The 57,671-nt window shown below is 50.8% G+C and carries 48 protein-coding genes and 1 pseudogene (2 of these 49 only partly in view); 21 read left to right on the top strand and 28 right to left on the bottom strand.

Annotated elements, in window-relative coordinates:
• On the top strand, positions 1-78 hold the final stretch of the coding sequence (locus ACKU4E_RS03625) for a GNAT family N-acetyltransferase (protein ID WP_320169728.1). Its footprint begins 1,914 nt before the window's first position; only the last 78 of its 1,992 coding nucleotides appear in the window; its start codon lies beyond the left edge, outside the window; it ends in the stop codon at positions 76-78.
• A 17-nt stretch (positions 79-95) separates the two neighbouring features.
• Positions 96-710 (top strand): SET domain-containing protein, encoded by a 615-nt coding sequence (locus tag ACKU4E_RS03620; RefSeq protein WP_320169727.1) that lies wholly within the window; start codon positions 96-98, stop codon positions 708-710.
• A 348-nt stretch (positions 711-1,058) separates the two neighbouring features.
• Here the strand turns inward: ACKU4E_RS03620 and ACKU4E_RS03615 are convergent, their stop codons facing one another.
• The 5 genes from ACKU4E_RS03615 to ACKU4E_RS03595 all read right to left on the bottom strand — a co-directional run bounded on the left by ACKU4E_RS03615 (position 1,059) and on the right by ACKU4E_RS03595 (position 6,102).
• The gene (locus ACKU4E_RS03615) at positions 1,059-2,162 is read right to left on the bottom strand and encodes a metallophosphoesterase (RefSeq protein ID WP_320169726.1); all 1,104 of its coding nucleotides are present in this window, start codon (positions 2,160-2,162) and stop codon (positions 1,059-1,061) included.
• Between the two features lie 273 nt (positions 2,163-2,435).
• On the bottom strand, positions 2,436-3,647 hold the full coding sequence (locus ACKU4E_RS03610; RefSeq protein WP_320169725.1) for an L-serine ammonia-lyase: 1,212 nt from the start codon (positions 3,645-3,647) through the stop codon (positions 2,436-2,438).
• 271 nt (positions 3,648-3,918) lie between these two features.
• Positions 3,919-4,362: an arsenate reductase ArsC gene (locus ACKU4E_RS03605; RefSeq protein WP_320169724.1), complete on the bottom strand. Its 444-nt coding sequence runs from the start codon at positions 4,360-4,362 to the stop codon at positions 3,919-3,921.
• Positions 4,363-4,610: 248 nt separating this feature from the next.
• Complete coding sequence (locus tag ACKU4E_RS03600) at positions 4,611-5,099, bottom strand: universal stress protein (protein ID WP_320169723.1); 489 nt, start codon at positions 5,097-5,099, stop codon at positions 4,611-4,613.
• Positions 5,100-5,133: 34 nt separating this feature from the next.
• Positions 5,134-6,102: a serine/threonine protein kinase gene (locus tag ACKU4E_RS03595; protein ID WP_320169722.1), complete on the bottom strand. Its 969-nt coding sequence runs from the start codon at positions 6,100-6,102 to the stop codon at positions 5,134-5,136.
• A gap of 221 nt (positions 6,103-6,323) precedes the next feature.
• Between ACKU4E_RS03595 and rsgA the strand changes: the two genes are divergently transcribed.
• Positions 6,324-7,358, top strand: a complete 1,035-nt coding sequence (gene rsgA / locus ACKU4E_RS03590) for a ribosome small subunit-dependent GTPase A (protein WP_320169721.1) — start codon at positions 6,324-6,326, stop codon at positions 7,356-7,358.
• 311 nt (positions 7,359-7,669) lie between these two features.
• Here rsgA and ACKU4E_RS03585 read toward each other — a convergent pair whose 3' ends face one another.
• The 4 genes from ACKU4E_RS03585 to ACKU4E_RS03570 form a co-directional block, all read right to left on the bottom strand.
• Positions 7,670-9,049, bottom strand: a complete 1,380-nt coding sequence (locus ACKU4E_RS03585) for an esterase-like activity of phytase family protein (RefSeq protein ID WP_320169720.1) — start codon at positions 9,047-9,049, stop codon at positions 7,670-7,672.
• A gap of 120 nt (positions 9,050-9,169) precedes the next feature.
• Positions 9,170-10,072 (bottom strand): TIGR01777 family oxidoreductase, encoded by a 903-nt coding sequence (locus tag ACKU4E_RS03580; RefSeq protein ID WP_320169719.1) that lies wholly within the window; start codon positions 10,070-10,072, stop codon positions 9,170-9,172.
• A gap of 63 nt (positions 10,073-10,135) precedes the next feature.
• Positions 10,136-12,163, bottom strand: a complete 2,028-nt coding sequence (locus tag ACKU4E_RS03575; RefSeq protein ID WP_320169718.1) for a transporter substrate-binding domain-containing protein — start codon at positions 12,161-12,163, stop codon at positions 10,136-10,138.
• Positions 12,164-12,382: 219 nt separating this feature from the next.
• Positions 12,383-12,955 carry a TetR/AcrR family transcriptional regulator gene (locus tag ACKU4E_RS03570; protein WP_320169717.1) on the bottom strand — a complete coding sequence of 191 codons (573 nt, stop codon included), beginning with the start codon at positions 12,953-12,955 and terminating at the stop codon, positions 12,383-12,385.
• 843 nt (positions 12,956-13,798) lie between these two features.
• On the opposite strand from ACKU4E_RS03570, the gene ACKU4E_RS03565 reads away from it, so the two are divergent.
• The 7 genes from ACKU4E_RS03565 to ACKU4E_RS03535 all read left to right on the top strand — a co-directional run bounded on the left by ACKU4E_RS03565 (position 13,799) and on the right by ACKU4E_RS03535 (position 22,199).
• A complete protein-coding gene (locus tag ACKU4E_RS03565; protein WP_320169716.1) occupies positions 13,799-14,221 on the top strand; it encodes a universal stress protein in 423 nt (140 codons plus the stop codon).
• 128 nt (positions 14,222-14,349) lie between these two features.
• Entirely contained in the window at positions 14,350-15,264 is a 915-nt protein-coding gene (locus tag ACKU4E_RS03560; RefSeq protein ID WP_320169715.1) for an exopolyphosphatase, read from the top strand.
• A gap of 252 nt (positions 15,265-15,516) precedes the next feature.
• Positions 15,517-15,954 carry a translesion error-prone DNA polymerase V autoproteolytic subunit gene (locus ACKU4E_RS03555; protein WP_320169714.1) on the top strand — a complete coding sequence of 146 codons (438 nt, stop codon included), beginning with the start codon at positions 15,517-15,519 and terminating at the stop codon, positions 15,952-15,954.
• The gene (locus ACKU4E_RS03550) at positions 15,951-17,222 is read left to right on the top strand and encodes a Y-family DNA polymerase (protein WP_320169713.1); all 1,272 of its coding nucleotides are present in this window, start codon (positions 15,951-15,953) and stop codon (positions 17,220-17,222) included. The genes ACKU4E_RS03555 and ACKU4E_RS03550 overlap by 4 nt, the downstream gene beginning before the upstream one ends.
• A 141-nt stretch (positions 17,223-17,363) precedes the next feature.
• Complete coding sequence (locus ACKU4E_RS03545) at positions 17,364-17,975, top strand: tetratricopeptide repeat protein (RefSeq protein WP_320169712.1); 612 nt, start codon at positions 17,364-17,366, stop codon at positions 17,973-17,975.
• Between the two features lie 543 nt (positions 17,976-18,518).
• Positions 18,519-19,937 (top strand): biotin carboxylase N-terminal domain-containing protein, encoded by a 1,419-nt coding sequence (locus ACKU4E_RS03540; RefSeq protein WP_320169711.1) that lies wholly within the window; start codon positions 18,519-18,521, stop codon positions 19,935-19,937.
• 3 nt (positions 19,938-19,940) lie between these two features.
• A complete protein-coding gene (locus ACKU4E_RS03535) occupies positions 19,941-22,199 on the top strand; it encodes a carboxyl transferase domain-containing protein (protein WP_320169710.1) in 2,259 nt (752 codons plus the stop codon).
• A 489-nt stretch (positions 22,200-22,688) separates the two neighbouring features.
• Here the strand turns inward: ACKU4E_RS03535 and nadB are convergent, their stop codons facing one another.
• From nadB to nadC, 3 genes are read right to left on the bottom strand one after another with little or no spacing between them, the layout of a single operon-like run.
• Positions 22,689-24,284, bottom strand: a complete 1,596-nt coding sequence (gene nadB, locus ACKU4E_RS03530; protein WP_320169709.1) for an L-aspartate oxidase — start codon at positions 24,282-24,284, stop codon at positions 22,689-22,691.
• A 58-nt stretch (positions 24,285-24,342) separates the two neighbouring features.
• Positions 24,343-25,365 carry a quinolinate synthase NadA gene (gene nadA / locus ACKU4E_RS03525; RefSeq protein ID WP_320169708.1) on the bottom strand — a complete coding sequence of 341 codons (1,023 nt, stop codon included), beginning with the start codon at positions 25,363-25,365 and terminating at the stop codon, positions 24,343-24,345.
• A gap of 12 nt (positions 25,366-25,377) precedes the next feature.
• Positions 25,378-26,250 (bottom strand): carboxylating nicotinate-nucleotide diphosphorylase, encoded by an 873-nt coding sequence (nadC, locus tag ACKU4E_RS03520; RefSeq protein ID WP_320169707.1) that lies wholly within the window; start codon positions 26,248-26,250, stop codon positions 25,378-25,380.
• A gap of 172 nt (positions 26,251-26,422) precedes the next feature.
• On the opposite strand from nadC, the gene mgtE reads away from it, so the two are divergent.
• Positions 26,423-27,775 (top strand): magnesium transporter, encoded by a 1,353-nt coding sequence (mgtE, locus tag ACKU4E_RS03515; RefSeq protein WP_320169706.1) that lies wholly within the window; start codon positions 26,423-26,425, stop codon positions 27,773-27,775.
• Between the two features lie 44 nt (positions 27,776-27,819).
• Here the strand turns inward: mgtE and ACKU4E_RS03510 are convergent, their stop codons facing one another.
• Together ACKU4E_RS03510 and ACKU4E_RS03505 are read right to left on the bottom strand one after the other, a co-directional pair.
• Positions 27,820-28,509 (bottom strand): metal-dependent hydrolase, encoded by a 690-nt coding sequence (locus ACKU4E_RS03510; protein WP_320169705.1) that lies wholly within the window; start codon positions 28,507-28,509, stop codon positions 27,820-27,822.
• 3 nt (positions 28,510-28,512) lie between these two features.
• Positions 28,513-29,091 (bottom strand): UbiX family flavin prenyltransferase, encoded by a 579-nt coding sequence (locus ACKU4E_RS03505; protein WP_320169704.1) that lies wholly within the window; start codon positions 29,089-29,091, stop codon positions 28,513-28,515.
• A gap of 221 nt (positions 29,092-29,312) precedes the next feature.
• Here ACKU4E_RS03505 and purT point away from each other — a divergent pair, with 221 nt between their 5' ends.
• Positions 29,313-30,494: a formate-dependent phosphoribosylglycinamide formyltransferase gene (purT, locus tag ACKU4E_RS03500; protein WP_320169703.1), complete on the top strand. Its 1,182-nt coding sequence runs from the start codon at positions 29,313-29,315 to the stop codon at positions 30,492-30,494.
• A gap of 428 nt (positions 30,495-30,922) precedes the next feature.
• On the opposite strand, the gene ACKU4E_RS03495 is transcribed toward purT, so the two are convergent.
• The 11 genes and pseudogenes from ACKU4E_RS03495 to ACKU4E_RS03445 all read right to left on the bottom strand — a co-directional run bounded on the left by ACKU4E_RS03495 (position 30,923) and on the right by ACKU4E_RS03445 (position 45,571).
• Positions 30,923-32,377: a TrkH family potassium uptake protein gene (locus ACKU4E_RS03495; protein ID WP_320169702.1), complete on the bottom strand. Its 1,455-nt coding sequence runs from the start codon at positions 32,375-32,377 to the stop codon at positions 30,923-30,925.
• On the bottom strand, positions 32,377-33,741 hold the full coding sequence (gene trkA / locus ACKU4E_RS03490) for a Trk system potassium transporter TrkA (protein ID WP_320169701.1): 1,365 nt from the start codon (positions 33,739-33,741) through the stop codon (positions 32,377-32,379). The genes ACKU4E_RS03495 and trkA overlap by 1 nt, the downstream gene beginning before the upstream one ends.
• A 249-nt stretch (positions 33,742-33,990) precedes the next feature.
• A complete protein-coding gene (gene rpsT / locus ACKU4E_RS03485; protein WP_320169700.1) occupies positions 33,991-34,254 on the bottom strand; it encodes a 30S ribosomal protein S20 in 264 nt (87 codons plus the stop codon).
• A gap of 175 nt (positions 34,255-34,429) precedes the next feature.
• Positions 34,430-36,523, bottom strand: a complete 2,094-nt coding sequence (gene glyS, locus ACKU4E_RS03480) for a glycine--tRNA ligase subunit beta (RefSeq protein WP_320169699.1) — start codon at positions 36,521-36,523, stop codon at positions 34,430-34,432.
• Positions 36,524-36,539: 16 nt separating this feature from the next.
• A complete protein-coding gene (gene glyQ, locus ACKU4E_RS03475; protein WP_320169698.1) occupies positions 36,540-37,412 on the bottom strand; it encodes a glycine--tRNA ligase subunit alpha in 873 nt (290 codons plus the stop codon).
• A 204-nt stretch (positions 37,413-37,616) separates the two neighbouring features.
• Entirely contained in the window at positions 37,617-38,357 is a 741-nt protein-coding gene (gene recO, locus ACKU4E_RS03470) for a DNA repair protein RecO (protein WP_320169697.1), read from the bottom strand.
• 18 nt (positions 38,358-38,375) lie between these two features.
• Positions 38,376-39,254: a RodZ domain-containing protein gene (locus ACKU4E_RS03465; protein WP_320169696.1), complete on the bottom strand. Its 879-nt coding sequence runs from the start codon at positions 39,252-39,254 to the stop codon at positions 38,376-38,378.
• A gap of 113 nt (positions 39,255-39,367) precedes the next feature.
• Positions 39,368-40,309 (bottom strand): SurA N-terminal domain-containing protein, encoded by a 942-nt coding sequence (locus tag ACKU4E_RS03460; RefSeq protein WP_320169695.1) that lies wholly within the window; start codon positions 40,307-40,309, stop codon positions 39,368-39,370.
• A 155-nt stretch (positions 40,310-40,464) separates the two neighbouring features.
• Positions 40,465-41,430: pseudogene (locus ACKU4E_RS03455) on the bottom strand (SurA N-terminal domain-containing protein); the annotation flags it as partial.
• A 27-nt stretch (positions 41,431-41,457) separates the two neighbouring features.
• The gene (gene mfd, locus ACKU4E_RS03450; protein ID WP_320169693.1) at positions 41,458-44,907 is read right to left on the bottom strand and encodes a transcription-repair coupling factor; all 3,450 of its coding nucleotides are present in this window, start codon (positions 44,905-44,907) and stop codon (positions 41,458-41,460) included.
• A gap of 184 nt (positions 44,908-45,091) precedes the next feature.
• On the bottom strand, positions 45,092-45,571 hold the full coding sequence (locus tag ACKU4E_RS03445) for a chemotaxis protein CheW (protein ID WP_320169692.1): 480 nt from the start codon (positions 45,569-45,571) through the stop codon (positions 45,092-45,094).
• 258 nt (positions 45,572-45,829) lie between these two features.
• Between ACKU4E_RS03445 and ACKU4E_RS03440 the strand changes: the two genes are divergently transcribed.
• Positions 45,830-46,045 carry a hypothetical protein gene (locus ACKU4E_RS03440; RefSeq protein ID WP_320169691.1) on the top strand — a complete coding sequence of 72 codons (216 nt, stop codon included), beginning with the start codon at positions 45,830-45,832 and terminating at the stop codon, positions 46,043-46,045.
• A 42-nt stretch (positions 46,046-46,087) separates the two neighbouring features.
• Here ACKU4E_RS03440 and ACKU4E_RS03435 read toward each other — a convergent pair whose 3' ends face one another.
• The gene (locus tag ACKU4E_RS03435) at positions 46,088-47,434 is read right to left on the bottom strand and encodes a UDP-glucose/GDP-mannose dehydrogenase family protein (protein ID WP_320169690.1); all 1,347 of its coding nucleotides are present in this window, start codon (positions 47,432-47,434) and stop codon (positions 46,088-46,090) included.
• A 261-nt stretch (positions 47,435-47,695) separates the two neighbouring features.
• Between ACKU4E_RS03435 and ACKU4E_RS03430 the strand changes: the two genes are divergently transcribed.
• From ACKU4E_RS03430 to ACKU4E_RS03395, 8 genes are all read left to right on the top strand, one after another.
• Positions 47,696-48,421, top strand: a complete 726-nt coding sequence (locus tag ACKU4E_RS03430) for a pyridoxine 5'-phosphate synthase (protein WP_320169689.1) — start codon at positions 47,696-47,698, stop codon at positions 48,419-48,421.
• A gap of 1 nt (position 48,422) precedes the next feature.
• Complete coding sequence (locus tag ACKU4E_RS03425) at positions 48,423-48,797, top strand: holo-[acyl-carrier-protein] synthase (protein WP_320169688.1); 375 nt, start codon at positions 48,423-48,425, stop codon at positions 48,795-48,797.
• Between the two features lie 112 nt (positions 48,798-48,909).
• Positions 48,910-50,454 carry an NAD(P)H-hydrate dehydratase gene (locus ACKU4E_RS03420; protein ID WP_320169687.1) on the top strand — a complete coding sequence of 515 codons (1,545 nt, stop codon included), beginning with the start codon at positions 48,910-48,912 and terminating at the stop codon, positions 50,452-50,454.
• Positions 50,448-50,903 carry a CBS domain-containing protein gene (locus ACKU4E_RS03415; RefSeq protein WP_320169686.1) on the top strand — a complete coding sequence of 152 codons (456 nt, stop codon included), beginning with the start codon at positions 50,448-50,450 and terminating at the stop codon, positions 50,901-50,903. The genes ACKU4E_RS03420 and ACKU4E_RS03415 overlap by 7 nt, the downstream gene beginning before the upstream one ends.
• A complete protein-coding gene (gene tsaE / locus ACKU4E_RS03410) occupies positions 50,900-51,418 on the top strand; it encodes a tRNA (adenosine(37)-N6)-threonylcarbamoyltransferase complex ATPase subunit type 1 TsaE (RefSeq protein ID WP_320169685.1) in 519 nt (172 codons plus the stop codon). The genes ACKU4E_RS03415 and tsaE overlap by 4 nt, the downstream gene beginning before the upstream one ends.
• 15 nt (positions 51,419-51,433) lie before the next feature.
• Positions 51,434-52,672, top strand: coding sequence for an aspartate kinase (locus tag ACKU4E_RS03405; protein WP_320169684.1), 1,239 nt, complete (start codon positions 51,434-51,436; stop codon positions 52,670-52,672).
• A 3-nt stretch (positions 52,673-52,675) separates the two neighbouring features.
• On the top strand, positions 52,676-54,277 hold the full coding sequence (gene cimA / locus ACKU4E_RS03400) for a citramalate synthase (RefSeq protein WP_320169683.1): 1,602 nt from the start codon (positions 52,676-52,678) through the stop codon (positions 54,275-54,277).
• Entirely contained in the window at positions 54,262-55,101 is an 840-nt protein-coding gene (locus tag ACKU4E_RS03395; protein WP_320169682.1) for an MBL fold metallo-hydrolase, read from the top strand. The genes cimA and ACKU4E_RS03395 overlap by 16 nt, the downstream gene beginning before the upstream one ends.
• A gap of 99 nt (positions 55,102-55,200) precedes the next feature.
• Here ACKU4E_RS03395 and ACKU4E_RS03390 read toward each other — a convergent pair whose 3' ends face one another.
• Together ACKU4E_RS03390 and ACKU4E_RS03385 are read right to left on the bottom strand one after the other, a co-directional pair.
• Complete coding sequence (locus ACKU4E_RS03390; RefSeq protein ID WP_320169681.1) at positions 55,201-57,432, bottom strand: DUF3536 domain-containing protein; 2,232 nt, start codon at positions 57,430-57,432, stop codon at positions 55,201-55,203.
• Positions 57,433-57,628: 196 nt separating this feature from the next.
• A protein-coding gene (locus ACKU4E_RS03385; RefSeq protein WP_320169680.1) for a hypothetical protein crosses the window boundary here: on the bottom strand, positions 57,629-57,671 show its end. It continues 482 nt past the right edge of the window; only the last 43 of its 525 coding nucleotides appear in the window; its start codon lies beyond the right edge, outside the window; the stop codon is at positions 57,629-57,631.

Below are 57,671 nucleotides of genomic sequence, written 5' to 3'. Positions count from 1 at the left end.
GATCTGTATAACAGGATAATAGGCTCAATCCACAACAGAATCGAGTCCGAACGCTTTCAGACAAGATACCTTTTCTGACATTCCGAGGAACGAAAATGATACACCCTGATACAGAAGTAAGAACTGTTTCCGCGCAGATCGGCAACGGAGTTTTTGCTACCGCACCAATCAAAAAGGGAACCATAGTGGTAGTCCGGGACAAATATGACACCTGCCTTTCACAGGATGAATACCAGCACCTTCCCCAGCCGATGAAAGCAGCCATGGAAACATACATGTACCACGACAGGCACGGAAACCTGATCCTCAGCTGGGACCATGCACGGTACATGAACCACAACTGCTCAAGCAATACCATGCTGACTGCCTACAACATCGAAATAGCAATCAGGGACATAAATCCCGGCGATGAAATTACCACGGAATACGGACTCCTGAACATTCAGGAACCGTACGATCTCTGCTGCAACTGCCCCAATTGCCGGGAAAGACTGCGAGATGACGATATTGACAGGTACGGCCCCATCTGGGACGAGCAGATTCGCGAAAGCCTGCTCATGATCTACGGCACCGAGCAGCCGCTGATAGGCCTTCTGGACCGCAACACCAGAAACAGGCTGCAACAGTTCTGTGATGGTGAGGCTGCATATTCTTCAGTAATGAATCTGAAATGGCGGTTGAATCAGACAGGCTCTTCTGTCAAATCTTAAAGTAATGCATTAACAAAAGAAAAAGTTGTTGCGCTTCGCGCTTATGATATTTAATTAGCCTCCGGCAGCCAAAGGGGATAATCCCCTTTGGAATCCCTAGTAATTTAAAAGTGTTATTTAGCTAAGCACATATTTTAGAGGGCGAAGGTAATATTAAATTAAAATTTTTAACAAGATGAGATTCCAAAGGGGCGCGGACATCCCGGCTCTTCATACCCCTAAAACTCGAAGAAAAGCTTCTCGCCTAAGGGGTATTGGGCCTTTGGACGCAGGCGAAATCAAATCACCATAAGCGCGAAGCTCAACAAATTCAATCTGTTAATGAAAAATCGTAAATGATCATTCTGCTCAGATTTTTATCTTCATAAGTAGAACTTCCGGCCGGCTGCTTGTCCGCAGCGGAGGCCCCCAGAATCCAACTCCGCAGGTAATGTAATAATCCGTCGCCCCCCGTTTGTAGAAACCGTACTCCTTTTCGTACAGCTTCTTGACGATCAGATTGAACGGAAAAAGCTGTCCGTTATGGGTATGACCTGAAATCTGCAGTCTTACACCGGCTTTTTCCGCCTCTTCCAGATTTCGCGGAGTATGGTCGAGCAGAATGATCGGCAGCGTGTTGTTTTTTGGAAGAACAGCCCCTAGCTCCTTGCGCCTGCCGTTACGCATCGGCGCGGCAAAATCGTTACGCCCAGCAAGCAAAAACCGCCCGTCAACAACGGCCGTCTCGTCATTCAGTACCCGGACGCCCTGTTTTTCCAGCATATTTCTCGCCCATGCGCTGCCAAGATAATACTCATGGTTTCCAAGTACCGCATATTTACCCAGCGGCGCCTTGAGTCGGGCCAATTCATCAGCCGCTCCGGTGAATTCGGCGTCATGATCATCAATAATATCACCGGCCATAAGGACGATATCGGGGTTCAGGGTGTTGACCAGATTGACCACAGACCCGACCCTGTCACGGGTCATCAGCTTTCCCGCATGCAGATCGGCAAATACCGCCACCCGGTATTCCCTGGCCTTGGAATTTCCATCAGACAGATCAAAAGACATTTCCCGCACAACCGGAGAGGCGGCATTGATATATCCGCCGATAACCACCACAGCCGAAACAAGACAGAGGACGGCGAAAATCTTCATCCTCGGCACGCGAAGACCGTTTCCAAGAATCCTGATTCCCCAGCGTATAGGCTCGAAACAAAGTCCAACCGGCACCATGCAGGCAATAATTGCGGCCCAGCTGTATCCCGCGCCCTGAAGCACTATTTTTACGATGTAGGGAAGATCGGACTGAAAAAAAATGGTGACGGGAAGTGCGATGGTCAGAACATCCGTAGCGGCCAGCACACCCCGCCTGATACCTGCATTGTCAGCCAGCAGCCTGCATATCCATAGCCTGACATACAGATAGCAGAGAAAATAAATAATCGTGGCCCGAACGTAAAATGACATAATAACAAGTTATCCTTCTAGTTATGCGCTTCAAAACTTAGCTGTTCTTAAACCTCAGATACGAAACCAGTGCCCGGATAACCCTGCGGCTGAAGCTACACCATAGGAATAATCATTTATGCTGCCTCACCGCAAGACAGGAGGTAAGGATTAAACAATAAACACGGAAAAACATCGTTGAAAAGTTGTATTCCACATAAAAAGGCTGCATCCATAAGAAGCAGCCTTCATATATTCATGAATATGAAAGAAAAGAACCCGGCAGCCCGGCCATCACTTCCGGCAACGGGAATTATAGGCCTTGGCAAGACCTCCACCTGATGTTTCGCGGTAGAGACTGGGCAAATCATGTCCTGTTTCACGCATTACAGATACAACTTCATCAAATGGAATTCTGTGGGTCCCATCGGAAAGAATGGACATCTGTGCCCTGGCCAGGGCTCTGGTTGCCGCGCAGGCATTACGTTCTATGCAGGGAATCTGCACAAGCCCGTCAACAGGATCACAGGTCAGGCCCAAATGATGCTCAAGCCCCATTTCAGCCGCGTACTCTATCTGCCGCAGGGTTCCGCCCATCAACTGGGTTGCGGCAGCAGAAGCCATGGCACAGGCCGAGCCGACCTCGCCCTGACATCCGACCTCGGCACCGGAAATAGACGCGTTTGTCTTGATTACATTGCCGAAAAGTCCGGCAGTGGCGAGGGCGCGGATGAGATCATTCTCCTTGAGTCCGTGAGTTGTCTGCAGATATTTGAGCGTGGCAGGGACAATTCCACAGGAGCCGCAGGTCGGCGCGGTGACAATCACCCCTCCTGCCGCGTTTTCTTCTGCAACAGCCAGCGCGTAGGCCGTTGCCATGCCTGTAAGCTGCATATCGGCAGCAGCAAGACGGGTGCGCCGGTAATATGATTTGGCCTGCCTGCGCAATCCGATTGAACCGGGAAGCACCCCTTCGGCATCGATCCCGCGCTCAAGGGATTCATCCATCACCAGCCAGATTTCACGCAGAAAATCCCATATTCCCTTTCCTTCGCACTGCTCCACATATTCCCAGTAAGTTATTCCCTTGTCTTCACACCATGCCATTATGTCTGAAATGGTATTCAGACCGTATACATTTGCCGCACCTGCAGCCGGAGCACCTTCCTCACGTATGGCACCGCCTCCTACGCTGTAGACCTTCCATGAATCCAGAACATTTCCTTTTGCATCCAGTGCTTCGAAAAACATGCCGTTGGGGTGTTCGGGCATCTTCTCTTCCGCTTTCCACAGAAGTTCAGTCCTGTCCGAACCAAGAACACTGAGCACCGCCCAGTCCGTCAGATGGCCCTTACCTGTCGCGGCCAGACTTTCGAAAAGAGTCACCCTGAAACTCGCGGCAGCAGCATTTTTCTCACAAAATTTTGATGCAGCGAGCTTCGGTCCCATCGTATGGCTGGATGAGGGGCCGACGCCGATCCTGTACAGTTCCTTGAGCGATTCCATGAAAACCTGCATTTTTGTAGTTTAACTATTCATAATCAAAAACAAAACGATAAATATTACGTTCTACGCCAAAAATACAGCATTTTTTATAGATACCGCAAGCTGAATAAAGCCGAACAACTCTGTTAAAAGAGAATACTCGGGAAAGAAACGTGCTTCACACAGACTTTAAGCCGCTGTTGCCACTGCCCGAAAGAAAAAGCCCGAAACCGCATATGCGATTCCGGGCCGATCTTACTTATTGTTGTAAAAAAATTACCTTACAGAAAATCTAAACAAGGCCTTCGGGCAATCCTTCCACAAAATCCCTGATCTGGTCACGCACTTTGCGGTAACAGTCCAGTTGCTCTTCCTCAGAAGCGCCCTTGGCAGCAAGTTCCTCGGCAAGGCGCGGAGGATCATCAAATCCCACATGAACAACCCTGCTTCCACCGGGGAATAAGGGACAGGTTTCATAGGCGTGATCACAGACAGTGATCACTACATCTATTTCTTTATCTCTGTATTCATCAATATGCGAGGAAACATTACTGGAAATATCTATGCCCACTTCCGCCATAACCTTCACTGCATAAGGATTAAGCCCGTGGGTCTCAATTCCTGCAGAACAGGCATTTACCTTGTCACCCTTAAGAAACCTTGCCCAGCCTTCTGCCATCTGGCTGCGGCAGGAATTACCGGTGCACAGAAACAGCAAATTCAATTTTTCGTCCATCTATCACCAACTGCTATTCCAATTACTTGTTACAGCCTATAGTTATATATTTTCCCAAACGGCAAAATAAATAATAGATCATAGTGATAGAGTCAAGGCCGCCGGTTAATCGTTGCAGGATTGAAACCTGCATGGAGACTGGCAGCAGAATGCATACAAAGTATCCGGAAAAACAAGTCCGGAAACGTAAGCACATCTGCCCGGATCAACGAACATAATTCGCAGCACTCATGCGGGAGGACATGCGATCAGCTGACTACCCAGACGGTGCAATCAACCGCAGACTGTACAACCTTGGTTGAAACGGACCCGAACAGGAACTCTTCGGCCTTGCTGACCCCTCTGCGCCCGATGACAATAGTTCCGTATCCGCCCTCTTCCCTTATCCTCAGAATGTCCATCCCTATGCTGCGCCCGGCGGAGCAGGAGCACTTTTCATGAACCGGAGAATTGCAGCTGGCAAAATATTCCACGGCTACATCTTCCTTTGGAACACCCTGCTCAACCAGCATGTCCCGGGCCTTGGCGAGCTTGTCTTTCATACCCTGCTCATTCGTCAGGCACTGCTTCTCCCAGGACTCGTCATCGGGAAAGGTATCCTTGTCCGGGAGTCGTTCCACATACAAAATGGTTATCTCGCCGCTTGAGCAGTTACGCACGATCCTGCCGACATACTCAACCGCCTTGAAAGAATTATCCGAACCGTCAAAAGCAATCAGCACCTTCAAGGACTTCATGACTCCGACCTCCTGATAAAAGACATACGAATTCCTACAGCCCCCGGATTTCCTTGAGGCTTCTGTCCATGTCCACCATAAGCTCATCAACCGACTCGTAAAAAACCGAGCTGGATGCCGAAAAATGCATTAAAATATTGTTAAGGGAACTGGGTATGTAGTCATAAATCTTAAGCAGATTAATGACTCTGTTCCCGATGACCACAGAATAATCTCCCGGACCTATCCCGGACATGGCTTCCGGGCCGAAACCGAGTTCAGCCAGAGTCTGCTGGGTAAGGTTGGCCTTGCCTGCAAGATAGATAAGAATACTGCCCAGCCCGAAAATATCGAGCCCGAACGGATTCTCGTAAAGTTCAAAGGCGTAATCGAAATCAATCCAGCGGTATTCCCCGGTGCCGCTTTCCACCCAGAGGTGATCACGGCGAATATCTCCGTGCTTCTCGTCATGATCATGCAGAAACTTGATCGCGGCACATGATTCAATGAATTTTTCAAATATATCCGGAAAATATTCATGAAAATAAGTGCGGTGATCCACAGGAATATCATGAACAACAACATCAAGACGCTTCCCGCGAATCACATCCAGAATCCGGACATTGTTTCCGGCGGAATCGTTCAACGAATACCCCTGCATGAACCGCATATCGCCCCTTACAAGATCAAGTATCCTCGCTTCCTTGCGGGGGCTCCGGTAGCACTGAATCTTGAACGGGCCGATATTCATGGGAAACTTTTCATAAAAGACCAGCTTGAGTATTTTGGGTTCGTTGGTCTCAAGCATCCGGCAGCGCTTGACCCAATACTTGGGATCGGCCAGCCCGAATCGTCTTTCCTGCTCATTCTTGAGCACCAGAAAATGCTCATCATCTCCAAGGCTGATGACATCGCTGTAGTCAACGTTCATAAACTCCGTGGTGTCGGTATACAGCCTGCCGAACCTTGAAATGCTGTATTCAGGCAGAAACTTCCGGATCAGTTCACGCACTTCACTGCTCATGCCGCCCTCCGGGATTCTTTCCATGCTGTTCCGTATTCAATGCACCAACACGTTTAACTGTAATATAACACAGTCGGAATCTCTTTGAAAGATGAACAATTAATTTATCCGGTTCCGTACCGGAAATACCGTTGGAATAACTACAAGCGGAAGCCTTGCCTGTTTCCGGCTTGTCACGTATATTTAGAAACTAAACAATACTGCACAAAACAGAGAAACAATTGCCTGCACAAAATAACCAGCTATCCCGACTGGGATGGAAAAACGTTTTCAAGAATCAACTCTCCGAGAAAGATAGAAACCGCCTTTTGCCTGCAAGGGTAACTGAAACCCATCGAGGTCACGTGGTGGCCTGCACAGGAGAATCGGAACACCTTCTGCCCATTGCCGAAAAAGGTGTCGGCAGCCTCAACGAGCAACCCACAGTCGGTGACTGGATACTTCTGGATCGCGAGACACTTGTCCCGGAAAAGGTTCTGGACCGGACCAGCCTGCTGCAGCGCATGGCTCCCGGACAGGAGATAAAGCTTCAACCTATTGCGGCAAACATCGACACTCTTTTCATCGTCTCCTCCTGCAACAGCGAATTCAATCTCAACAGGATAGAAAGATACATCTGCCTTGCACTTGAAGCAGGAGTGAATTTCGTCTTGATCCTGACCAAGGAAGACCTTGCCGAAGAAGCGCAGAACTACAGACGAAAAGCACAGGCCCTTTTTCCGGACATGGAAATAGTAACGGTCAATGCAAAAAGCCGGGAAAGTGTCGAGCAATTGCAGAAATGGTTCGGTCCCGGTGAAACGGTTGTTCTGCTCGGTTCCTCCGGGGTAGGTAAAACCACGCTTCTGAATACCGTTAACGGAACTGAGAAGAAAACCGGTTCAATTCGGTCCGGTGACGATAAGGGGCGCCATACAACAACAGCGCGTACGCTGCATGTCATGCCCTCAGGCGCTCTGCTGATAGACGTACCCGGAATACGGGAACTGCAGCTCCATGATTGCAGCATGGGAATAGACAGGGCCTTTGCCGAAGTAGTGCAGCTTGAAGAACAGTGCAGATTTTCGGATTGCAGCCATCACAAGGAACCGGGATGCGCGGTAAGGGAAGCCCTGGAAAATGGCGAACTTGATTCCCGCAGACTCGGCAACTACCTTAAGCTGAAGAGTGAAGCTGTAAAGAACATGGAAATGATTACGGAAAAATCCCGCCGCAAAGCTTCCGGAAAGAAAAGGTATTCCCGAAAGTGGAAATAAAAATGTTCAAATAAAAGCCGGAAATCGAAGCATATCAATGCTTCGATTTCCGGCCTTTGTCATAATCTTACCCGGTCAATCGGACATTCCATCAACTAATTTGATTACAATGACGTTTTGCCATCTGAGCCGGCGAAGCCTTATCAAAAATAGGATTCTAAAACCCTTTTCAAAGGGTTTTAGGCCCCCGGCAGGGGCGCCGAGAGCAATCCCTGACGAAATACTCAGATTAAGCCAACCTGTGCGGGATCCCGCTCAGCATTCCCTGCCCGGAATGGGCAAAACCGGCTAAGTTCCGCAATCATGCGGGATTAATAATCAGTGACTTTTCTGGGCAATTTTATCAGCCAGAATCCAGCCTTCTCTCCGGTAGGTTTGAGCTCAAAAGAGGTGGAAACATCCTGTCCGTTATAGGTCAGCTTTCCGTTATCGAGAAGGTACTTGGTTGCCTTTTTCACCGGCTTGCCGTCCTTGCCTGCGGCAGGATCTACAGTTGAAGCACCGAATCCGAAATCATTGTCGGAACATACTGCAAGGGTACGCATATCGGGGAGCATTGCCAGACCTTCGGCCTTGCTCGGTTTCCAGCCGTGTTCACGCAGGCTGATGATTTTTTTCTTGGACGCCATTTTGATTCCCAGCGAGGAAAGTTCCTCTGCCCCGGAAACAGCTTCAAGTTCCTTGCCTTCTGCGGTTTTTCTGCCGCTCAGGTCTGTGGCTCCACTTATATCAACAAGATAAATCACGTTGCGCAGACCTTCCTTGCCCTTACCCTGCTCAACAATCAGGAACTCGGTATCGCTTACAGCCTGCAGATCGCCGATTTTTACATCCTGGCATTTCTTATAGGCATCCACATCGACCGGATAGGCGAACATGGAGGTCTTGCCTGTTTCAGGATCAAGCACGACAAGACGGGTAAAGGGTGCCTTGCTCTCAGCCACATTGCCGTCAATATCGCAGATGGACTGCACCGCCCCTATCACTTTGTTCGAGGGAGTCACGGCGATACCTTCCATCCCCCTGTTAGGCTGGCGCATGCCGACAATCTCCGGCAATCCGTCACCGGGGCCGTATTTCTTGATCAGACGACCGGTGTTGACTTCCATCTTGGCAATAAAAGGTCCGTACTCATCACATATCCAGAGATTACCGTCCTTGCGGTCAATGGCGATACCTTCGGTATCCAGTCCTTCCCGGTCATATCCGAGAACAGCGTAGGTATCGGAAATGGGAACTTCACCGGTTGAACCGGTCACCCCCGGAGGGATGGGACGTCCGGAAATATTACGACCTTTTGTATCCTTGATATCAATCGTACTCAAAAGAGTGACCTTGCCGTCCTTCAGGCCGAGTGCACCGTATTTGGGGGTAAAAAAAGGAGAAGGAAAAAATTTGGAAGGAACCTTCTTGCCGTTGATCAGGACTTTGGGACTGTCGGCATTAGGGCCACGGTCGCCGATGGCGTAGAAAAACCGTGTGCCGTCACTCCCCCTCCCTACGTAGGTCAAACCGGAACCTATACCGATAGGGAATCCTTCGGAGAAAGCAGCGGAATACTTGCCGCTGTAAGGTACATTGAAACGTACCGGAGTATCTATCTCGTATTTTTCAATTTCAAATTCAGACGCAAATGCCATACCGGCACTCAAGGCAAGTATGGCAAAAACAAGTATCATTTTTTTCAGCATTTGATGCAGCCTCCATTTTTTCTGTCGACTACATCAAACAACGTTATTTTGAATTACAACACGGTGACGAAAGAAACAGCAACGCCACATTCTCAAGTAGTTCCTGAAAATGAAAATTGATCAATCCAGAATGTCCGCAAGAGCATCTGCAAGCTCCGGGTTCTCAAAGGAGAACCCCTCGGAAATCAATCTTTGAGGAAGGACGAACTGGCCGCCGAGAAGCACTTCCTCGGCCATCTGGCCAAGGGCCAGCTTAAGCGCAAACGCAGGCATCCGGAAAAAGATCTTTCTGTTCAGGACCTCTCCCAAAATGGTGTTGAACTTGTTTGAGGTAATCGGATTGAATGAGGACAGGTTGTACACACCATGACAACCCTGATTCTCAATGAGAAAAACGATCGCCCGGACCTCGTCATTGAGATGAATCCAGGAAACGCCCTGATGTCCGCTGCCTAAGAAAGCTCCAAGTCCGGCATTGAAGGGAGGAAGCATTTTTGCAAGAGCTCCGCCGTGGCCCAAAACCATTCCGGTACGGATCACCACCCGCCTTACGCCCAGGTCTTCCACTTTCGCTGTCGACTTCTCCCATCTACCGGCTACGCCGGCCAGAAAGGAATCACCCTGCGGAGAATTCTCATCCACCGGCTGAGGTCCGCAGGAACCGTAAAAGCCTACGGCAGAGCCCTGAACAACCACTTCCGGACGGACTTTCACACGGGAAACGGCCTCACAGACAGCCTTACCGGCATCCAGCCTGCTCTTCTCAATACTTTCCTTCCGCCTGGCCGTCCAGCGACCGGCGGCAATATTTTCACCGGCAAGGTTCACAATTGCTTTTGCGCCTTCAGCGAACTCGGCCCACCCCCCGGATGTACATCCGTCCCAGACAACATTGCGGACTCCCGCAATATCCGACGGCCTTACCGACCGGGTGAGAGCAATAACTTCGTATCCTTTGGAAACAAGAACGCGGCTCAAGGCCTTGCCTATAAAACCGGTTCCTCCGGTAATAATAATCTTCATTTCGGTCCCTCCGGCTGAATCTTCAACCCGTAATTATCATATCAGCATATACTGAAATAACAATCACAAATCATATTCGCCTTTCACCGGAAGGCGTAAGGTGAATCTCGTCCAGTGTCCGGGCATGGAATCAACCTTCATGGTCCCTTTATGATGATCGGTAATAATAAAATATGATACGGAAAGCCCCAAACCGGTACCCTTGCCCACATCTTTTGTGGTGTAAAACGGTTCAAAAATTCTGCTGCGGATATCTTCGGACATTCCCGGGCCGTTATCCTCTATCTCGATGCGCACCATCTCACCGTCCTTATTGATGCGCATGGTAAACTGCGGTGAATCGGTTCCGTATTTTTTTTCCGCCATGGCCTCAGCCCCGTTGCGGATGAGGTTCAAAAAAACCTGCTGGATCTCATTTCCCTCACAGCGGACAGCGGGAACTCCGGCTCCATACTCCCTGACTATATTAATTCTTTTGAAATCATATTCCTTTTTCAGATCGTAATCACTGGAAGCAAGCTCCAGCGTGCGGTCAAGGACTTCGGCCAGATCGTATTTGGACAGCACATTGTCACTTTTGCGGCTGAAACTAAGCATATTGAGTACTATCTTTGCTGCCCTGTTACCGGATTCGATAATACTGTCCAGCATTCTGTAGATACCGCGGGAGGAAAAATACTTATCAAGCGACTCAATAGAAACACCGCACTCTTCGGCAGCATCGGAATTTTTCCTTATTTCCGGGGAAACTCTTCGTCTGATGTTCTGCGCATGACCTACAATTACAGCCAGAGGATTGTTTATTTCATGGGCCATTCCGGCAGCCAGACCTCCTATGGACATCATTTTTTCACTCTGCATTATCATCTGCTCAAGATTAATGCGCTCGGTGATGTCGTCTATCCTGATCACGGCTCCGTCAATATTCTCTTCCATCAAAGGATATACGGTGATCTCTTCATACGTTGTCCTTCCTCCGGAAACCCTTCTCATCCTAGGTGCGATCCGTTTTTCTCTGGTCTTCAGAGCCTCCATTACCCGATCCACTTCATTGGCAAGATGCGGAGCGGCTATATCGAGCGGAAGACCACGGACCTGGTCCTGATCTGCTTCAAAAACTCGTGCGGCCTCCCTGTTCCAATGGGTTACTTTGCAATTCCGGTCGACCCCTATGAGCACGGAGGGCATGGAATCAATGACGCTGCTCATATAACTCTGAACCGTCCTTATTTCCTGCTCGATACGCTTTCTTTCATGCAGTTCAGCAAGCAGTTCACAGGTTTTTCTGCGCACCCTGTTGCGAAGAAGCCATATCCAGAACATGAAAAAAACCAGAAAACCCAGCAGCGGAGTGAGCACCATCACCGCATATTTCACGAACTGTCTGTAGGCACTTTTGTGTTCATAGTGCCCAAACCATTTTTTATATATACGATCATATTCGCCGGTTTGATGAATTATGCTCAGCCCTTCGTTCAATTGCCGCAGTAACCTGCTTTCCCCTTTCTGAACAACAAAACAGTAATCTCCGAAAGCAAATCCCGGCCCCATGCTTTTGACATTCACAAGATTCCTGTGATCAATTTTGAACAGTCCGGGCAGCTTGCCCAGCAAAGCCACATCATGACTTCCCGAAGAAAGAAGGCGCAGAGCTTCTTCCTGTGAAGCAACCGGGAAAATTTTCGCATCCGGATAATATTTGAGTGCGTAATCATGCATGATGTCACCTCGCTCAACTATCAATTCCTTATGGGCAAGGTCTTCAAGATCAAACTCAGGGGAATCCTTACGGACAAACATGGAGTGTGAAAGGATATTGTGCGGAACGGAAAAATCAAACCGGTCGGCCCGCTCCGGGGTATAGAACATCCCGGAAACGACATCGCATTGATCGGTTTTCAGATCCTTGACAACATCATTCCACTGGCGAAGCCTGATTCTGATATCAAAATTTTCCACAGAAGCGATCGCCCGGATTATGTCGATATTGAATCCGGAAGGAATACCGTTATCAAGAAACTCGTATGGCGGGTAGTTGAAGTCACCTTCAACACGGACAGGAGCGGCGCATGCAACATACGCGGCATGCAAAACCCAGAAAACCGTTAGAAAATTAAAAATTAGAAATTTTTTCTTGTATTCACACACCATAATTTCAAGCCTTGCGGTTTAAAATTGCCGCCCCCTCGGTTCTCCGGAAGAAACAACGGTACAATCCGGAAAGATATCCGTCCAGAAGCAATACATCATATATCAAAAAAAAGGAGCGGCATAACCGCTCCATGGAAAATCATATCTGCATTTACAGAATCAACAGACCTTCAACGCCCGTCGGATAAAATTCAAAGCTTCTTCGTATAATTGAGGTGGGCTGTAAGGAGTAAGAAGCTTGGTTCTGACAGCTCCCACAAGATTGCACAGCACAACGGAAGATGTCTCCGGAACAGGCACATCCGGAAGAGAACCGTCCCTGACTCCGCGGGCTACGCAGTTTTCAAGCATCATGGGGATCTGAGCAAATTTGTGGACCATGGCATCCCTGTCGTCACCGGTCTTCAAATCACTGAAAGGGGAACAGCGTATGAGGACCAGAAAATCCTCATCCGGGTCTACGGAAAATTCAAGATAACGCCGGGCGAACCGGATAACGGCATCATATCCGTTTTCAGCCTGTACGATTTCGTCCTGCAAAGACAGACTGAGCTTTTCTGCAACATCAAACCCGGCAGCTCTGAATAATTTTTCCTTATTGCCATAGTGATGGGACAGGAGACCTACAGCCACCCCGGCACGGTCTGCAATTTTTTTAAATGTTGTTCCACTGTACCCCAACTCCCCGAACAATTCCTTGGCAGCCTTAAGCACCGTATCCTTTTTGGTCATAGCAACTTCTCTTCACCCACACTCTGTTATTGATAAACACAAAGCATTATTGTTACGGAAAACCCAATTAAAGGTCAATATGCAAAGTGATTACATCCCAATAACAAAATTATTTTAAATTCAGATTATTACACCTTGCAACCGAACGTTCAATCATACCCCAGAAAGAACAAAAGCCCCTCCTGAAAGGAGGGGCCTAAGCTTTAAGGAATGGAAACGGAAGGTGGTTTTACTCAATCATGATCCGTGAAAACATGCTGCCTGAAATACAGTGCAGTTCGTGCAACAGAAATCTTCAATAGAGACCATGGTTTCTGCCCACCGCACACGGAAAAAATGCGGAATATTCCGGTACGGCGCCAAGGTGATTCTCCCAGAAAACAATCGCGGTGAAGTTTCACTTTCTCCGTTGAGGCGGTTCAGACCTGCCCACTAGACCCCTACAGTCTTCCGGACAGGGAACCGTGCGACCACGGAAGTCAACGACTGCTCCTGAGGACATCTACCCTGAACCCTTTTTCAGAGCGACATCAACTGGAAACAATATCTACGTTCAATAAAGGGTCGTGTCAACATTTTTTGAATTTTTATTTTCAACAAACACAATATTTATATAACACATTGTATTAAAAGACTTTACTAACAAAAACGAACTGTATCAAACGGCCTTACCAGGTAAAAAACGAGCATTCGGCATTATCTTTTTTTGACTGAATGAACGACCAAACAACACCAGATTCAGCAGCAGAAACCCCCTCCTCATCCACCCTCGCAAACAGGCTCAGGTTGCAGCAAAACATTCCTTGGAGTATTGTGCTCCCCACACTCACAAGGAGAATAGACATGATTTTTGCCAAAATACTTATACCTGTAGACGAATCAAGACACTCTGAAGCCGCCGTCAAATACGGAGCATCCCTTGCGCAGATTTCCGGGGCAAAGGTTATCCTGCTGAACTGCCACCGCCCCGTACCCACCGGGCTCGGAGAACCCAACTTCCAGAAGGCCATTGACACAGCTACGCGTGAATCTTACGCGATCCTTGAAAAAAACAGTGCCCAACTGAAAGAGAAAAAAATCGAATTCAAAGAAAAAATCATAGGCGGATCAACAGCAAAGGTAATAAAATCAGTCGCAGAAACAGAAAAGTGCGACCTTATTGTGATGGGGTCAAAAGGAAAATCCGACCTTGAAGGCCTTGTTGTAGGCAGCGTGACTCATAAAGTGCTGCACATTGCCCCCTGCCCGGTTCTGGTAGTCAGATAATCCGGACTCCTTTTCTGCATACTGCCTGAAAGCCTGAAACGGATTGTCATTAAATCCGTTTTCATTTACACAAATGAGACAATTGTTCGGGACAAATAAAGTTTATTCCCAAAGAAACGGAGAAGTTCATGCGTCTTTTGACACGATCTGACTTTGACGGACTAGCCTGTGCGGTCCTTCTCAAGGAAATAGGAATCATGGACAACTGGATGTTCGTGCATCCCAAAGATGTTCAGGACGGGAAATATCCCGGCGACCCCAACGACATTGTCGCCAACGTTCCTTATATAGAAGGATGCGGATACTGGTTCGACCACCACTCCAGTGAAGAGGAAAGACTGGATATGGCCATGGACTTCAAGGGCATGTCCAAAAGCGCCAGAAGCGCTGCAAGGGTCATCTGGGAATATTTCGGCGGCCATGAGAAGTTCGGCGATAAATTCGACGAAATGCTCCACTATGTGGATAAAGTCGACAGCGGCGATCTTACCGTTGAAGAAATTGAAAATCCCGAAGGCTGGATTCTGCTGGGCTTTATAATGGACCCCAGAACAGGACTCGGCCGGTATCGTTATTTCAATGTCAGCAACTACCAGCTGATGGAACACCTGATAGACTACTGCCGCACGCTTCCTATTGATGAAATTCTGGATCTTCCGGACGTCAGGGAAAGAGTGGAACTCTACTTCTCCCGTGACAAGGAATTCCGCGACATGCTCAAGGAACGAGTCGAGATGTTCGGCAATGTAGCAATTCTTGATCTCCGAGACCAGGAAGAGATTCACCCCGGCAACCGTTTCACCATCTACTCCATGTACCCTCAATGCAACATAAGCATTCAGATTATATGGGGAAAGATGAAACAGAACACTGTATTTTCCGTGGGTCACAGCATAACCAACCGTACCAGCAAGGTGGATGTGGGAAGCGTTATGCTGAAATTCGGCGGCGGCGGGCACAAGCAGGTTGGAACATGTCAGGTTCCCCACGCCGAGGCCGATGCGGTTCTCGGCCAGATGGTCGCATTGTTCATGGACAAATAAGCCGTCAAAACCGGAAAAGACCTACAACGCGGAACCAACCGCACAGCTTTATCATACGCTGCAATATACTTTTTCTGCAATCAATCCCCCTGCCCGGAACCGGACAGGGGGATTTTCTGTCCCACCCTGCCCCTGAATTATTCCTTGAACCGAAATACATACACATGTTGTTTACCACTCTTATCGTTTATCTAAGATTGACATAGTTTAAAATATGTAAATAATAAATATACAAAATTTCAAGGAGCAGACATGTCCCACAATACGACTCAGATACTTATCCCGGACAGCAAAGGCAGGACGGAGTTTCCTCTGATGCTGTCGCAGGTTGCGGCAGGGTTCCCTTCCCCGGCTGAAGACTACATTGAAAGGAAAATGGACCTGAATGAGTATCTGGTAAAAAATACTGCGGCAACATTCTTTGTCCGATGCTGCGGCGATTCCATGCGCGATGCCAACATCCTGTCCGGAGATATTCTGATTGTGGACAGATCGCTTGACGCCGCCAACAACTCCATAATCATAGCCGCCGTGAACGGAGAGCTTACGGTAAAACGAATCCGGGCAGCCAAGGACGGGATCTACCTAGTTCCGGAAAATCCGGAATATCAGCCGTTGGAAATAACAACCGATACTTCCTTTGAAATATGGGGAGTCGTGACCTATATAATTCACAAGGCCGCCAAATGAGGATCTTCGCCCTTGTAGACTGCAACAATTTTTATGTTTCATGCGAACGTCTCTTCCGTCCGGAACTGCGGAACCGGGCTGTTGTGGTTCTTTCCAACAATGACGGCTGCGTAATCTCACGGTCGCAGGAAGCCAAGAATCTGGGCATCCCCATGGGTGCTCCGGCCTTCAAATACAAAACTTTCTTTCAGGCCAACAACGTGGAAATCTTTTCCTCAAACTATGCCTTATACGGAGATATATCCTACCGCGTAACCGAGACGCTCCGCAGCATAACCCCGGAACTTGAAGTCTACTCCATTGACGAATCCTTTTTGGAATTCCCACTCCAGCAGTTAAGAAATCTGCCCGAAATAGGCCCGCACCTGCGAAGCCATGTTTTCAAATGGACCGGAATTCCGGTTTCCGTTGGTTTCGGCCCGACCAAGACCCTTGCCAAGGCCGCAAACAGGCTTGCAAAGAAATACACGGCAACAGGCGGAGTATTCAGCCTGTGCGCCCGAAAGGACATGGACCGACTGCTGGAAAAAATCCCCGTTACCGACGTATGGGGAATAGGACGCAGGCACGGCAAGAGACTTCTGGGCCGAGGAGTGACCACAGCCCGCGCTTTCAAGGACCTGCCGGATTTGTGGATAAAAAAGAACATGGCCGTCACGGGCCTGCACACCGCCCTGGAGTTGCGCGGCACGCCCTGTTTTTCTCTGGAAAATTCACCTCCGCCCAAAAAGACCATAACTTCTTCCCGATCCTTCGGTCGCCCGGTATCCAAACTTTCGGAACTGGAAGAATCCGTGGCCGCCTATGCGGCCCGTACAGCCGAGAAACTGCGTGAACAAAGAGGACTCGCCGGAGGAATATCCGTTTACCTCACCACCAACAGGTTCAACAGCCTGCCCCAGTACTCCAACTCCGCCGTCCGCGTGTTTCCATCAGCCACAGATTATACCCCGGACCTGATTGCGGCCGCACTGCACTGCATCAGGTCCATTTATAAGGAAGGATTCAGATATAAAAAGACCGCTGTGACCATAATCGATATCTGCGCAAGAAATCACCGGCAGTGCAGTTTCTTTGAAATACAGGACCAGACTGTCCTCAACAGACGCAAATCGTTAATGAACCTGCTGGACAAAACCAATTCCAGATTCGGCAGAAAAACCCTGATCTACGGCTCCGAGGGAACCATGCAGGCATGGAGGATGAACAGAAATTACAAATCGCCATCCTACACAACCTGCTGGGATGAACTCCCGGAAATAAAATGATATTTTCACCCCTCAAAAAAACGTTTCACAAAGTGACACCTGCTTTTCCTTGCTCAATCGCAAACTTTAAGGCATGAAACGGGTTGGAAGGAAACTTAAACCTCCCTTCTGAAGGGAGCGCAGGAACAACTCTTTAGTACTATGAAGAACCGTTCATTTGTACGGAGCAGGAGAAGGCTTATCCTGCTGGGAATTGCCCTGGCAGCGGTGATCATGCTCTCCGGCTGCGGAGTCAAAAGGGAAGCCCCCGGCCTTCACCAGACCGGAACAGTTGCTTTTATGCTCAACTGTGACAAAACGGCATCCGTGTATTTTGAAAAAGCCATTGAGACCGATCCGGAATACGGTCCGAGCTACATCATGCTTGGAGACTGCTATCTGCGGGAAGGCAAATATCAGAAGGCCGTGGACGTAATCAATAAAGGGATGACCCTTGACCTTGATGATGGGCACATACGCCTCGCCCACCGAAAACTGGCAAGAGCCTACAAGCAGCTTGGTAAACCAGAAAAAGCTCTGGAACACATAACAGCATACACCCGCATGTCCGTGTATCAGGACAAGTTTACTCCGGATAAAATCTCGGAAACCGAAACATTCGTATCCGAGCTTAATCTTGCCGGAGGAAACGAAACTGTATCCATAGGCCGGATAATCGAAGAAACAGTCAAGGATAAGGAAAAATCCAGCATCCCGGACCAAAAGGAACAAGAAACCGACATAGTTGAAATGCTCACCTTCGGACTTATCTGACCGAGGTAAAATGTCAGCAAAAACCGCACTCCGTAACGGAATGCGGTTTTTTTTTGCCATACATCCCAGCCGGTAATACCTGCTTCAATGATGCAGAATCTCCGCTGCCGTAGAAACATCCGCCACAGACAACAGGCTCCCCCCTTCTGAAGGAAGGCCTGACTGAAAGGGCTATCAAACACGGACATAACTACTTTGAATAACAAGAATAACCTATAAAAGTCCAATTTCTGAAAAAAAGCCGTCCGGCCAGGACCAATTTGACGAAATCGTCTACTTGTTTTATCAGGGCAGGCTGTACTGGACTCCAATGGAGTCCATGACCGTTTCATGGAAACCTATCAACATAACGGCCGAAGCCTGTTCCTTTCCAGTATAATCCCCTCTTCCGAATGCGGATATTATGCGATTATACCTACGGAGATGTTGGTTACATTTAACTTGACAGACTTGTTATTTGGCTTAAAACGATTGCGTATTTTTGAAAATCCGGTTCTACAATATATATACTGAACAAAACCTGAAAGACTCAGGAGAGTCGCTTTGAATCCAAAGACAGATAAAGTACTTATTGCCAACAGAGGAGAGATCGCCGTACGCATCATGCAGGCATGCAAAGATCTCGGCCTTGATTTTGTTTGCGTATACACGGATGAAGACAAGGATTCCGGACATGTCACCATGGCCAGAAAGCTCGGCGGCAAGGAATCAATCTATAAAATAAGATCCTACAACGATGCCGGAGACATTCTCTCCGTTGCAGATGAAACCATGTGTACTGCGGTACATCCGGGCTACGGCTTCTTTTCCGAGAACTTCCGCTTCGCCCGCAGGGTAACGGAACGGGATCGCCCCATGACTTTTATCGGCCCTTCCTGGTGGGTAATCCGGGACCTCGGAGACAAGATAAACACCAAACGTCTGGCCAGAAAGCTTGACGTCCCCACCATCCCCGGATCGGACCGCGCCATATACGATGAGCTCGAAGCAGAAGAGATTGCCGACAACCTCTTTGAATTCCAGAGCAAACAGGGTGTAAAAAACCCGGTTGTACTGGTAAAGGCTTCGGCCGGAGGCGGCGGAATGGGGATCGACGAAGTTTATTCCATTGAGGAATTCCGTCAGGTATACCGCCGCATCAGAAACTACTCCATGCGTACCTTCAACGACGAAGGCGTACTCATCGAACAGCGCATCTTCAACTTCAACCACCTTGAAGTACAGATCGTCTCCGAACGCTCCGGCAAGAAGCATGTGCACTTCGGAACCCGTAACTGTTCCGTACAGAGTCCCGGCAGGCAGAAACGAATCGAAGTTGCTCCCGGATTTTTCCCAGAAAGCATCGCCTACTCTTTCGATGCCAGAAAAGTTCTGGACGATATCGTCAACCACTCCCTGAATATGGCCCGTGAAATCAACTATGACAACGTTGGTACATGGGAATGGATCGTGACTCCCAAAGGAGCACCGTTCCTCATGGAAGTAAACACACGTATTCAGGTAGAAAACGGTGTTTCTGCCGCAATTTCCCGCATCAAGGGAGAATCCGGCGTCAACCTGATCAAGGAACAGATCAGACTCGCCCTCGGGGATGACCTTGGATACACTCAGAACGATATCACTTTCGAAGGTGTCGGCATCGAGTACAGGATCATCGCTGAAGATACCGATGAAAAATTCGCTCCCTGGGCAGGTAAAATCGAAAAACTCTCCTGGAAGGAACATCAGTGGCTCAAGATGCACACCCACATTCCGAAAGATCTGCCTTATCAGATCCCCACGGAATTCGACCCCAACCTGGCTCTGGCCATAATATGGGGCGGCAATCTTGATGAAAGCAAGAGACGCGGACTCGAATTCCTCAAGGAATTCGTTCTGGAAGGCAAGGACAGAAAAGGTATATCCTTGAAGTCCAACCTCAAATTCCTGGCCAAGAAAACAACAAATCTACTGGAATTCTAGTATATGGATATAGAAAAGAAACTGGACGGAATGATAAAGCGGGTCCAGTATGCGCGCGACATCCTCGGCGATACCGAAGACAAGCGCCTTACTGCATTTGCCGACAGGCTGGATGTCTTTCTGGACCGGAACATAAATCTGACTCAGGAAGCCCTCTGGGATAAACTGAACACATATGATGAAAGCCTTGCGGTTCTGGAAAAGGATATAGACAGAGGACTGTCCGCCATGGACAAAGTCCGTATTGTCCGCCATTCCGAACGCATATGCCTGAAGGATATCCTTGAAAACGTCTATGACAACTATACAGTTGTAGGCGGCAAGGACGATATGAGTATCGACCCCGGAATGGTCATAGCAAGGGCGTACATTTCCAGACGTGTAGGCAAAAAGGTACACAACCAGCCGGTTATGGTCGTGGGACAGGAAAAGGGCCACGGGCAGGAATTCCGCAACGGCGGCTGCATCAAGCCCTGGGGTAACGCCAACGCTCTGCGCTACATGAAGGTAGCCGCACGCGAAAATATCCCCATCCATACCTATGTATTCACACCCGGATCATATCCTGTTGAGGACTATCCCGGTGCGGCCCAGCAGATAGCTGAAAACATTTATGAAATGTGCGGTCTTGACGTACCCGTCATTTCCGTGATTTCCGAAGGAGGTTCCGGTGGAGCCGAAGCGATCGCCATGGCCGATAAACGCCTCATGCTGTCGCACGGATATTATTCAGTAATCTCACCGGAAGGGGCCGCTGCGATCGAAGGTCGCATACGCGGCGGTGAACGCGCTCCCTCCAAGCTCATAGAAAGCTGCGCGAAATCACAATGCATTACCGCAGACGACAACCTGCGCTTCGGCTACATTGACGGCATTCTTTACGAACCGCCTCTGGGAGCACGCCCCGAACACTTTGATTTCTACAAACTGGTCCGGGCGGAAGTAATCCGCGCCACAGATGAAGTAGTGCTCAATGCCAAAGGGCTGCGCCTGTTCCGCGGGGCAGCCATCAAAAGCCGCAAGAAAAAAGAACTCACCAACGAGTCCGTTTTCGTACGCTGGTCCATAAGCCCCAATGCCAAGGAAAGGCTGCTCTGGAAGCGCTACAAGAAGTATCGCCGCATGGCTCAGCATGCCTTTGAAGACAAACGTTCTTTCCTTGAAAAGCTCAATTCCGCAAAAGTCGATGCCATGGCCGCAGCATATTCCACTGTGCGCTATGACATGATCAAAAAATATCAGACCAAAATCCAGTCTCTTGCCGATGAGGCGAAAGATGAAATGCATGTCGTAACCAACAAGTTCGACAAGCTGAAACATATGCTCGTGAACAAACTCGGCCTCGGCACCAAGACAGTTTCCGACGTTGAGCTGGCCCTGACCAAGCTTTCCGAAGATTCCGAACCGGATATCCCGCCGTCCGACTACAGGCACTATGTAAGCCCACGAGCCAACGAAGACCGCGAAATAACCTGCCCCAATGCAGAGAAAAACGGCTGTCTTGAAATATGGTCCAGAGACCTTTTCGATGAATTCGCCGGGGTCTGCCCTACCTGCGGACACCATTTTCCCATGGAATACCGCTGGTATATGGCCAACATATTCGACTGGGGCACCGTGCGTGAATTCAACAAGTCTATCTGTTCCGCCAACCCGACAAACTTTCCCAACTTTCAGGAAAGACTGGATGCTGCCAAAGCCAAGACCGGGCTTCAGTCCGGCTGCATCACCTATGAAGGGTCCATAAAACACACCAAGGTAATCTGCGCCACTCTGGTCGCCCCCTTCAGAGGCGGATCAGTCGGAGCAGCGGAAGGCGAAAAGTTCATCCGGGCACTGGAACTGGCCGGCAAGAAACGCTATCCCTTCCTTGCCTACGTTCACGGAACAGCGGGTATCCGCATTCAGGAAGGAACCAACGGACTTATCCAGATGCCCCGCGTTACCATGGCGGTTCGCAGCTATATTGAATCCGGCGGACTGTACGTGGTGCTCTACGATACCAACTCCTACGCAGGCCCCGTAGCCAGCTTCCTCGGATGTTCCCCCTACCAGTACGCCGTGCGCTCCTCGCGTATCGGCTTTGCAGGGCCCGGAGTCATCAAGGAAACAACCGGTATGGATATTCCACCGAACTACCATTCCGCATACAATGCCCTCTCCAGAGGACATATACAGGATATCTGGGACAGACGTGACATACGACGCAACCTGCATCAGGCTTTCCTGACCGTAGGCGGACGCAATCTGTATTACAGGTAGGTTGGATAGAATTTGAGGCGCTTCGCGCTTTTGTGATATGACTTCGCCTCCGGCGGCCTCGCGGGGCGCCCCTGCCGGGGGCCTTAAACCCTTTGAAAAGGGTTTGTTACACTGTCGCTATCTCTAAGACTCGCGGAAAGACCGCTCATCTAAGAGCTAGTGCAAGAATCCCAAACTTTTTTGATAAGGCTTCGCCGCTTCATCTGCCAAACTGCCATTTAGCTTAACAAGGTCTTGTAGTTATCAAATAAAGACCAAACTTGAGGCGAATAAGACATTCGCCAGAATAAAAAGTTACTAATACAAAAATCCCCTGCCGATAACTCCGGCAGGGGATTTCTTTTTCATGTCAGCGTGCCTTACAAAGATGCGAAGCACCGTTAAAAAGTTTTTGAAGAGTCCAGAGAAACTTTTTCCCAAAAAGTTTCTTTGGCCCCCGGAGGGTCTCCGGCCCCACACAATGCAGGTCGTTCAGTCACGGCAACCGCGCTAATCAACCCGATAATGGCAGCCTATACTTTTGGTATTACGCAGGGCGGCCACGGTTACGGTCAAAGCAGCCTGACAGCCATGGAACAGGTCGATAATGGGCCTGCTGATCGGAGTACGTTTGTAAAAGGAACGCAGGTTCCGGTTCAGGTTCTGCAGGTCGTCTATGGCCCGGTTAAGGCGCGCCGTTGACCTTGTTATGCCGACATAGTTCCACATTACGCTGCGGATAAGGGCCCAGTCCTGAGCGATGAGGGCCGGGTCTTCGTTGGAATTGTTTCCGGGACTTTCCCAGTCCGGAACAGCGTCAAGAAGCTTCTTGCTGTGCGCTCCGCCTTTGGAGGCCCTGGAACCGATTTCTTCACCGGCAGTGTTCCCCCAGACCAGAGCTTCCAACAGTGAGGTGCTGGCGAGACGGTTGCCGCCGTGCAGCCCGGTGCAGGAACACTCACCGACAGCATACAGCCGCTCGATGGTTGTTTTGCCTTTCTCATCAACAAGCACCCCGCCGCAGAAATAATGCGCAGCCGGAACAACCGGTATGGGATGCTTGGTAATATCAATTCCGTTTTCCAGACAGCGACCGTAAATGGTCGGAAACCGTTTGGTCAGATCATGCTTTACGTGGTTGGCTGCATCCAGATAGACGCATTCTTCCTCGGTCTGGAGCATTTCCTCACGGATGGAGCGGGTGACGATATCACGCGGAGCAAGGTCCGCACGCGGATCGTAACGATGCATAAAAGCTTCGCCTGAGGAGTTGATCAACTTGGCGCCTTCTCCGCGCACAGCCTCGGAAATAAGAAACCTGCGACTGGCTCTGGATCTGGCTCCCTGATAGAATGCTGTGGGGTGAAACTGCACCATTTCGGCGTTTATGACCCTTGCTTTCGCACGGTTGGCCATGGAAACCCCGGAACCGATGGAGCCGGTGGTGTTGGTCGTATGCATGTAAATCTGACCGAGACCGCCGGTGGCCAGCACGGTGTAGTTTGCCAGCATGGTTTCGACCACGTCCTTGGATTCATTGTACACGTAAGCGCCGAGGCACTTGTTTGTCAGGTTGTACATGAATTCCGGACTTCTGGCCTGGTGATGACTGGTTATGAGGTCGATGGCGGTCCTGTTGGTGCATATCCTGATGTACGGATGTTCCGCCACACACCGGCTGAGCACTTCTATAATCGACTGCCCGGTATGGTCGGCACAATAGAGTATGCGCGGCACGCCATGTCCGCCTTCACGGGTGAGGCTGTAATCGCCTTCGTCGTCCTTCTGGAACGGAACCGGATATTTATCCAGAAGAAGTTTCTTCAGAATTTCAGGACCGTGTTTGGCCAGAAACCGCACGGCCTTGACACTGTTGTAGTTCCAGCCTGCGGTAAAAATGTCCTTTTCAAGTTTTTTCGGAGAATCACCCGGACCGGTATAAACTATACCGCCCTGAGCGAGTCTGGTGTTCCCGGTGAGGAGGTCGTCCCCCTGGGTCAATAATGTTACTTCAATACCTTTTTCTGCTATCGTCAGAGCTGATATACATCCGGCGATTCCTGATCCGATTATTAAAACCTCGGTTTTGATTCGGTTTTCCTGCATGCCTTATATCTCATGAAACGGCAGCCTTTTCAGGTTCCGGCTAAAGGTTTGTTATTATTTATGCACAGACTTCGAGCATCCTCTCCAGCGCAATTTTTGCGGGTTTTCTGATTTCATCGGAAACATCCTCAAAAGCGGCTGTTTCCAGATTCAGGAGAAGGTTTGCAAGGTTCTCTTCCGTAATCTTGGCCATGTTGCTGCAAAAGCTTATACCCAGAGGTATAATGGACTTGTCCGGAAACATGTCCCCCAGTCTGTTGACCAGATTTGTTTCAGTGCCGACAACAATCGTTGTCCCGGCCGGAGCGGCCTCCACGTACTTTATCAGATACGAGGTGGAACCGTTGCCGTCTGCCGCCTTTACCAGTTCCGGCGGACACTCGGGATGCACAACGATTTTGCAACCCGGATATTCGGAACGGAACTGCTCCATACGGGAGAGCTTGAATCTCTGATGAATGGCGCACAATCCCGGCCAGATAAGCAGCTTCTTATCCAATGTGGCCGGCACATCAAGCGCGGCACCTTTGCCGCGGACATCAAGAAGGAGCCGTTCTTCATCAGCAATACCCAGCCTGTCAGCGGTATTGAGCGCAAGATTCCTGTCAGGAAGGAAGAGTACCCCGTCCCCTTGGGAAAGGGCCCAACTGAGCATTTTTTCGGCATTGGCCGAAGTGCATACGGAACCGCCGTGCCTGCCGCAAACTGCTTTTACGGCGGCAGGAGTATTCACATATGCCAGCGGAATTATTTTGCGTCCGCTTTCTTCAAGTATTCGTGTCAGTATTATGTCCACCAGCCACGCCGGCGCCATGTTGGCCATGACGCAACCGGCACTTGCATCGGGAATATAGACCTTCTGGTCTTCCCGGCGCACGATGGCTGCGGACTCGGCCATAAAGTGAACACCGCAGAACACGATGTGCTCTGCTTCCAGTTTCTCGATCTGCCGGGCGAGTTCCAGAGAATCCCCCTTCAGATCGGTATGACGAATAATGTCATCCGACTGGTAATGGTGTCCCAATATGGCCAGTTTCCTGCCATACTTCTTCTTTTGTTCAGCAATGATATCTGAATACATTTTATGCAGTACCTACATTTGTATGATCGTCATACTCAGGTCCGAGCTTTTAGCGGAATGAGTGATCCTGCCGACCGATATGTAATCCGGACCTGCTTCCGCAAGCGCGGCGATGGTCTCAAGGGTCACGTTTCCACTGATCTCGGTTTCGATTTCATCGGGAATGGTTTCGATTGCGGCCTTGGCCTGATCAAAGGTCATGTTATCAAGCATGATACGCTCGACCCTGCAGGCAACGGCTTCATCAACCTCTTCCTGTGTGCGGCATTCAACTTCTATGGGCGGACAGTTTTCATACTTCGCACGGAGCTTGTCCACGGCCATGGTAATAGAACCGGCACGGTCAATGTGGTTGTCCTTGAGCATCAGCATTTCCACAAGATTCAGACGGTGGTTCTGAGCTCCCCCCACACGCACAGCGTACTTCTCCGGATAACGAAGCCCCGGCAGGGTCTTGCGGGTATCCAGAAGTATGGTTTCGCAGTGATCAAGGGCATCCACGTATTTACGGGTTTCAGTTGCAATTCCGGACAGATGCGAGATGAAGTTGAGGATCACCCTTTCCGCTTTGAGGAGCAGGGCCGCGGGGCCCTGGATGGCGGCTATGAGCGTTCCGGTGGAGACTTTATCACCTTCATCCACATTCAGATGCACCTGACACTTGTTTTCCTGATCTGCAAATTCAAGAATCAAGTTAATCAGGGGCAGTCCGGCTACTACTGTATCTTCCTTGGCGATTATCTGAGCCGTGGCAATATCCTCGGGCTCAAAAAGGCCCAGAGAGGTCAGATCCGGGCCGTCTTCGCTAAGAGATATTTTAATGGTGGCCAGAAGAAACATTTTGGCTTCGGCCTGAAAGAAGTCATTAAAGAGCTTTTGGTTCATATTATTCCTGTTAATTTTATGTAACATTAAGTTTGAGGTCATGTAACAAATTCTGGTATCCGTTTTTATCAAGTAATACAAGGGCTGCGAAGGATTTCACAAACTGAATTATATTGCATGGAATAGTCATAATTTTTGACCTTTCACTGTATTTGGGATAGTTGGTAGCGCCATGACGAAGGCTAAAGGAATACCGGAACCTCTGCGGCAATGGCAGGAGAGTGGCAAAGGACGCGCTGGCGAAGTCGACCAGCGTGTCATTGATGCCCTGCACCCAGCTGATGCCGCTGATCATATTGAAGAACTCGGCCTCGAAGAACAGGTCAAGTTCATCAAGCAGCTTCCTATCAAGGATGCTGCCGAGTCCATTGCCGAAATGGCGAAATATGATCAGCGCGACCTTGTTGAACGCCTCAACGTAGGATTTGCCGCCCGAATACTTGAATACATGTCCCCGGATGACGCCACGGACATCCTTGAAGATCTTGACGATGATCTCAGGGAAACCCTGCTGCGCCAGATAAAAGCCGAGGAACGTGAAGAAATTTCGACCCTGCTGACCTTTGATCCGGAAACAGCCGGCGGGGTTATGACCACCGAGGTCGCGGTTGTACGCGATACCATGACAGTGGATCAGGCCATCGCCACCATCCGCAGGGAAGTAGAGGACAAAAGCATACCCTACTACGCCTACGTTGTTAACCGCCGCCGCCATCTGGTCGGAGCGGTATCAATGCGGGACCTGCTTATTTCCCGTCCCGGCAAACTCTTGACCGAACTGACCCAGAACCAGCATCTTATTTCCGTAACCTACAACGTGGACAAGGAAGAAGTCGCCAGACTCATAGCGCACTACAACTTCCTGGCCATGCCGGTAACAGATTTCGATCACCGTTTCATCGGCGTTGTAACCGTTGATGACGTCATTGACATCATCAACGAAGAAGCCAGCGAGGACATGCAGTCCATGGTTGGTGCCGCAACTGACGAAACAGTTGATTCTCCATGGAAATATTCGGTGAAAAAACGTCTTCCCTGGCTGGTTATCAACGTTGCCAACTCCGCTGTCTCCGCCTGGGTTGTCCACCTTTTTGAAAACAATATCGCCCAGATGGCCATTCTCGCCGTACTAATGCCTATTGTCGCCAACCAGGCTGGAAATACCGGTCAGCAGGCACTGGCGGTCATGATCAGGCAGTTCGCCACTGAAAAATTTGACCGCAAGAAATCCTGGTCCGCAGTTTTCCGTGAATTGAAAATCGGCCTTGCCAACGGGCTCTGCGTTGCCCTGCTGGTGCTGGCGGTAGTGGGTCTTGTCACCCATAACAGCACCCTTGCCATGGTCATGTCCGGTGCTCTTTTCATAGACATGGTCCTCGGAGCGGTAGTCGGCGGCGCCATACCCATCCTGCTCAAGGAATTCGGACGCGACCCGGCACAGGCCTCATCAATTTTCCTGACCACCATAACCGACAGTTTCGGATTCTTTTCCCTGCTCGGACTCGCCGGGATATTCCTGCTCTGATCGCAATATAATGACAGCAAACTATTAGGGATTCCAAAGGCCCATCATCTCTCCGCTTCGAACATCACCCCGACCTCAAGTTCCCAGACCTCACACTCCGGTGCAAGCTCCGCACAGTGGTCTATGAACGATTGCGCACCCTGCTCCAGAATAGGGAACGTTCCGTAATGCATGGGAATGGCCGCCCTACACCTAAGAAGCTTGCAGGCATAAGCGGCATCTCCGGAATCCATGGTAAACCATCCTCCCGTGGGCAGCATGGCCACATCGATATCGTGCAGTTTGCCGAACAGCTCCATACTGGAGAACAGCCCGGTATCACCTGCAAAATAAACGCAATACCCGTCTTCGGAAGTCATGATGTACCCGGCAGGAGCCCCGGTGGGAGCGGAATGCATGGCCTGAACCATCTTGATCTGTATCCCGCACACCTCGACCGTCCCGCCGATATTCATGCCGATAATCCGCTCGGCGCTTACCCCGGCGGCGATCATTTTTTCCACCAGATCAAATATGCATACAAGGGTCGCCCCGGTAGCCTTGGATATTTCCACGGCCTGCCCCAGATGGTCACCGTGATCGTGCGTAACCAGAACGATATCTGCCTTGGACACGGATTCCCATGAATTGCAGCTCTTGGGGTTTCCTTCATAAAAAGGATCAACAACAATAATTTTATCGCCGCAGCCAATGGTAAAATTGGAATGTCCGTTCCAGGTAAAAGTATGTTGCATGATTTACCTCTGCGATTCTTCGCACCAGCGTTTATAAAGGTTATGGGGAATATCCAGTTGCTCAAGCACCCGGCCTGCCATATGCGCGGCAAGATCTTCCACGCTTTCAGGGCTATGATAAAATCCCGGCGAGGCGGGCATGACCGTTGCCCCGGCAAGGGTCGCTGTTTCCATGTTCCTGATGTGGATCAGGTTGAGCGGAGTTTCTCTGGTGACCAGCACCAGTTTTCTGCGTTCCTTTAAACAGACATCAGCCGCACGGTGAATCAGATTGGTTCCGAGTCCCTGAGCAACGGCCGCAAGGGATGCCATGGAACAGGGACAGACTATCATCCCCGAATGCGGCCACGATCCGCTGGCCGGAGGTGCCCCGACATCTTTGCAGTCGTAGACGAAATCAGCCAGACAGGCCAGATCAGTCCGGTCGTAACCGGTTTCCATATCCATAACTTTAAGGGCTGAATCGGAAATAATGAGATGCAGTTCAACATCGTCCATTCCATTCAGGTGCCGGGCCAGTTGAACTGCGTAAACTGTTCCGCTGGCCCCTGTCACGGCCAGCACTATTCTTTTTTTGCTCATATGGGCTGATCTTTGTTGTTACAGTATTGTCGTTTGAATCTGAACCGTTACAACAGCCGTCAAACATTGACAACCACTACGGGCAGGCAAACGAGTGCAGGGAATCAGAAGTCTCGCCAGTCTCAAAAACCTTGAATTTTGGTGTTTCCTGTGCCAGTAGATGCACATCGTATTTCATTACTATATCATTCCTCACAAAAAAACACCCAGGGAGAAATATTATGGTCACTCTCGGCACAGCCGGAACTTCATCCGCCCGTAAAATGATGCTGCTTGGCGGCGGCGAACTCGGCAAGGAAGTTGTCATAGAAGCCCAGCGCCTGGGCGTGGAAGTAATTGTTGTGGACCGTTACGCCAATACTCCGGCCATGCAGGTGGCCCACCGCAGCCACGTAATTTCCATGCTTGATGCCGCTGAACTGCGCCGTGTGGTGGAAACTGAAAAACCTGATTTCATTGTGCCTGAAATCGAAGCCATAGCCACCGAAACACTGCTTGAGCTTGAAAAGGAAGGCTTCAACGTCATCCCAACGGCAAGAGCAACAAGATTGACCATGGACCGCGAAGGCATCCGCAGGCTTGCGGCGGAAGAAGTCGGTCTCAAGACATCCCCCTACAAATTCGCAGACACCAGAGAAGAATATCTGGAAGCAGTAAAGGAAATCGGCATCCCCTGTGTAATCAAGCCGGTCATGAGTTCTTCCGGAAAAGGACAGAGCACCGTAAAAACCGAAGCTGATATAGAACGGGCCTGGGACTACTCCCAATCAGGCGGACGCACCGGAGAAGGAAGAATCATTGTCGAAAAATTCGTGGAATTCGACTATGAAATCACCCTGCTCACAGTCCGGCATGCCGGCGGAACATCATACTGCGCCCCCATCGGCCACCGCCAGGAAAACGGAGACTACCGCGAATCATGGCAGCCTCAGCCCATGACCGACAATGTTCTAGCCAAAGCTCAGAATTATGCCCTGCGCATTACCGACGCCCTCGGAGGACGCGGTATTTTCGGAGTCGAGCTTTTCATCAAGGGTGATGAAATATATTTCAGCGAAGTATCTCCCCGTCCGCACGATACCGGACTTGTAACGGTCATTTCACAGGATCTCAGCGAATTCGCCCTGCACGTCCGCGCAATTCTCGGACTTCCCGTACCGGCAATCCGCCAGTTCGGCCCCGCAGCCTCATCCGTTATCCTCTCCAACGGGAAATCAAACTCCCCGGCCTTTGCCAATGTGGACAAGGCCCTTGCGGAAGCTGATACCAAAGTGCTGATCTTCGGCAAAGGAGAATGCAACGGAACACGCAGACTGGGTGTGGCCCTCGCCCTCGGCTCCGACATCGACGACGCCAAGGCCCGCGCTATCAGAGCTTCCTCTGCAGTGGAAATTGAATACTGATCGCGGTAAGAAATTAAATTTGTTGCGCTTCGCGCTTTTGATGAATTGGTTCTGCCTCCGGCGTCCAAAGGGCCTGCGGCCCTTTGGAATCCCATATAGTTTATGAGTTTATAAAAAACAAAGGGGAAACTTTTATTTTAAAGTTTCCCCTTTGTTTTTGTTATTTTCAATACGGAATTGCTGCTGTGATCAGTTCAACGCGGTAAAAGTACCCGTTTAATTTAACTGATGGTTTGTCATACGAAATGGCGAAGCCTTAATAAATGATTTTGGGATTCTTAAACCCTTTTGCAAAAGGGTTTAAGGCCCCCGGCAGGGCCGCCGGAGGCAAACTCAAATCATCAAAAAGCGCGAAGCGCATCAAATCCAGCCTCGCAGAGCCCTCGGAGAGTGCCTCTCATCTCTAATCGACATCTAACCACGTCTGTCTACTTACGCCAGAACTCAGGTACGCACAGGACAACGACGGTGTATATCTCCAATCTGCCGAGCAGCATGCAGAAGATAAGCGCCCATTTACCCAGGGCGGGAATATGGGCATAGTTGTCCGTGGGGCCGACACTGCCTATGCCCGGACCGATGTTCCCGATGCAGGCGAGTGATGCGGCAAAGGATGAGACTACATCAACCCCGGAAGCGGCAACAATCAATCCGCAAATGACAAACAGGCCCAGCCAGAGGACGCAAAATCCGAGTATGTCGGTCATTGTTTCCGGCTGAACAACAGTCTTTCCAAGCTTCACCCGGTTGACCGAGCGTGGATGGATGATGCGAAAAACTTCCCGGTAGGCCTGCTTGAACAGCAGCATTATGCGCAGATGCTTCATGCCGCCACTGGTAGACCCGGCGCAACCGCCGAGAAACATGCACAGCAGGAGAAGACCCTGGGCTACAGCCGGCCAGATTTCATAGTCCGCTGTGGCATAGCCGGTGGTACTCATGATGGATGCCACCTGAAAAGATGTGTAACGAAAGGATTCGGCAATGGAATCATAGTCGGTGGCAGCATAGACCGAAATGGTTATGATGGCCGTAATTATAAGTGTTATGACCCCAAAAAAGCGAAATTCGGGGTCCCTCCACATAAGAAGGGGGCGTCCTTTGATCAGTTGATAATGCAGGCTGAAATTTATGGCCGCAATGATCATGAACGCAGTTATCACGTAGTCGATGTAAGCACTCTGGAAATAGGCAACAGATGAATTCTTGGTGGAGAATCCGCCGGTAGCGAGTGTCCCAAAGGTATGGCAGAGGGAATCGAAAAGGTCCATTCCGCCGAACATGAGCAGAACTGCCTCAATGGCGGAAAAGAGCAGATAGACCTTCCAGAGTACCAGAGCCGTATCCTTGATCCGTGGCTTGAGCTTGTCCGGAACCGGGCCGGGCACCTCGGCTTTGTACAGCTGCATGCCGCCTACGCCGAGGAACGGCAGAATGGCAAGGGACAGGACAATGATGCCCATGCCGCCGAGCCAATGAGTCAGACTGCGCCAGAAGAGTATTCCCTTGGCGTTGTGCTCAATTTCGGTCATTACCGAAGCACCGGTGGTGGTGAAACCGGAAAGGGATTCGAAAAAGCAGTCCACGTAGCAGGGAAAAACATCGCCCAGATAAAATGGAAGACTCCCGAAAAATCCGGCTCCGACCCAGCCTAGAGCCACGATGGCCATTCCTTCGCGATGGCTGAGTCCCTTGTTTTCCTCCCGGTCCCGAAAGAGCAGAAACATTCCCAGCCCCACAGCAGACGTAATTATCATGGACTGTGTAAGCGGAATTATCCCGCTGTCTTGATAGTAAAGGGAAAAAAACAGCGGAAAAATCATGGTCAGCCCCACACACAGGGTCAAGGCCCCGATAATGTGCAACACTATTCGCCAACGCATCAGTACAACTCCAGCTTGGTGGTCAGGGCTTTTTCAATCTTCGGAATGTTTTTATGGGTGGAAATTATGAGCAATCTGTCGTTCGGTTCAATCACGGTGGTTCCGGTGGGGATTATGACGTCCTCCCCGCGCTGAAAGCACAGGATAAGAGCACCTTTGGGCAGATCCAGATCCATGATGGGCTTTCCGACAATAGCGGAATTTTCCTGGGCAATGGCCTCCAGAGCTTCGGCTTCCTCTCCTTTGATGGATACGGCTGAAATAACCTTGCCCTGACGGACAAAATGCAAAATGGAGTTGATCGCTGAAAGACGCGGGCAGACCAGATGATCGATGCCGATGGGCTGTATAAGCGGCAGATAGGCGAAATTGTTGATCCTTGTAATAGTCTTGCGCGCTCCGAGATTCTTGGAAAGCAGACACGAAAGGATATTCATTTCTTCATCGCCGGTAACGGCTATAACCATATCCAGCTCTCCGATATTTTCTTCCTTGAGCAGTTCCTGATCGGTACCGTTGCCGGAAAGGACTATAACCCTGTCCAGTTTTTCGGAGAGTTCCGCACACCTTTCAGGATTATATTCCAGCAGTCTGGTATGGTACTTTTTGTTGTCGAGGGCCTGAGCGAGCTGAAAGCCCACATTCCCGCCACCGACAATAAGTACTTTACGGATGGGGTCGGACAGAATTCCGGAACGCCTGAGCAGTTCATCCTGCTGATCCCGGATGCAGGTAAAATAGACTATATCGCCCTTGTGTATTGTATCAAGACCACCGGGAATAATCAGCCGGTCATTGCGTACCAGCGCGGCAATAACAACATCGACGTCGCCGAGATGCTCCCGGATATCCATGAGGGTAACTCCGACAAGCGGGCTGTCTTCGGGCAGCCGGACTCCGATGAGCCGGATTCTCCCACCCACAAAATCGTTTATTTCCACTGCTCCAGGAACACTCATAACCCGCAGAATGGACTCCACGACCTCTTCATCCGGGTTGATGATGGTGTCGATACGCAGATCGCCGCCGGAAAACATATGCGAATATTTTGTGTAGTCCTCGTTCCTGATTCTGGCCAGCTTGATAATATCCGGAGCAAGCCGGTTGGCCAAAAAGGAGGAAATCAGGTTGATTTCGTCCTTGTCCGTCACTGCCAACAGGATATCGGCTTCCCTTATTCCGGCTTCTTCCAGAATTTCGGGACTGGCCCCGGACCCGACAATGGTCTGCACATCCAGAGAATCGGAAACCTTGTTCAATGCCTGTCCGTTGTTGTCGATGACCACAACTTCCTTGCTCTCCCCGGAAAGACGTCTGGCAACATTGAATCCGACTTCTCCGGCTCCAACTATTATAACCCTCAAAAGCTACTCCTTGTATGATGCTCACAGGAGAAAAAACCTGCGGCAAATCAGCAGTAGGTCTATCCTATTAGGCTGATTCCGGCAACTATGCCGGAGAGTTCTGAACACGGGTATCCCCGATAATAACATAATAAAGAAAACAATCGACAGAAAGACTAAACTCAACTCCTGATGCCCCGACAAACGTGAAAAAGCCCGTCGCAAGATGCGACGGGCTGTGCAAACATATTCGAAAGAATATTTCGGAAACTAAGCCATCTTGTTGACGGCAGCGTGAAGGCGGGAAATTCTGCGTGCAGCGGCACGGGAATGGATGACCTTCTTGGAAGCAGCACTGTCGAGCACGGAAGTTGCCTTACGCAGAGCAGTTGCGGCAAGTTCGGTATCGTTGGCTTCGATTGCAGCGCGAACATCTTTAACAACGTTCTTTACACGGGTACGTACCATGTTGTTGCGCTTGTTACGGACCTGGCTCTGACGGTATCTTTTGAGTGCGGACTTATGATTCGCCAAGGTATTTCTCCTTAAAATTTAATTTCTATTTTTTACCCGGTTACCCGGAATTGCGTTCAAACGAAGAGTGTCTTTAACCGAGGACACCCTATCCTGTCAATGTCCAATAGCATTTTTCATGATAAAAAAACACGAAAAAGTCCATTTTATTTAACCAGACCGGCATTCGGTCGGATTAAATCTGCAGAGCGCCGAAATCGGCAAGCCTGGAAAGCCTGTCTACCAGTGCCTGCAACAGGTTGAGTCGGTTCATCTTGAGACCCTGATCTTCGCAGTTGACCATTACGTTGTCGAAAAATTCGTCAACAAACGGCCTGAGTTCGCCGAGGATTGCGAACAGTTTAGCGAATTCATCATTTTCCCAGAGTTCTTCGAAACGGCCGGCGCTTTCATCAAGCTTTTCAGCAAGCTTGATTTCCTGCGGTTCAACAAGGCGATCAGCCTCGAATCCGCCGGAGAGTTCAAGCCCCTCCTCGCCAACCTGTTTCCTGATTATGTTGGCCGCACGTTTGAAAGTCAGCACTGACTGTTCAAAACCTTCGGCCGCAGCGAATTCTGCAAGTGCCTCAATCCGTGCCTTGAGAGCGGTAAGGTCACGGAATCCGGCTCCGATGGCAGCGTCCACAACTCTGGTCTCAAAACCCTGACCGGAGAAGTAGGCCCGCAGCCTGCTTGAAAAGAACTCGCTGAGTTTATCAAGGATTTCGGTCTTGGAGAGTTTCCATTTGATGTCCTTGGAATAACCGTCGAAGGCTGTTTCCATGACTTTGAGGACATCAACCCTCATACCGTAATCCATAATTATGCGCACAATGCCCAGAGCGGCACGCCGCAGAGCGTAGGCATCGTTAGCGCCAGTGGGGATCTTGTTGAGTCCGAAACAACCGACCAGAGTGTCGGCCTTGTCGGACATTGAAACAATTGCTCCGCCAAGCGAGGACGGCACGGGGCTGTCCGGACCGGCAGGCAGATATTGTTCGGCTATGGCCTTGCAGATGACATCTTCTTCACCGCGTTTGGCGGCGTAAATTCCACCCATGATGCCCTGCAGGCTGTCAAATTCGTAAACCATCTCGGAAACAAGGTCAGCCTTTGCCAGACGTCCTGCACGGGCAAGCTCGGTCTGCAGGGAAGAATCGACCTTCGCGGCGATCATGGCCGCAAGACGTTCCATGCGTCTGGATTTGTCGCCCATGGACCCCAGAGGTCCGAGGAAAACAACATTGTCCAGCTTGTCCAGCCAGGTTTCCACGTCAGCCTTGAGGTCGTTCTTCCAGAAGAAACGGGCATCTTCAAGTCTGGCCTTGAGAACCTTTTCCCAGCCCTTGCGCACCAGTTCCACATCCTTGGGTACAAGGTTGAGGGTGCACAGAAAATGAGGCAGGAGCTTTCCGTCATCCTTCTGGATACCGAAACATTTCTGGTGGCTTTCCATGCTGGTCAGGAGCACTTCCCTGGGGAGTTCAAGAAAAGATTCATCGAATCCGCCGATGATGGGCATGGGCAGTTCAACAAGGTTGCTGACTTCCTGCAGCAGGGAATCCTTCCATACAACGGAACCGCCCAGTTCGGAAGCCAGCCTGTCCCCTTCCTTGCGGACATATTCGCCGCGTTCGTCCGGGGAGATAATAACCGAGCACTTATCCTTGATAATGGAAAAATAGTCGGAAGCATCGGCCACATCCCAGGGACCGGCACCCATGACACGGTGTCCGAAAGTCTTGCGTCCCGAAGGAAGCCCGGCCATCTCGAATTCAACGACATCCGAACCGAACAGGCAGAGCAGCCAGCGCAACGGACGCCCGAAAGCGAAATCAAGATTTCCCCATTTCATTTTCTTGGGAAAGGAAAGCCCCTTGATTGCGGTCACGCAGAGATCGGGCAGGATATCGATGGTATTGCCGCCGCCGACAACCTTTTTGGCTGCGAGATATTCGCCCTTGTCGGTTTCAACGGTATAGATGTCCTCAAGGGCAATCCCCTGAGAACGGACAAACCCTTCCAACGCCTTGGTCGGCTTACCTTCGGCATCATAAGCGATTCTGGCGGGAGGTCCGGAAACTTCCTCTTCCATCTTGCGCTGTACCTGCGCCATATCCTTTACGTAAACAGTCAGTCTGCGCGGAGTAGCGAAAGCCTCTACGCTTTCGCAATCGATCATGTTCTCATCGAGCAGGCTGCCGAATATATCCTTGATGTCGATGCCGAGCCGGGGAACAAAACGGGCGGGCATTTCCTCAATTCCAATTTCGAGTATAAAATCGGCCATTTCAGTTTCCGTTTCTTTAATCGTTGTTAAGCATGGGATAGTTCATATCCTCGCGTTCCTGCGCATAGAGCCTTGCAGCGGCGGAAGCAAGATTGCGGACTCTGCCGATATAGGAAGCGCGCTCGGTTATGGAGATGGCTCCACGGGCATCAAGCAGGTTGAAAGTATGCGAGCACTTGAGGCAGTAATCGTATGCGGGACGGGGCAGCCCTTCCTCGCAAAGCTTTTTGCTCTCCGCTTCATACTTGTTGAAAAGGTCGAGCAGCATTGCCGCATCGCTGAGTTCAAAGTTGTATTTTGACTGCTCAACTTCGTTCTGATGAAAAATCTGACCGTAGGTGACCTTGTCATTCCATTTAAGATCGTAAACGGATTCCACACCCTGCAGGTACATGCTGATGCGTTCCAGACCGTAGGTCAACTCAACGGACACAGGCTTTAGATCAATCCCGCCGACCTGCTGAAAATAGGTGAACTGGGTAACTTCCATACCGTTGAGCCATACTTCCCAGCCGAGTCCCCAGGCGCCGAGAGTGGGAGATTCCCAGTCGTCCTCGACAAAGCGGATGTCATGCTCTTCGGCATTGATGCCGAGCACTTCAAGGCTTTTGAGGTAAAGACCCTGCACATCGTCCGGGGAAGGTTTCAGAATGACCTGAAACTGGAAATAGTGCTGCAGACGGTTGGGGTTTTCACCGTAACGTCCGTCCGTAGGCCGGCGCGAGGGCTCGACATATGCGGTGTTCCAGGGCTCGGGACCGATTACCCGAAAAAAAGTTGACGGGTTGAATGTACCGGCACCGGTCTCGATATCCAGCGGCTGAACAATGCAACATCCGTAATCAGACCAGAAGTCCTGCAGTTTTAGAATAACATCTTGAAAATTCATTGAGTTTCCTCTCGTCTAGAAAAAAACAAAACTTTCTATCGACTCATTTTCCGCTTATTTTGCGCTCAATTGAAAACGAAAAATGTCCGCTTCATAAACAGATTTGTGCAGAAAAAGTCCAGACTTTTACCGGAGAATCTTCTCCGGAATGCAGGCAGCCATATTTTCCGCACCATTCTCCGCCGACCTGCGGCGGAGGAAAATTCATATCTTCCTGTAGTTGCTCCCCTCCCAGACCAGTCCGAGATGGTAAGCCATGAACCTGTCCATGACCGCAAAACATTCCTGCCGGATCACGGCCGGGAGTTCCAATGCGGTCCAGTTCGCAGGTCCGGTGTCCTGAATCCAGGCCAGCGTTCGCAATGTGCCGACACTGATCACATCGCCAGCAGCATTGCCGGCACAGTCAAAACACTCGATTCCGCCCTTTTTGACATCAAAGACAACCGGACGGGAACTGAACAGTGGTTTGCCGCATCGGGAGCAAATTGTAAAGTCCGGGGTGTAACCTTGTTCAAAAGCAACCTTGGCCCGAAAAAAAAGCGGGAAAAAATCATCCGGGTCGAACTCGTCGATTACATCCAGTGTTTCGGTAAGCAGAGCAAACACCCTGCGGCTGTCTTCCCTCTCGGCCACCGCAGCCTCCACGAACTTCAGACAGTTCGCGGCCAGCCCCATTTTCCTGATGTCGGCTCTTATCCCCGAATAAGCCTTGATAAGGCTTCCTTCCTGCAGAGCCTGATAAGTCCCGGTCTTGTTGGCCCCGGTTTTGAAAAGGACCTGGGAAAACGGTTCAAAACACCCCCCGAACCTTCTGCGGCTTCTGCTGCCGCCGAAAGCAAAGGCTGTCTGTACTCCCCTGGTGGCTGACAGGTACTTTACCCAGAGATCGTTCTCCTTGAACTTCCCCGTCTTGAGTATTACGACCTTTTCCGTGACTTCCATCTTATCCGACGGCCCTCCTTAAGGAGCTGCCGGAAAATCCAGCGTCTTTACCGCCCCTTTGGAAGCTTCTATCCCGAAGGGTTTTCCATCGGAAGTAATATCAACTCCTCCGGCATTCCCCAATTTTATCTTCAGACTTTCGGAGTAAGGAAAGGAAACAGACTCTCCTTCCTGCAGGACCATTTCACTGCGCTTTCCATCCGCTACAGCTTCAACCCAGCAGACTTCCCCCGCTCTGGCCCTGATTTCCACAACATTACCTAGGGCAGCAGGTACCGCAGCAGGAGCCGGTGCAGCCTGTTCTTCTACTGCTGTCTGTTCGGCTGCAGCAGGTTCGGCGGTGTTTGCTACAGGCTCACCTTCTTCAGCCTTCACTTCACCGGGAACGGCCTGCTCTGCGGGTGCTTCTTCAACAACTGGCTGCTCCGGGACGGGAGCCGGAGCCTGTTCGGCAGGCTTCTCCTGCACAGCTTTTTCACTGTGCTCAGATCCGCCGAAATCAAACATGGAACTGTCGTGCAGGTAATAGACAAGTCCGCCCACAACAGCAACAAGCAACACAATGAGCAGGATAGGTCCGGCCAGACTTTTCCTGCCGGACTCACCGATCACCGGTTGCGGAACAGCTTCAACCGAAAAAACATCATCTTCGAATGATGTACCCAGGAGCCTGGAAAATTCTTCGCCTATCTCTTCCGGATCAAGCCCGAGGGCCCGAGCGTAGTTCTTGATAAAACCCTTGGCATAAACAGCATGGGGAAACTCTTTCTGATCACCGTTTTCCAACGCATCAATATTGATCCGGCTGATTTTGGTAATCTCCATAATCTGCTCAACGGACAATCTCTGCCGCTGTCTTTCCTCTCTCAGTCGGGAACCCAGCTCTTTCAAATCCATAAGATCCTCTTGATAAAATCTGGCTGAACGTCCGGGCCGCATGCCCGAACCGAATAATAGACAAGCGCGTTTCGTCGTTACAACGCGCCGGGTCCGCTACAGTTCTCCCCGAATTACTTAAAATCGATAACAGCTTTTTCCCTGAGTTTTTTTATGTACTCGGCAAAGACGTCATCCTGCTTCTGCCGATATAAGCGCTCATAAATTTCATCTTTTTCATCTTCAAAAGAACCTTCCTGCACAGCCGCGGCATAAGAATCGAGCTTGAGCAGGGCCTTGAATGACTGAACATCAAAAGGCTGACTTATTTCACCGGGCTTCAGTCCCTCAAGAGCATCATGCCATGTCTGGGCAAGGTCGTCCCAGTTAAGCACACCGAGGTCTCCTCCGCTGCCTGCACCGGGACCGGTTGTGTATTTATCGGCGGCCTGCTCAAAAGTTATACCGCCGGAAAGAATTTCTTCCCTTATCTTAGCTGCAGAAACGTTTTCCGGAAAAAGGATCAGTTTCAGATGAACATTTTTGGTCTGCGGAACGTCACTTGTGCGCGTACTGTTCCATGCTGCTCTGATTTCATCATCAGTAACCACAACCTTGCTTTTGACTTTGTAAGCCAGAAGACGGTGCTGGCGAATATCCTTTCTCAGTTTTTCCTTGAATTCCGCCAAAGTGGTCTTCTGCAGGGCGAGACGCTGTTCAAACTCTTCGTCCGTAAGGTTGCTGTTTTCCTTTATGCTTTTGATTTCATTATCAACATCCTGCGGCGAAACTTCAATCTTCAGCCTGCTGGCTTCCTGATCGATAATAATTTCATTAATCATGCGATCCAGTATCTGAGACCGGATCTTCTTAAGCTGCTCTTCCTCTACTGCCGTAAGCTCCCTGCCTTTGAACTGCTTCATTATGGGAGCCATCTTGAAATTGAGATCAAACATTGTAATTACGTCACCGTTAACATCGGCAACTATTCCATCCACAGTAATTTCGTCTGCAACTGCGGACTGGACATAAAGACATATAAAAGCAATAAACACAGCTACGACAACGTGCTTCAATTGAAATCTCCCGTAAAAACGTCCTTTCGGACCACAGAATCTGACCGGATTTAAAGATTGCGGGCGTCACCAAAGACCTGAAGCCGCAATAATTACTCTGCCTAACTAAACTCTTTCAACCAACTATGCAAGAACGCGGTCCGCACTACAGTAAATTACTGTTTTGCGTCTGAAGCATCGGATGACTCACCATGCTTTTTATCGGCCTCCGGCAGCAAATCCTTGCTTATCTCTATCCGGGCCGCAGCAAGCTCGCTATCGAGCCACTTTTCAAACCTGCTCTTGAGTTTTTTCTCCAGCAGGACCTTTTCAACCTTCGGGTAGGCCTGCAGAGGGGTCAACAGGGTTGCAGGCTTCTTTTCCTTGAGTATCAGGCACAGGACTTCATTTCCCTGACTGATTATCTGACTGGCTTCGCCGGGCTCAAGTTTATCCACAAAATTTTTCCATGCCGAAGGAATCTGCCCGTCCCGAATCCAGACCTCACGCACAGAAACCTGACGAAGTTTTTCGCTTATTTCAGCTGGACTCACACCTTGACGGTATAATTCGGACCCCTTTAACACCAGATCGCCGGACAAGCCCTTGACCATTACAAACCGACACCCGGCAGGCTGGTAGAATTCGGAAATGTGCGTGCGGTAGTAATCCTCCGCTTCCTTGTAATCTATCTTGATTTCAGGTCGAAGAATCTCCCTATAAAACTTTTCCATGGCGAGCTGGTACTTCAACTGAGAACGCCAGGCATTTATATCTATATACTCCTCAATGAGTATCTGTTCGAATGAATCATCGGGATAGTCGGAGCGGACCTCATCTTCGGCCGCTTTCAATTCCGCCTGAGAAACAGGCATTCCGCGTTTTTCCAGCTCCTGTGAAACCAGTTCCTGAACAATAAGATCACCGAGCATCTGCCCGTATTCGCTCCTGACCTGGCTCACGGACGGTACGTATCCCTCGCTTCCGTCATGTTTCAGGTCATACTTGTAATCCAGTTGCGAAAGATAAACCGGCCTGCCGTTTACCCTGGCGACAACACCGGGGTCTTCATTCTTGTTCTGGCATCCGGCCAGCATGGCAGCCGTAACCAGCAAAACGAGTAAGAACAGTTTTTTCATACACGAACCTGCATTTGCTTTCCGCTGAACTTAAAGTAACGGTTCAAGTTTTTTGCATACATTATCAAGTCCCTTTGAAATCCCGGACTCTCCGTCAAAACGAATTTCAAGACCGGCAGGAGGCTTGAGGCGGGCCTTCCCGTCCTGCTCCCCGACCCACCCGATCAATCTCGCAGGATCAACAGGGTTATTCTTTTCATCCCAGAGCAAAACCGCCCTGGATGGAAACAGATCGGCACGGATAACGCCAAGTCTGGCCAGCGTGCGCTTCAGATAAAGCACGGAAATGAAATTCTCCACCGCTTCAGGAAAATGACCGAAACGGTCCTTGATCTCGGCGGCGAGCTCCTCAATCCTTGCTTCGGTTGCAGCAGAGGAAAGAGCCCGGTAGTAACGCAGCCTTTCCCTGCCGTCAGGCACGAATTCTTCCGGCAGATGCGCTCGAAAGACGAAATTGAGCTCCGGTTCTGCGGAAGGAGCAGACTCATCTCCTTTGAGACGGCGTACTTCCTCATCCAGCATTTCCAGAAACAGATCAAGCCCGACCTTGGCCATCTGCCCGGACTGGACCTCTCCCAGTATATTTCCTGCGCCACGCAGCCGCAGGTCTTCCATGGCAACCTTGAATCCGGCACCCAGATAATCCAGCTGCAGAATGATCTGCATACGGCGCTTGGCCTTTTCGGACAATGAATCAAGGGACGATACCACGAAATAGGCATACGCCTGTCTGGTGCTGCGCCCCACCCTTCCGCGCAGCTGATAGAGCTGGCCTAAGCCGAACATCTGGGCCTGATCAACAATCAGGGTGTTCGCGTTGGGGAAATCCAGACCGGATTCGATTATGGCGGTAGCAACAAGGATATCAAGCTCCTTGTGCCAGAACTTGTGTATGGTTTCTTCCAGATTCTTTTCGGTCATCTGCCCGTGGGCCATGCCGATGCTGGCTTCAGGGGCAAGTTTCTTGACGAATTCGACAACACGCTCAAGCCCCTGCACCCGGTTGTGAACCCAGAAAATCTGCCCGCCGCGCTCAAGCTCCCGTTTGACAACCGAGGCAAGCATGGCTTCGTCCCGCTCGATAAGCGCAGTTTCAACCGGCTTGCGGTCAACCGGCGGAGTTTCGATTGTGCTCAGGCTGCGCACCCCGGAAAGAGAGAGTTGCAGAGTACGTGGAATGGGTGTCGCGGTCAGAGTCAGGGCATCAATGTTTTTGCGCATTTCCTTGATGCGCTCCTTGTGCCGGACGCCGAAACGCTGCTCTTCGTCAAGGATCAGCAGGCCGAGGTTCGGAGCCTCCACATCCTTGGACAGAATCCTGTGGGTTCCGATAAGGATATCCAGTTTGCCGGAAGCCAGATCTTCAAGCACCCTTTTCTGTCTGGGCCGGGGCACAAAGCGGCTGAGCATGCCTACGGTAACGGCGAACCCTTCCATGCGCTGCACGAAAGTCTGGTAATGCTGCTCGGCAAGAACAGTTGTGGGACAAAGCAGGACAACCTGTTTTCCGTCCAGCACAGCACGGAATGCCGCGCGAAGGGCCACTTCCGTCTTGCCGAAGCCCACATCACCACAGACCAGCCGGTCCATGGGTTCCGGACTTTCCATATCCCGAAAAACATCCTGAATGGCACGCTCCTGATCCGGGGTTTCCTCAAATCCGAAAGTGGATTCAAACTCCCAGTACATATCGGTCAGAGGGCCGTAGGCGTAGCCTTTGGCGATCTTGCGGTAGGCATACATCTCCACGAGTTCACCGGCAATTTTTTCAATCGCCTTGCGCGCCTTCTCGCGGGTCTTTGACCAACGCGAACCACCGAGTTTGTCGAGAACCGGACAAGCCCCCTCTGGCCCCTTGAACTTCTGGATAAGATTCAGTCGGTCAACCGGCACGTAAAGCTTGTCATCGGCATCAAAGAACAACAGCAGGTAGTCGTTGGAAACATCGCCCACATTCATGTGATGCAGACCGCCGAAACGGGACAGACCGTAATCCCTGTGTACCAGCAGATCATCCGGGAGCAGGTCTTCGTAGCTGGTCATGCCCTCGAAAGCCTTATCTCCGCCGCGCGCTGCTCTGGACGATTCCGGCTGGATGACCTCTTCTCCGAGGATCAGGGTCTGGTTCCACTCCAGTTCCATACCGTTTCTAAGCGGCGAAACAAGCGCGTATATCCCCTTGTTAAGCGGAGAATATTCAACGCTGATACCTAGTTGTTCCGGCTCAATGAGAGAAAGAAATTTTCTGCGGGACCGTTCGGTTCGAAAACTGAGCACCGTCTGGAATCGTTCGGAACGCCATTCTTTGAGCGCTGTTACAAATGCGGCCCAGGGCCGTTTCATCTGTTCGGGCTTCCAGAAAATATCGCTGAAAGCGGTGATCGATTTCTCCGGCAGATCAACACCGTCCTTTTCCCGCCCGATGATAAGGTCCTCGAAAACAATCTGGCGTTCGTCCCGCCATGAAGTGCGGGCCCGCTCCTCATTCCAGCAGACTGCATGGACCGGCCACTTGCACCCGGAATGGGCTGATTTATCCAGAAGATACGTCTTCCATGCGTATTCCTGATCCTGAAGCTTGGAACGCAGGTTGGAAGCTGAAGAGAGCACGTAAACGGCATTTCCGGGTAAAAACGATTTAAGGTCCGAGGAATCAGGATAAAAAAGACCGGGCCAGATCATGCCGTCAGCATTTTCAGCCTTCTCCTGCAAAAGAGTATATCCTTCGGAAGAAATTTCCCCGGTCCGCTTAAGCTGGTCCCAGTGCCCTACAGCATCGTCAATGTAAGATCCGCTGAGCATTGCCGGAGCCACCGGCAACAGGGTTATTTCGTCCAGATCAGCTTTGGAACGCTGCGTGGCCGGATCGAAAAGCCTTATTTCTTCAAGGATATCACCGAAAAATTCCAGCCGTACCGGCAATTCGTAACCGGGAGCATAGATATCGAGGATATCCCCGCGCATGGACATTTCACCGTAACCGGAAACCAGTTTGGTTCTGGAATATCCCCAGGTGACAGCCTGCTCTATGAGCAGTTCCGGGTCCATCTCCTCGCCCTTGGAAAGCACTATGTAGTTGTTGTCCAGAACGGCCGGTGACGGCCACTTCATAAGCAGGTTGTCAGCGGTGAGCAGCACGGAACGCTTACCGCCAAGGGAAAGACCGTGCAGGGCGGCCCAGCGTTCAGCCCACTCCGAAGCAGCTGGAGATTTGCAGGTGTACGGAGGCAGAAAAAGCCACTCCTGATCCCACGAAGGGACAATGCTGCCCTTGGATCTTGCCCCGCTGCTGCCAAAGAGAGTCAGCAGGGCCTTGAGTTCGGAATATTCGCGGGCTCCCGGCGCTACAACAACCGTAGCCTGCCCGCGCGAATGCAGGGAATGCGCGGCAAAAGCCTGGGACCCAGGACCGCTCTTAAAAACACGTATATTCGTTCCTTTCCCGTTGGCAAAAACGGAAAGTTCGGAGGGTAAAGACAATTTGGCTCCAGAGGATGGTAAAAAGTAAAGTCGCCCGGCTGTCTCAGACAGCGGACGACTTTTTTTGCAGAGTAATCGCAGTTATGTCCAGCAAATTAAACCGCGGCCCGTATTTTTTAACATTTCCCATGCAGCAGTAAACCGCCTGCGAAAACATTTCCAAGAGAAAAACACAGACTGCCGGTTATACCTGCGCAAGCTGCTCCTGTTCATCGTTGGACAGAAGCCGGTTGAGATCAAGCAGAATAAGCAGCCTGTCCGAAAGCTTGCCGACCCCGCTTATATATTCGGAGTCAAGACCGGAAACAACCGGCGGCGGCGGCTCCACCGTGGAGGCGGGAATTCTAAGAACCTCGGAAACGGAATCGACAACGAACCCGACAATCATATCGTTTATTTCAACAACTATGATACGGGTATTCTGGTCGTGTTCCCTGATGATAAGGCCGAACTTGCTGCGAAGATCAATAATCGGAATAACCTTTCCGCGCAGGTTTATCACCCCTTCCACAAAGGCGGGAGCACGCGGGACCTTGGTAATTTCCATGGTCCTGATGATTTCCTGAACCTTCAGGATATCAACTCCGAACTCCTCGTCTCCGATACTGAAGGTAACCAGCTGAATAAGCTCTGCATCAAGAGTTATCTTCTTACCTTCTTCCATATCTGCCCCCCGTTTGGTTGCGTATATTATAACAATTCGGCATGAGTGACCGGGACTTGTTTATTATTACTGCAAATAAATCTTTTCTGTATATTATTATTGATCTGAATTATTTGCAAGACAATCATCAAATTATAGGACAAATCCGCCCGATTTAGTCTCCACTAAAATTGACTAGCAGGACGTTAATGACTATTGGTACATGACGTAGCACACAATCAAACAAAAAGGCGAAGATTCAGGAGGGTATGAACTCGCATGGCTCAGTTTTCCCCTGCAGAGAATATAACTCTGGAAGATCAGATAAAATCACTTGCAAATGAAGAACTTCTGGACTTTTGGGAAGAAACACAGTTTCTAGCCAAAATGCTGGATCAGGATAATCAGGAAACCATTCCTTACAACCCGGAGTATGAAAGACTTATTCTGCAGGAGCTGCAGCTCAGGTCATCCATGAAGACTCTGAACCCGTAAAATTTCAAAAGGCCCGCCTCTCGGCGGGCCTTTTGGCGTTTTCTATCTTTCCGTTCCGACCGCTCTGCGGCCGACGCTGAAATAGGCAAATCCGCTGTCACCCATATGAGCAGGGTCATACAGGTTGCGCCCGTCAAAAATAATCGGGGCCACAAGCGCTTCTTTTATTCTGTCGAAATCAGGATTCCGGAACTGGTTCCAGTCAGTGACAACGGCCAGAGCATTTGCTCCCTCGAGCACTTCGTACTGGTTGTTAACAATCTCCACCAGATCATTATCACGCAGGATAGCGGCAGCTTTTGTGTGAGCAACCGGATCAAAAGCACGGATCTTCATGCCTGCGGCAGTAAGCTCGGAAATAATGGAAAGAGCTGATGACTCACGCATATCATCCGTGTTGGCTTTGAAAGCAAGTCCCCACAACGCAAGGGTTTTACCGCGTACTCCGCCCTGCTGGTCGTAGTAGTTCAGTATCTTGCTGGCGAGCATTTTCTTCTGACGGTTGTTTACTGAATCCACAGCTTCGATAAGCTCAGGACGCGCGCCAACTTCACGAGCGGTGTTGATCAGGGCCTTCACATCCTTGGGAAAGCAGGAACCGCCGTACCCTACTCCGGGGTAAATGAAATAGTATCCTATTCTGTGATCCGCTCCGATCCCGATGCGGACCTCTCTGACATTGGCTCCGACCTTTTCGCAGATTCCGGCCATTTCATTGATGAATGAAATTTTGGTGGCAAGCATGCAGTTGGCAGCATACTTGGTCATTTCCGCGCTTCTTGTTCCCATGAAAATGAGTTTTTCACGGCTGCGGGCGTACGGAGCGTACAGGGTTTCGAATGCCTTACGGGTGTCCGACTTCTCGGTACCCACCACAACCCGGTCAGGCTTCATGAAATCATTAACGGCGTCGCCTTCCTTGAGAAATTCCGGGTTCGAGGCGACATCGAAATCAATATCAAGCCCGCGCTTATCCAGTTCCTCCCGGACAATCTTGCGAACCTTGTCCGCCGTGCCTACGGGAACAGTGGACTTGTCCACGATGATTTTCGGCTCGTTGATTGTCTGCCCCACTTCACGGGCGACGGCTTCCACATACTTCAGGTCACAGCTTCCGTCGGCCCCGCAGGGAGTTCCGACGCATATGAAAATAAGCTTGGCCTTCGCCATTCCTTCCTTGAGGTCGGTGGTGAAAAAAAGCCTTTCATCCTCGTAGTTGCGCTTGACCAGATCTTCAAGTCCGGGTTCGAAAATATGAATTTTACCCTGCTTAAGGGTAGTTACGACATTGGGATCAACATCCACGCACCAGACGTGGTTACCCATCTCGGCAAAACAAGCCGCACTGACCAGGCCTACATAGCCGGTACCGACAATACAAATGTTCATTAGCTGTTCTCTCGATTAATATTTTCGTTTATCATCTGACGTCAGACAGGTATCTGAGTCGCTGTTTGTCTCTGCTAAGCGTGCGAATAACGTCATAACAAAATCAAAGTCAACCGCCCTCGGTTACAGGGACATGACGGTTGCCAAGCAAGAGTATTAACTATATTGTCCGCTTACCTGCCCGGAGCCTTGAGCCGAACCGGAATACAAAGGATCAATAAGGGCGGACAATCAGGAAATAATTCAGCGGAGGATATAACCATGCCACTTTTATGTGTCAACGTGGATCACGTTGCAACAGTAAGACAGGCCCGTCTTGGAACGGAACCGGACCCGGTAGTCGCTGCAGCCATGTGCGAGCTTGCCGGTGCAGCGGGGATTATAATGCACCTGCGGGAAGACCGGCGCCATGTACAGGACCGGGACATAGAACTCATCAGACGGACCATCCAGACCGATTTTCATTTTGAGATGGCCGCCACTGAGGAAATGCAGCGCATTGCCCTTGAAACCGATCCGACAACAGTATGCCTTGTACCTGAAAAGCGCCAGGAACTGACCACCGAGGGCGGGCTCAACTGCATAGGTCGTGAAAAGGAACTGACCGAATATCTGGCTCCTCTTCATGAAAAGGGAATAGGCTCCAGTCTGTTCATAGATGCAGACCCGGAACAGATCATAGCGGCAAAGAACATCGGTGCCGAATATGTGGAGATACATACCGGACATTTTGCCGATGCCACCGACCGTGACCTGCGGAAAAAGGAACTGTCCCGCATCATCGACGGAATCAGGCGCTGTCAGGATCTCGGCTTGAAGGTAAACCTCGGCCACGGGCTGAACTACCTTAATATACTTGACTTTGCCGATGTACCCGGCATCTGCGAATACTCAATCGGGCATTCCATAATGGCCAGAGCCATCATGGTCGGGCTTGACCGTGCGGTTCGCGATATGGTGGAACTGGTCCGGACCTTCGCCGATTAGCATGATAGTCGGCCTGGGCATTGATATCACCGAACTGGACCGCATAAAAAGTTCACTTGATAAATACGGCGAACGTTTTGCGGAGAAAATCCTTACAGCCGGGGAACTGAAAATGCTTCCGGCCAAAAATCCGGTTCCGTATGTAGCTGCAAGGTTCGCGGCCAAAGAGGCTGCGGTCAAAGCTCTTGGAACCGGATTTGCCGAAGGGATCACCTTCCAGTGCATCGAAGTGACAAATCTGGAATCCGGCGCTCCGCAGCTTGTCTTTTCCGGTAACGCTCTTGAACGCAGCCAGGAACTCGGAATCAAGGGAATCCACATCTCCCTCACTCACGGACGGGACAGCGCCGTTGCAGTAGTGGTGCTGGAAAAATAACACCGCCCCGGCCAGAAGATTGATTCGGAACTGCCGATTCCGCCGGAAACCTTTCAAGCAGGACTTTGCCTCACAAATAAAGCTGAAAATTCCCGTATAAAAGGAGGTCACCATGTTCTCTCCCCTTCCAACACCTTTTGAAATGGCCGGTTGGGACAGTGTCACAATCAATGAAATAGGCATCCGGGGCGAAATTCTTATGGAGAACGCCGGAAGAGAAGCTGTTTTCACACTTCTTGACGAATACGGGGAGGTCGCCGGCAAAAGCATTCTGATAATTTCCGGCTCAGGCAACAACGGCGGTGACGGCTTCGTCATGGGGCGCCTGCTGGCCGATATGGGGGCTGAAGTTCTCATACTGCATACTGCGCCCAAAAACGGTTACAAGGGAGATGCCGCCTACCACATGAAAATCGCCTCCCGGATGGGCGTGGCGATGAAATTTTTCAGGCAGACAAGCACTGTTACCCTGCCGGATTCGGACATCATCATAGACGGATTGCTGGGGACCGGCTTTCAGGGGGAACTCAGGCAGTTTGCCATGGACATAGTATCCGAAATCAACAAGGCCGGAGCAAGCGGGCGGAGTTTCATATTTTCCGTGGATGTCCCGTCCGGGTTGAACGGATTGACCGGCAGGCCGCAGCCCATAGCCGTCAAGGCACATGCTACCGTAACTTTCGAGAATGCCAAGGTGGGATTGATCCTGCCCGAAGCGGCGGACTATACGGGCAGGCTTATTGTTGCCCCCATCGGAATCCCGGCCGAGGTCAAGGCAAAACACTCTCCGGCCAACTTTCTGATTCGCAACGAAGTTCTGGAAAATATTCCCCGGCCGACTCCGGCCATGCATAAAGGCACATCCGGTCACGTGCTGCTCATTGGGGCCTCCAAGGGGCTTACCGGAGCCTTACACCTTGCCGGGTTGTCCGCCATGCGGGCCGGAGCGGGATACGCCACCATGGCCTGCCCTGCCGGGCTGGCCTCCGAGGTGAAAGGCGGCAGGCCGGAACTTATGACCATGGGACTAGGTTCCGGCGAGACATGGGACGAACAGGCCATCGCGGAACTCCTGCCCATTCTGAACAGATACGAATCCGTAGTGATCGGGCCCGGACTAGGCAGAGACGAAGGAGCGCACAGGCTGATTGCCGAACTGCTTGACGCTGACCTTCCTCCGTCTGTATTCGACGCCGACGCTCTTTACGTGCTCGCAAGGGATTCTCATCTGATGCAGAAAATCCCCAGGAATTCCATTTTCACACCGCATCCGGGAGAGATGGGCCGACTGGTGAAAAAGACCATTTCCGAGGTGGAGGAAAACCGCCTGGAAACCGCCAGAAAATACGCCGTCTCCAAACAGGTGTACCTTGTCCTCAAGGGAGCAGGAACAGTGATCGGCTGCCCGGACGGACGAACCTTGATTTCTCCACTTGCTGCACCCAACCTTGCAGCCGCAGGTTCAGGGGACATTCTTGCAGGAATAACCGGAGCCCTGCTCGCCAGATCGCTCTCCCCTATGCAAAGCGCCTGCATCGGGGTATACTGGCATGGACTGGCAGGACTGTATCTGAATGAGGAATTTCCGTACCGTGGAAACATTGCAACTGAAATAGCGGACATGCTGCCCGTGGTACTCAAGGAGGAACTATGCTGAAAGCTAAAGAAATCATGACATCCGGAGCGCTTACTCTGACACCTGAAGACGATATCGCCGGCGCGGCCAAACTGCTGCTGGAAAAACACCTGAACGGGGTTCCGGTAGTCGACGACAGCGGTAAACTCATCGGGGTGCTCTGCCAGAGCGATCTCGTGGCGCAACAGAAATCGGTCTCGCTGCCGTCCCTGTTCACCATTCTGGACGGATTCATTTCATTTTCGTCCAACGAGGAATTGGAACGTGAAGTCAACAAGATCGCGGCAACCAAGGTGGCTCAGGCCATGACCCCCGATCCGGTGACCATCAGCCCTGAAACGGACATAGAACACATCGCCGACCTCATGGTCGAAAGAAAGCTGTACACCCTGCCGGTTGTCGAAAACGGCAAGCTGATAGGCGTGGTCGGCAAGGAAGACGTTCTGAAGGTACTGACCAAGAGCAAATGACAGAATCAAAAATAACAATACATCTGCCGGATGTGGAATCGACCATGAAGCTCGGTTCCACTCTGGCTTCTTTTTTCCGTGAACGCAAAACGCAGATCCCCCTGTTCATGAACGGAGATCTGGGTTCCGGCAAGACCACACTGGTACGCGCCATGGTGGAATCCCTGCCCGGAGCACAGAACGCCGAAGTAAGCAGCCCGAGTTTCAATATACTGAACATCTACCCCACCACTCCGCAGGTAAACCACTTCGATCTGTATCGTCTTGAAGGGCAAATACCGGATGACGAATTTTTTGATCTGCTGAACAATAAAAAAACTTTGACAGTTGTAGAGTGGATTCAGTATCTGAGAGTGGATTTCTGGCCTGACAGCGCACTGCTCTTCACTTGGATACCTGCCGCATCCGGCAGAACAATAGAATTGACCCTGCATGGTTCAACGACTTCCCTTTTTGAAGAGCTTGCCTCACATCTTAAGTCATTCCAACAACTTCCGTTGAACACATGTAGTTAAGGAGATAATGTTCAAATGAACATCGTAGTACAGAAATTCGGTGGAACCTCGGTCAGGAACCTCGAATGCATGAAGCAGGTTCTGGAAAAAGTCCTGGTGCCTTACGAAAAAGGCAACAAAGTCATTGTTGTTCTCTCCGCCATGGCAGGCGAAACCAACCGCCTGATCGATCTGGCCAACGAATGGTCCGAAAAGCCGGATCAGGCTGAAATGGACTCGCTTGTTTCAACCGGGGAACAGATTTCCGTAGCCCTGTTTGCAATGCTTCTAAAGGACCGGGGAATCAAGGCCCGCTCACTGCTCGGATTCCAGATTCCGGTCAAGACCAACACAGCCCACTCCAGAGCACGAATTCTCGATATCGATCGCCAAAAAATCGAAGAGTATCTGGAAAAGCACGATATCCTCGTAGTGGCCGGATTTCAGGGCTGCACCGAGGACAGGCGGATCACCACGCTGGGACGCGGCGGTTCAGACACTTCCGCCGTAGCTCTTGCCGCTGCAGTTGATGCCGACCTATGCGAAATTTTCACTGATGTTCCGGGCGTTTTCACAACCGACCCCAACATCTGCTCCCAGGCCCGCAAGCTGGACACCATTTCCTATGATGAAATGCTGGAGATGGCCAGCATGGGCGCAAAGGTACTACAGATTCGTTCAGTTGAATTTGCAAAAAAATACAATGTAAAAGTTCATGTCCGCTCCACTTTCAGCGATGAGATAGGAACATTCGTCACCCAGGAGGATGAAAACATGGAATCAGTACTTGTTTCCGGTATTGCATATGACAAAGACCAGGCCCGCGTAACCCTTGCCAAGGTCAAGGACGAGCCGGGTGTTTCCGCCGCCCTGTTCACACCTCTTGCCGAAGCCGGAGTCCTGGTTGACATGATCGTCCAGAATCCGAGCAAGGACGGACGGACCGACATGACCTTCACCATTCCCCGTGCCGATCTCAAGCAGACCCTTGAAATAATCGACAGCATCAAGGACCCCATGGGTGCTCAGGAAATCCTTTACGACCAGAATGTATGCAAGGTTTCGGTTATCGGCGTGGGCATGCGCAACCATTCCGGAGTCGCATCCCGTGCATTCCAGGCCCTGCGTGACGAAAACATAAACATACTGATGATCAGCACTTCCGAGATTAAAATTACCTGCCTTATCGAAGAAAAATATACCGAACTGGCCATAAGAACGCTCCACAACACGTTCGGGCTCGATAAAAGCGGGTCCGATGAAAACAAACTCTAAACAATGACGAAAATAAAAATATACGACACCACACTGCGCGACGGGACACAATCGGAAGAAATAAACCTCAGTGTTCAGGATAAAATACGCATAACCGGCAAGCTGGACTCCCTCGGCGTACACTACGTTGAGGGAGGGTGGCCGGGATCCAATGCAACAGACAAGGAGTTTTTCCAGGAAATACGGAACTATGCCTTGAAAAATTGCAGGATTTCGGCTTTCGGATCCACCCACATGAACCGGTTGACTCCGGAAAAAGACCCCAACCTGTTGTCCCTGGTTGATTCCGGGGCAAAGGTCATGTCCATCTTCGGAAAAACATGGGACTTTCACGCCACACACGCGCTCGGTGTCACCCTGGAAAGAAATATTGAGCTGATCAGCAACAGCATCGGCTTCCTGCGTCCGCATGTTGACGAATTGTTTTTCGATGCGGAGCACTTCTTTGACGGATTCAAGGCCAATCCGGAGTTCACCATAAACTGCCTTAAGGCTGCTTATGAAGCAGGGGCTGACGTACTCGTCCTCTGCGATACCAACGGAGGCTCCATGCCCGGTGAAGTTGCCGATGCATGCAGGGCTGTGCTGGAAAAAATCCCCGGATGCAAAATAGGTATCCATGCCCATAACGACTGCGATCTGGCCGTGGCAAACTCCCTTGCCGCAGTAGAGAACGGTGCGGTCCAGATTCAGGGTACCATCAACGGATACGGCGAGCGCTGCGGAAACGCCAACCTGTGCTCCATCATACCCAACCTCGAACTGAAGCTGGGCTATGAAACCATAGGATCTGAAAAGCTTTCCAAGCTCAAGAGCACTTCCACCTACATCTCGGAAATAGCCAACCTGCGCCCGTTCCTGCGCCAGCCGTTTGTAGGGCAGGCCGCATTCGCACACAAGGGCGGAGTACATGTAAGCGCCGTGCTCAAGGATTCATCAAGCTACGAACACGTAGACCCCCTGCTGGTCGGCAATGACCGCCGGGTGCTTCTCTCCGACTTGTCCGGCAAGAGCAACGTCCTCTACAAGGCCCAGAAATACGGCTACAATCTCGATAAAAACGACCCTGCGGTCAAAACCATTCTTGCAGACATCAAGGAAAGGGAAAGCATCGGATTCGAATACTCGGCAGCCGAAGCATCCTTTGAACTGCTGTTCTTCAAGGCCATGGGCTGGTCCAAACGGTACTTTGAATTCATCAACTTCTTTGTTGTGGACGCCAAGCGCAAGGAAGACACGGAACCGTTTTCCGAAGCGACCGTGATCGTCAAGGTTCACGGACAGGAAAACCACACCGCCGCCTCAGGCGAAGGCCCGGTCAACGCCCTCGACAAAGCCCTGCGAAAAGCCCTTGAGCCGTTCTACCCGGCGCTCAAGAACGTAAGGCTTCAGGACTTCAAGGTCCGCGTCCTTTCCGGTGCTGTAAGACAGGCGGCGGGGACAGGATCAAATGTCAGACTGCTCATCGAATCAACCGACGGCAAAAGCCAGTGGACAACCATGGGCGTAAGCCACAACATCATCGAAGCAAGCTGGCAGGCTCTGGTTGATTCCATAAACTACAAATTATTCAAGGATGATCCTCAGAAATGGCCCTCGCTGTAAACACAAAACACACCGGCGTATCACGGGTTTCCGTCCTTTGCGACAACAAGGCCCTGAAGGATTCTTTGGGCAAGGAATGGGGGCTCTCCATGGCCGTCAATCTGCCCGGAGACGAGCTTTGGTTCTGGGACTGCGGGGCAACCCCTCTTTTTCTGAAAAACGCAGCAGAGATGGAAATAAGCCCCGAAAAAGGCAAAGGCATTGCTCTAAGCCATGGACACTGGGACCACACCGGGGGAATGGACGCTCTCATGCAGACAGAGTTCATGGGCCCGGTGTACGCACACCCCGATTTCGCCGCGGAAAGATATTCTCTCAGCCGTGACGGTTCGGCCAAAAGTGCTTCCTTTCCCTGCGAATATCCCGGCACGATCATAGTACGCGATCACGTCGAGCTTGACGAAGGGTTGTACATGATCACCTCGATACCGCGCCGGGAAGGACTTTTCGAAGCCACGGAAGGACTTTTCACGGATCAGGAAATGGCTCTGACCGACCATGTTCCGGACGATGCCTTCCTGCTGCTCATGAGCAGTTCCGGACCTGTCGTGATCCTCGGCTGCTGCCATAGCGGTCTTGCCAACACGCTCTACCATTTACGGGAACTGACCGGTATAGACTCGGTCCACGCCATTCTGGGCGGACTGCATCTTTACAGGGCGGATGAAGCCGAATTCGAAAGAACGGCAGCGGTAATCGAAGAATTCAAGCCGGAAATGATTTCGCCGGGCCACTGCACCGGAGACGACGGTTTCGCTTTCCTCGAAAAAAGGCTTTCCTGCAAAGTCCTGCCCATGGGCTCCGGAGCGGTCTACGAATTCTGATCCCTGCCGATGAATTGAAAATCAAAACGTCCTGCCGGATAAGTGTAATCCGGCAGGACGTTTTTATCTTATTGAGCAACAGCCTTTTTAACTGATCATCTAAAGATCAAAGCCCAGAGCACGGCTGATCTCCGGATCGCCATTGCCGTTTTGGACCTTTTTCCAGTAGCAGTTCTGAACCGTCCACAGATCAAGAGGCAGACCGATTGCTCCGGCCCTTTCAACCGCCATGGAGATATGCTTTGCGGATATGTATTCCTCGTCAAACATGACGCACAGCTTCATGGAAATACGCTCGACCAGATAATCGGCTTCCGGATGGTTGCGCCCTACTTCGCGCAGGAAATCAATCAGGTCATCACTGACCTTGTCATCGAAGAAGACAAAATGCCATGCAAGTCCTTCCCACACTTCGCGCCACTTAGGAGCCCAGGTCTGGGAAGTCTGGTAGTCCTCAAATCCGATGAACAGCCTCGGGCCGCATCCGGAATTCAGTATCCGGGTATTCCAGGCATTTCCGGCAACACGGTCAACCCATGCAAGCGAAAGAGACTGCCTCTTTTTCCATGAAATATCAGACAGTGAAAAAGTTTCAGTATAATTTCCGGGACCGGAAATATCCAGAGAACCGGCCATGACCCGTTCCCCGCGACTCCATTTCCAGTCGTAGGTCCTTACTTCCGTTTCAAGATTCCAACGAATGTCAGCCTCTCCCCGATACATGACCATGGAATTGTCTCCGGTCCTGATCACCACCGAGACTCCCGGCCATTCTATACGCCCGGTCTCGCCGGACAGAGGGAAGACGTCTTCCACATAAAGCCTGACCAATGCCTGAGCGATAAGGCTGCCCGGAGTCTCGCTCTGTATCTTTATCCTGCTGTGCCATAAATCAGTTCCGGTGCCGTAACGTTCCTCGTTGGACCTTGCTTCACCGGCTATGGAAAGAAATTTATCCTCAAGCCCGATCAGCCCGGTATCCCTTGCTATCTCCATGGCCCGCAGGGCAAAGCCCATGTTGTTGACAGGCTCCAGCCGCGCAAGATCATCAAAAAACCAGCCGCAGCTCGCAAATGAAGACAAAGCCCATTTCTGCATGGAAAGCAGCTTCCAGCCGGTATCGGCTTCCTGCGACTCTTTTGAAACCTTAAAGTGTTTCTTGAAAAAATCATCTTCGGAAACAAGCCCCCCGAGCACGGCCCCGTAATCGGTCAGTGCTTCCAGAGGATCGACAAAGACTTTTTCACCCAGATTGAAATAATGTCCGTCCATTAATGTCTTTATCGTGTCCAGACCTTCCCGGAGTGGTTTCCGCCATTTCTGGTTCCATCCTGGATGTCCGCCGGTGCAGCAACCGCAATCGCTGCGCCAGCGTTCTACTCCGTGGTAGCAGCTCCAGGATGAATTCTCACGGATTTTCACCTTCCGGGTCGGCGGATGCTCAGCCAGATAGGTTCCGTAGTTGAGCAGGGAAATACCATCCCGCCCTTCCCTGGCCTGAGCCAGCACGTAGGCAAGGGCCATCTCTCCGAATTCGAAATGATGACCGTATGTCTCACCGTCCGTGCCGATGGACAGAAGCCCCGGTGCGGACGCCCCGGAAAGCTTGTTCCAGTAGTCCTCGCCGTTACGCAGCAACCCTTCGAAGGCAACAGCCTGCGAGAGCCCCCCATCGTAGAAAAATACGGATATGGAACGCCCGGACGGCAGTTCAACAAGATAAGGTTCCTTGATGTTCAGTGAGCCTTCGTCCACGGAAACCCACTCTGATGAACCTATTTCCGCCACAGCCTCAGCCTGACGCGGCGCCAGCAGAGTAAAAAGAATCCCCTCGGCAGCGAGTGCTTCCAAGGATGCTGTATCGCAGGCGGTTTCGGAAAGCCACATTCCTTCAGGGCGGCGCTTGAACCGGGCCTCAAAATCCGCAGCCGCCCAGGCCACTTCCGCCTTTTTATCCGTTTCCGAGGCCAGCGGCATGATCACATGATGATATATCTGGGCGATGGCATTTCCGTGTCCCCAACGCTTGATGCTTGCGGCATCGGCCTCCAGCAGTCTGCCGTAAAGCTCCTGCTCGGACCGCTCTATCCAGCGAAACAAGGTCGGGCCGACATTGAAACTCATCCATTCATAGCAGTTGACGATATCAAAAATGCCTTTTCCGCCCGTGCGTCTGGCCCAGGCCAGCGGGCCGTAGCTCTCGCGGCAGATTCGCTCGTTCCAATGCCGGAAAGGAGCGGCACTCCCCTCCGGAAAAATCATATCCAGCCAGGGATCTTCACGGGGCGGTTGATAAAAATGACCGTGAATACACAAATATTTATCCGCCATGGGTGTAACCTCACTGTTTGGGTACAGGCGTTATGAAAGGTTATTCTAGCCCGAAGAATTCCACAAATTCAACACAAAGAATAACATATTATTTTTTTCATCATCTTTAACATCCGGTCACAAAAAAAAGCAAAAAAAAGAAAACCCCGCCAAGACATGTGGACGGGGTCGGAATAACAGATTCCAAGCAGTGGTTCTATTTAACGTAACCGGCTTGCTGCAGCATGGCCGAGGCCCTG

The sequence above is a fragment of the Maridesulfovibrio sp. genome, assembly GCF_963677005.1.
GTDB lineage: Bacteria > Desulfobacterota > Desulfovibrionia > Desulfovibrionales > Desulfovibrionaceae > Maridesulfovibrio.
The sequence above is the reverse complement of the archived record's forward strand: the minus strand, read 5'-3'. Positions and strand labels throughout refer to the sequence as shown.

Excerpts from the sequence above, each read along its gene's own strand:
- mgtE (WP_320169706.1), top strand. The coding sequence starts at position 26,423 with ATGACGAAGGCTAAAGGAATACCGGAACCTCTGCGGCAATGGCAGGAG.
- ACKU4E_RS03605 (WP_320169724.1), bottom strand. The coding sequence starts at position 4,362 with ATGGACGAAAAATTGAATTTGCTGTTTCTGTGCACCGGTAATTCCTGC.
- ACKU4E_RS03610 (WP_320169725.1), bottom strand. The coding sequence starts at position 3,647 with ATGGAATCGCTCAAGGAACTGTACAGGATCGGCGTCGGCCCCTCATCC.
- ACKU4E_RS03550 (WP_320169713.1), top strand. The coding sequence starts at position 15,951 with ATGAGGATCTTCGCCCTTGTAGACTGCAACAATTTTTATGTTTCATGC.
- nadA (WP_320169708.1), bottom strand. The coding sequence starts at position 25,365 with ATGTATTCAGATATCATTGCTGAACAAAAGAAGAAGTATGGCAGGAAA.
- ACKU4E_RS03570 (WP_320169717.1), bottom strand. The coding sequence starts at position 12,955 with ATGACCAAAAAGGATACGGTGCTTAAGGCTGCCAAGGAATTGTTCGGG.
- ACKU4E_RS03510 (WP_320169705.1), bottom strand. The coding sequence starts at position 28,509 with ATGCAACATACTTTTACCTGGAACGGACATTCCAATTTTACCATTGGC.
- ACKU4E_RS03535 (WP_320169710.1), top strand. The coding sequence starts at position 19,941 with ATGGATATAGAAAAGAAACTGGACGGAATGATAAAGCGGGTCCAGTAT.
- ACKU4E_RS03615 (WP_320169726.1), bottom strand. The coding sequence starts at position 2,162 with ATGTCATTTTACGTTCGGGCCACGATTATTTATTTTCTCTGCTATCTG.
- glyQ (WP_320169698.1), bottom strand. The coding sequence starts at position 37,412 with ATGAATTTTCAAGATGTTATTCTAAAACTGCAGGACTTCTGGTCTGAT.
- ACKU4E_RS03445 (WP_320169692.1), bottom strand. The coding sequence starts at position 45,571 with ATGGAAGAAGGTAAGAAGATAACTCTTGATGCAGAGCTTATTCAGCTG.
- ACKU4E_RS03585 (WP_320169720.1), bottom strand. The coding sequence starts at position 9,049 with ATGCTGAAAAAAATGATACTTGTTTTTGCCATACTTGCCTTGAGTGCC.
- tsaE (WP_320169685.1), top strand. The coding sequence starts at position 50,900 with ATGACAGAATCAAAAATAACAATACATCTGCCGGATGTGGAATCGACC.
- ACKU4E_RS03440 (WP_320169691.1), top strand. The coding sequence starts at position 45,830 with ATGGCTCAGTTTTCCCCTGCAGAGAATATAACTCTGGAAGATCAGATA.
- ACKU4E_RS03420 (WP_320169687.1), top strand. The coding sequence starts at position 48,910 with ATGTTCTCTCCCCTTCCAACACCTTTTGAAATGGCCGGTTGGGACAGT.
- ACKU4E_RS03505 (WP_320169704.1), bottom strand. The coding sequence starts at position 29,091 with ATGAGCAAAAAAAGAATAGTGCTGGCCGTGACAGGGGCCAGCGGAACA.
- ACKU4E_RS03425 (WP_320169688.1), top strand. The coding sequence starts at position 48,423 with ATGATAGTCGGCCTGGGCATTGATATCACCGAACTGGACCGCATAAAA.
- nadC (WP_320169707.1), bottom strand. The coding sequence starts at position 26,250 with ATGAACCAAAAGCTCTTTAATGACTTCTTTCAGGCCGAAGCCAAAATG.
- ACKU4E_RS03435 (WP_320169690.1), bottom strand. The coding sequence starts at position 47,434 with ATGAACATTTGTATTGTCGGTACCGGCTATGTAGGCCTGGTCAGTGCG.
- ACKU4E_RS03580 (WP_320169719.1), bottom strand. The coding sequence starts at position 10,072 with ATGAAGATTATTATTACCGGAGGAACCGGTTTTATAGGCAAGGCCTTG.
- purT (WP_320169703.1), top strand. The coding sequence starts at position 29,313 with ATGGTCACTCTCGGCACAGCCGGAACTTCATCCGCCCGTAAAATGATG.
- glyS (WP_320169699.1), bottom strand. The coding sequence starts at position 36,523 with ATGGCCGATTTTATACTCGAAATTGGAATTGAGGAAATGCCCGCCCGT.
- recO (WP_320169697.1), bottom strand. The coding sequence starts at position 38,357 with ATGGAAGTCACGGAAAAGGTCGTAATACTCAAGACGGGGAAGTTCAAG.
- ACKU4E_RS03555 (WP_320169714.1), top strand. The coding sequence starts at position 15,517 with ATGTCCCACAATACGACTCAGATACTTATCCCGGACAGCAAAGGCAGG.
- ACKU4E_RS03600 (WP_320169723.1), bottom strand. The coding sequence starts at position 5,099 with ATGAAGTCCTTGAAGGTGCTGATTGCTTTTGACGGTTCGGATAATTCT.
- ACKU4E_RS03390 (WP_320169681.1), bottom strand. The coding sequence starts at position 57,432 with ATGGCGGATAAATATTTGTGTATTCACGGTCATTTTTATCAACCGCCC.
- ACKU4E_RS03395 (WP_320169682.1), top strand. The coding sequence starts at position 54,262 with ATGGCCCTCGCTGTAAACACAAAACACACCGGCGTATCACGGGTTTCC.
- ACKU4E_RS03495 (WP_320169702.1), bottom strand. The coding sequence starts at position 32,377 with ATGCGTTGGCGAATAGTGTTGCACATTATCGGGGCCTTGACCCTGTGT.
- ACKU4E_RS03415 (WP_320169686.1), top strand. The coding sequence starts at position 50,448 with ATGCTGAAAGCTAAAGAAATCATGACATCCGGAGCGCTTACTCTGACA.
- ACKU4E_RS03430 (WP_320169689.1), top strand. The coding sequence starts at position 47,696 with ATGCCACTTTTATGTGTCAACGTGGATCACGTTGCAACAGTAAGACAG.
- cimA (WP_320169683.1), top strand. The coding sequence starts at position 52,676 with ATGACGAAAATAAAAATATACGACACCACACTGCGCGACGGGACACAA.
- ACKU4E_RS03545 (WP_320169712.1), top strand. The coding sequence starts at position 17,364 with ATGAAGAACCGTTCATTTGTACGGAGCAGGAGAAGGCTTATCCTGCTG.
- nadB (WP_320169709.1), bottom strand. The coding sequence starts at position 24,284 with ATGCAGGAAAACCGAATCAAAACCGAGGTTTTAATAATCGGATCAGGA.
- ACKU4E_RS03565 (WP_320169716.1), top strand. The coding sequence starts at position 13,799 with ATGATTTTTGCCAAAATACTTATACCTGTAGACGAATCAAGACACTCT.
- ACKU4E_RS03595 (WP_320169722.1), bottom strand. The coding sequence starts at position 6,102 with ATGAGCAGTGAAGTGCGTGAACTGATCCGGAAGTTTCTGCCTGAATAC.
- ACKU4E_RS03405 (WP_320169684.1), top strand. The coding sequence starts at position 51,434 with ATGAACATCGTAGTACAGAAATTCGGTGGAACCTCGGTCAGGAACCTC.
- ACKU4E_RS03620 (WP_320169727.1), top strand. The coding sequence starts at position 96 with ATGATACACCCTGATACAGAAGTAAGAACTGTTTCCGCGCAGATCGGC.
- ACKU4E_RS03465 (WP_320169696.1), bottom strand. The coding sequence starts at position 39,254 with ATGGATTTGAAAGAGCTGGGTTCCCGACTGAGAGAGGAAAGACAGCGG.
- ACKU4E_RS03560 (WP_320169715.1), top strand. The coding sequence starts at position 14,350 with ATGCGTCTTTTGACACGATCTGACTTTGACGGACTAGCCTGTGCGGTC.